The organism is Allofournierella sp. CML151 (assembly GCF_027853465.1).
Classification (GTDB): domain Bacteria; phylum Bacillota; class Clostridia; order Oscillospirales; family Ruminococcaceae; genus Allofournierella.
Window position 1 is genome coordinate 1 of the sequence record NZ_JAPNNW010000005.1, and the last position, 57,671, is coordinate 57,671.

Below are 57,671 nucleotides of genomic sequence, written 5' to 3' on the forward strand. Positions count from 1 at the left end.
TGCGGGGCGGCTTCACCGTTCGCGCTGTTGGCGCTCCGGTTCAGCTCGCAGGGACTCTCAGGCTAAAAAACATGCCACCGGCATGTTTTTCTTAACGCCTTCGTCTAGAAGTGCACCACAAAGGGGTGGGCATTGAACGATGCTCGCTTTTCTTTTGGTCCACTTCCCCCTGTGGGGGCGGCTTCACCGTTCGCGCTGAGGCGCTCCGGTTCAGCTCGCAGGGACTCTCAGGCTAAAAAACATGCCACCGGCATGTTTTTCTTAACGCCTTCGTCTGGAAGTGCACCAAAAGGAGGCGGCCCGAGAGATGCCCTGTTTGTGACTCCTTCCTTTTTATAAGTGGGCGGGAAAGCTGCTGGATCAAAGCAGATACACGGCCAGATTATGTTATACAATTGCTTGAATATATTCTTTTATATACAATTGGTGATAAGAAAAAGGCGCCCGAGTCGGGCGCCTTTCCTGTTGTTGAGTTGTTGATCGGAAAAATCACACCCGGGTGCAAAGGGTCTGCAGGGTGCCGGTGACGGTGAAATCGCCGCTGTTTGCGGGCAGGAAGATGCTGTCACCTTTCTTGACCGGCAGGGTCTCGCCATTGCAGCTTACTTCGCCTTCGCCGTCTACCACCAAGAGGGAAACGAAGCTCTCCGGACCAGCGGTGCCCTTGAAATCATTGATATATGCGTCCACGGTGAAGTAGTCGCACTGGGCCAGATGACCGCCGAAATCGTGATTCTTGGGCGGCTGGAGCTCGGTGACGGCTAGCGCCTGGGGAATGTGCAGGGCGCGGGGCTTGCCGTCTGCACCCACGCGGCCGTAGTCGTAGACCCGGTAGGTCACGTTGGAGTTCTGCTGGATCTCGGCGATCACGATGCCCTGGCAGATGGCGTGCAGAGTGCCCGCGGGGATGAAGAACACATCGCCCTTATGCACAGGAGCGGCGTTCAGCACCTCGGTGAGGGTGTTGTCCTGGATGCGGCGCTCGAATTCCTCTCGGCTGATCTCGTGATCGAAGCCGTAGTAGAGGAAGGCGTTCGGCTCACAGTCCAGGATGTACCACATCTCAGTTTTGCCGTACTGGCCTTCGTACTCCAGGGCGTATTCGTTGCTGGGGTGAACCTGGATGGACAGGTTGCCCTTGGCGTCGATGAATTTGGTCAGAATGGGGAAATCCTCGAATCGCTCGCAGTTGGTGCCCAGGATGCCCCGGCCCTGAGCGGCGATGTAGTTCGCCAGGGTCTGGCCCGCGTGGGGGCCGTTCACGATGGTGGAGGGGCCGTCCTTGTGGCAGGAGAGCACCCAGGCCTCGGCCAGGGGGTTCAGGTCGCTCTCGATGCCGAAGTCGGTGCGCAGCTTTTCGCCGCCCCACAGGTAATCCTTACAGGTGGGTTTCAGTTTCAACATAGCCATGCTTTGGTCGTCCTTTCTGGGATGAATTACAAGAGTGCCGCACAGGCGGTGCCGCTGGATGCGGCCCGCCTGTGCGGCTGTAAGGAATCCGGTCAGCCGCACACGGTCAGATCGGTGCGCAGCAGGATGTTTTCGGCGTTGTCGCCCAGCTGGATCTCGAAATCGCCGGGCTCTACCCGCCAGACGTAATCGGCGCCCAGGGTGCGCAGGGCACGGGGACCAACCGATACGCTCACGCGGCGGGACTCGCCGGGGGCCAGCTCCACGCGGGTGAAGGCGGCCAGCTGACGTTCCGGTTTGACCACCGAGCTGAAGTAGTCCCGCACATAAATCTGGGGAACCGCCACACCGGCACGGCTTCCGGTGTTCTCCACCGTGAATTCCACGGTGACGGTCTCGCCGGGAGCGATCTGGGTGCGGTCCAGCTTCAGGTCATGATAAGCGAAGGTGGTGTAGGCCAGGCCGTAGCCGAAGGGATACAGGGGCAGCCAGTCCATCTCCACGTAGCGCTTGCCGCCGCCCGGACGGCGGCTGTAATGGCAGGGTATCTGGCCCACGCTGCGGGGGAAGGTGATGGGCAGACGGCCGCTGGGCTCCGCATCGCCGAAGAGCACGTCGGCAATGCCTGCGCCGCCCTGTTCGCCGGGGAACCAGGCCTCCAGGATGGCGGGCAGATGCTCGTTCTCCCAGTTGGCGCTCACCGGACGGCCGCTCTGGAGCAGCAGCACCACCGGGGTGCCGGTGGCATACACGGCCTTGACCAGCTCCAGCTGGCGGCCGGGCAGGTCCAGAGAGGTGCGGTCGAAGTTTTCACCGCTGGTCTCTTCGTTATCGCCCATGCAGAGGATGGCCACGTCGGCCTGACGGGCGGCGTTCACTGCCGCATCAAAATCCTCACGGCCGGCGCTGTAGCCGAAGATGACACGGGCGCCGCGGCCGTCGTTGGTGAACTCGATGCGCACCTTATAGCGGCGGCCCGCCTCAAAGCGGAAGTCCAGAGCCTGATCGGCGCTCTTGTCCGGGCCCCAGCCGTCGATGAGCAGTTCATCGTCGATGTACAGGCGCATGCTGTCCTGGGTGCTCAGGCCGATGCAGCCATCCATGGTCTTGGGCATGCAGACATAACCGGTCCAGGCCACGCTGAAGCAGCCGGCATCCAGCTCGGGGTGGGGCAGCGAGAAGATCCAGTTGAAGTTTACGGTGCGGTCGGTACGGGTCTGCACCGGGGTGCCTTCGGGTCTGGGACCGTTGTAGTAACGGCCGGTGAGACCGGCGTTGCCTTCTTCGTCGCAGAGCATGCTGGGGTCAAAGGGATGCAGCGCCTGGCCCAGAATGTTGCAGCCGCGGGCGTGGATGACCCGGGTACCGGGGGCCACCGCATTGCGGATGCCGTCCAGCACGGTCACCTGGCCGGTGCGGCCGCGGGCCTCGGAATAGTCGCCCAGGGCGGCTTCGTCCGCGCCGGGGCCGATGACCGCGATGCAGCCCAGGTCCTTGCGCAGGGGCAGCAGGCCGTCGTTCTTCAGCAGAACCACGCTTTCCCGGGCAATGCGCCGGGCCAGCTCCAGATGATCGGGGCAGCGCAGCACCTTCTCCGCACGGGTCTCGTCGGTGAAGGGGTTCTCGAACAGCCCCAGCAGGAACTTCACCCGCAGCACGCGGCGGCAGGCGGTGTCCAGGATGGCGGGGTCCAGCTTTCCGCTCTCCACCAGATGCTCCAGGGCATTCTGCCATACGTCATGAGGGAAGTCGTAGAGCTGCAGATCCACGCCCGCTTCCACGCCCAGGCGCACGGCCTCCTCCGGCGTGGGGGCGATGAAGTGCCAGTCGTACAGGCGGGAGACGGCGGTCAAGTCGGTGCGCACAAAGCCCCGCATGCCGTATTGGCCGCGCAGTACGTCGGTGAGCAGCTCGTGGTCCATGGAGACAGGGATGCTGTCGATGGAGTTGTAGCTGCACATGGCGTTCATGGCGCCGCCGTCCACAAAGGCGGATTCAAACACGGGCAGACAGTCGCTGAACACGTCGTGACGGCCCATGGTGCAGGGGGCGCAGTTCAGACCGCCCACCGGGTTGCCGTAGCCCACATAATGCTTGGGCTCAGCGGCAATGGCGTCCGGAGCGGTCAGGTCGTCGCCCTGCATGCCCCGCACCACCTCGCGGGCGAATTCGCCGCACAGGTGGGTGTCCTCGCCGTAGGATTCCTCGCCGCGGCCGTAACGAGGGTCGCGGATCAGGTCCATCACCGGGCTGTAGCTCTCGTGGATGCCCATGGCCCGGGTCTCGGTGGCGATGGCGTGGCCCATCTGCCGCCCCAGCTCCGGGTGGAAGGTGGCGGCCAGGCCGAGCTGCTGGGGGAAGCTGGTGGCACGGTTGTTGAACAGGCCGTGCAGCGCCTCCTCGCTGAACAGGAAGGGGATGCCCAGACGGGTCTTTTCCAGAGCGTAGCGCTGCACCTGGTTGGCCAGGGCGGCGGTCATGCCGCGCAGCTGCACGCTGCCCACGCTGTGGCCCTGCAGCAGTGCGTCAAACCGGTCCATATCCATGGCGGTCACCTGGCCGTTTTCATCCTGGGTGGTGAAGTCGCCGGAGAAATACTGGTCGGTCTGCATAATTTTTTCCCGCAGCGTCATCCGGCCGAGCAGGTCGTCGATGCGCTCTTCCACGGGAAGCTTGGGGTCTTGATAGGGAAACATCGAAAACATTCCTCCCAAGGGGATCAGGATTTGTTGTTGGGCAATTTACGGCCGTTCACGGCCAGGTTGGCAAAGCCCAGCGCCGCCGCCAGCAAAAACAGGCAGGGGATGCTGGAGTTGCCCAGAACATTTTGCAGCAGGGGCTGCAATGTGGTGCCCACACTGGCGGACAGACAGGCTGCGATGCTGGCGGTGGCCGAGGTTACGCCGATGTAGGTGGTCTTTGCGTTTTCCGGACTGGAGGCGAACTGCAGGTTCATGCTGGCGATGGATGCGCCGCCCGAGCAGGCGGCGGTGGCCACCATCAGAATGGGGGCCGTGAAGGGCGCCCAGGAGGGGCGCACAAAGGCCCAGCCCAGCGTACAGGAGAGGTTGATCGCGGCGGTGAGCCAGATGACCCGCCGCCAGCCCGCAGCGTCGGCCAGACGGCCCCAGTACCAGCTGCCGGCCATGCCGGCCACGGCGGAGACCACGCCCACCGTGGTGATGAAGCTGTGGCTCAGGTTCAGAACCCGCAGCTCGTACACCGACAGAAACGGGGTGGAGAGTCCACCCGGCAGACCGCCCAGGATGCAGTAGAGCAGCAGCGGACGGTAGGCTTTGTCCCGCACAGGGCGCAGAATATCGGCCGGGCGCAGCTTGCTCACGAAGGCCACCGGATTTTCCCGAACCAGGCCCAGCAGCAGCGCGTCCAGGATCGCCAGAGCGGCACAGACCGCGCCGATGAGCAGGTAGCCCGCGTCCGGGCGGCCGATGCGGGTGAAGTAGTCCAGCTGACGGCCCATCACCAGGGTGGCGGCGCTGTTGACGCAGACCGCCGTGATGTCCTTGCGGGCAAAGAAGGCGCCGCGCCTGCCGTCCGGTGCGAGGCCCAGCGTCAGGTGGGAAAGGCCGGGAGTGACCACACCCGCGGCAAAAAAAGCGATGGTATAGAGCGCCAGCACCACCCAGCGGGCCTCGGCGTGGCCCGGCACCGCCAAAGGCACCAGGAACACCGCAGCCAGCGAGAAGCGGTAGACCACGCACAGCAGCCAGATGGACAGCTTGCGGTGGTGGATGCGTTCAAACAGAAACGGGGAGAAAAATTGCAGTACACAGCCCAGCTGCGGAATCATGGCCACAAAGGCGCAGAAGGAAATGGATGCGCCCAGCTGACTCAGATACCCGGCTAGGAAGTTGCCGGTTCCCACCGAATAAAGGACGGCCGCCACGGCGCCCTCGGTGATGAGAGCGTGGCGGCCGGCCTCCAATTGCGATTCGGTGGGCGGTTCAGACGGAAAAAACAGTTGACGAAACCAGCCCATGATCTGCCTCCCGGCGTTTTACTCCGCCTGCATCTGCCGCCCGCGCAGCAGGTCGGCGTAACGCACGATCAGCCGGGTCAGGTTGGGCAGGCCGCTTTCACGGCTGATTTGACGCCACTGGTTCAGGTACAGCGCATACCAGTGCTCCAGACGGGCGGCCAGGTCCGGGTCCTCGGTGCGGGGACCGGTCAGCCAGACGCCGATCTCGTTCCAGAGCAGCACGCTCTCGGCGGTGACGCTGGCCAGGCTGATGATCTCCTTCTTGCCCGCGGGCAGGAAGGGGGCGCAGGCCAGCACCTGGGAAAGGGCTTCCTTTACGGCGGCGTTGGCCTCGGGAACCTTGGTCATGTTCACTTCCGCCAGCAGCTCGGCCCGGCGGGCCTCGTCGCCGTCCATCCAGTTGACCACGTGCCGCCAGTCGAAGACCTCATGGTCGGACATTTCGGTCAGAGCAGCCATCAGCTTGCCGGAGGTATCGCCGTAGCCAATGCGGGATACCGCCTCATTCAGCTCGTCGGCCTCCACCGGCTCGGCGTTCCAGCTGAAGGCTGCGCCGTACAGGATGCCGGGGATGGTGAGACGGGGGTCGTTGATGTGAGCGTAGTCGCCCCAGTCGGTGTTCAGCAGGCCGATGGCCTTGTATTTGTGGGCGTGGTGGCACATGAGCCGGATGTTGGAATAGGCATACCGGTACAGGGGAACCCACTGGTTCCAGGCGCATACGCCCGGGCAGGCATACTGGGTGATGCCGCTGGCCGCGATGTCGCGGATCTCGTTTTCCCGCTGGTTGGGCAGATAGCCCCAGTTCAGACAGATGGTCTCCTTGGGCAGTTCAGCGCAACTCTGGGGGAAACGCCACATGATATCGCCCCAGAACATGGGGATGCAGCCCTGGGATACCAGGTACTCGCACAGGGCCTTCACGTGGCTCACGTAGAGGGCCTTTTCGCCCAGCTCGTCGGCCAGGTGTTTGCTGCGGCCCTTGCCCAGGTCGAAGGTTTCGTCGGCGCAGATGTTGAACTTGTTGGTGCGGAACAGCGGACGGTACTCGTCGATCAGCTTCTTCACAAAGTCCAGCACGTCCGGGTTGGAGACGTTCAGGGTGTGGTGCGCACCGGCGTAGGTGTAGCTGAAGGGGATCTTTTCAGAATCCGGCAGCTCGCACAGGTCGCAGCAGGTCTTGGTGGACAGGATCTTGTACATGTGGCCGAAGCTGGACAGGGAGGGCACCAGCTCGATGTGACGGGCGGCGCAGTAGGCGTCCAGCTCCAGGATGTCGTCGGCGGTGAGGGGGGTGTCGTCCCGCCAGGCCTCGGACAGATCCCGGAACAGATAGGTGTGCTCGATGTACAGCTGCCACTGGTTGACCTTGTAGCGGCAGAGCAGATCCGCCACCCGCTTTAAGTAATCCAGGGTGGGTACCCGGCCGCGAGAGCAGTCCAGGTAGTAACCGCGGTTGGCCAGGTCGGGCCAGTCCTCGATGAATACCGAGGGCAGTACCGCGCCGTGGCGCTCCAGGTACTGGATCAGGGTCTGCACGCCGTTGCACAGGCCTTCGTCGGTGCCAGCGCAGAGGGTGGCGCCCTCGCTGCCCACGGTCAGCGTGTAGCGGTCGGCCAGCGTGCTGTCCACGCGCAGGGCGATGTCGCCGGAAAAGGCTTCGCCCCGACCAAGGGCCGGGCAGAGCCCGGCCTGGTCACGAATGGCGTTTTGCAGCATCTGCGCATAGAGCAGAGCCTCCGGCGCGGTGCCGGGGCAGAGCACGATGCGGGTGTGCGGAGTCAGGGTCATTGCGCCCGAACGGGACTCCACCCGTTTGGGCTGCGGTAAAAATTCCATAGCCATAGGAATGATCCTCGCGGCCTTGCGGCCTGTTGTGAATGTGTGGGAAGGCGCGGCTCAGCGGATGCGCAGCGTCTTGATCTCGTAGGGCTTGATGGTGAAGCGGATGCCGCCGTCCTCCAGGGAAACGGGCTCGCCGTCGGGCTGCTCCATGCAGTCGCAGCTTACCGCCTCGGCCACGGGGCGGCCCCAGTGCAGCACGGTGTCGGTGAGGGCATTCTCGCTCTCGTACATACGCACGATCACGCCGTCGCCGTCCTCGGCCTGCTTGATGGTCTCCACAACCACGTTGGGAGCGTCGCACACGGCCAGGCTGAAGGCCTCGCCGGGCTCACCGCCAGCCACAGCCAGAGCGGGCTGGTTGAGGAAGAAGGCTTCACGCACAGTGCCGGCAGCACGCCAGGTCTCGACGTGGGGGTACAGAGCGTAGGTGAAGTGATGTACTTCCTGGTCGGTGGTGGGGTTGGGCTCGATGCCGGACTTGATCAGAGTCAGGGAGATGCAGCTGTCCTTCACGGAATGACCGTACTTGCAGTCGTTCAGCAGGCTGACGCCGTAGTGGCCCTCGGACAGGTCGGCCCACTTCTGGCCGCAGCTCTCGAAGCGAGCCTTGTCCCAGCTGGTGTTGGTGTGGGTCTTGCGGGTCAGGTTGCCGTACTGGACCTCGAAGGTGGCCTCGTCGGTGTGTACGTTCACGGGGAACTGCACCTTCAGCAGATGCTGATGCTCATGCCAATCCACAGTGGTCACGAAGTCGATGCGGCGGATGTCCGCGTAGAAGTGGATGTCCTGAGAGATGGTGGAGTTGCTGAACTCGCGCTCGATGTGCAGGGTAGCGCGCACCGGGCCCTGCTCGGTCCAGGTGAAGGAGCGCAGATCGGTCACATCCCAGAACTTCTCGGTGTAGTAGATGTCGATATCCCAGTTGTCGTAGTAGATGGGCTTATCCTCGAAGACACGCAGCAGGTTGGCGGTCTTGCCGGCCTGCAGCACCTCGCGGCGGTTCTCCTTGTCGAACAGACCGGCGATGCCGCCCTGCTCGTCGAAGCGCACGGTGTAGAAGGGGGTCTCCAGGGTGTGGCCATCCTCGCTCAGGGCGAAACGGCTGGCCTGCTCGGCCTTGTCGGCAACCGCAAAGGTCTTGCGGCCCTTGGAGGGCAGATCGGCCAGGAAGGCAACCGCGCCGTTCTCGGTCTGCTGTACGGGGTAAACGCGGCCGGTCTCGTCGGTCAGGGCAGCAGCGCTGCACTCGCCCAGCTCGACCACGTCGTTGCGGCCGAAGCCGGTGGTGTTGTAAACGGTCATGCCGCTGCCGGCGGGGGTCAGAGCGGTCAGGCGCTCGGCGCACAGGGTGCCGATCTCGGCCTCCATCTGAGCGTACTCTTCCTTGGTGACCTCGTATACCTCATGGATGGAGGAACCGGGCAGGATGTCGTGGAACTGGTTGATCAGGATGCCGTGCCACAGACGGTCGATGGCCTCGGTGGGGTAGGCGACCTGAGCAGCAGCCAGAACGCTCAGCAGCTCCAGGTCCATCATGTGCAGCTCGGCCTTGCGGTTGGAGCGCTTGTTGCGGGCCATGGAGGTCAGGGTGCCGCGGTGATACTCGAAGTAGAGCTCGCCCTCCCAGGTGGGCAGACGGCGGTTGCCGGAGACGCGCTCCTTCAGCTCGTCGAAGTAGGTGCGGGCGAAGGCCTGGCGTACCTTGGGCAGACCCTCCACGCCCTTTTCCATACGGGCAGAGGTCTCCAGCATGGAACGGGTCGGGCCGCCGCCGCCGTCGCCGTAGCCGTAGCAGACCAGAATATCGTTGTTGATGTTCTTCTGCTGGTAACGGTGCCAGCCGCCGATGATGGCGTCCGGATGCAGGATGCCGTTGTAGGTGGTGAAGAAGTCCTTCTTATCCTGGCCAACGCCCAGGGTGGTGACCAGATGGGTCAGGATCTCGGTGCCGTCGATGCCGCGCCACATGAAGGTGTCGTAGGGCATTTTGTTGAACTGGTTCCAGGCCAGCTTGGTGGTCATGAAGTAGTCGATGCCGCACTTCTTCATGATCTGGGGCAGAGCGCCGGAATAGCCGAACACGTCGGGCAGCCACAGGATGCGGTTGTCCAGGCCGAACTCCTCCTGGAAGAAGCGCTTGCCGTACAGGAACTGACGCACCAGGCTCTCGCCGCTGGTCAGGTTGCAGTCGGCCTCTACCCACATGCCGCCTTCGGGCTCCCAGCGGCCCTCGGCCACGCGGGCTTTGATCTGCTCAAACAGCTCAGGATAGCGCTGCTTGAGGAAGTAGTACAGCTGGGGCTGGCTGGACATGAACTTGTAGTTGGGGTACTCCTCCATCAGCTTCAGCACGGTGGCAAAGCTGCGGCAGACCTTTTCGCGGGTCTGGGCAACGGTCCACCACCAGGCCACGTCGATGTGGGTGTGGCCGATGCAGCTGGCGATCACTTCGTCGTGACCGGCCAGGTCGGTGTAAAGGTCCTTGGCCAGGAATTCCCGGGCCTGGGCCACGGTGGCGTAGAAGCTCTCGTTGTAGGGGGTGCGCAGGTCCAGCAGGTTGATGGCGTCGTTCAGCACACGCTCCAGGTCCCGGCGGGCCTTGCTGTCCGCATCCAGGCGGGGGAAGGCCTGCAGGGGCACTGCCAGGTCATAGTACAGGCCCTCGATCTCCGGGTCTACCTCGCGCAGGTCCACGATCAGGTTGAACTCGGTGTGCAGGATGCCGGTGTAGGCCTGCAGCTCCAGGCGGTACTGGGTACCGGCCTTGGCGCAGCGGTCCAGGAGCACGTCCCGGTGGTTCATGTCGATGCCCTGGGTGACCACACCGTTCACAAACAGCAGGAACTGGGGGTTCTTGGCGTCGTCCCACTCGTCGATCTGGGTGCACACGTGCATCCACAGGGGCTTGCCGTCCATCTCTTCGGGAACGGTCACGTCGGCGCGGAACCAGTAGTGCTTGTCGGGGCCGTACCAGTGCATGGTGCGGCAGTCGAAGGCCTCGAAGGGAGCGGGATCAGCGTCCGCGTCCTCGGGGCGCAGGAAGTTGCCCGGCTTGTACAGCCAGTTGTCGGTGGGGAATTTCTGCTTCACAGACAGCTTCTGCAGCTCGGTGCAGATGCCGTTGATCCGCTTGTCCAAAAAGCTCATAGTTTCCATAGTTTTTTCCTTTTGCGCTTGGAAGCCCGCGCAGGCGGGCTCGGGTTAATGAAATACGTCGTAATTGAAATCGTGATAGTGGAAGCCCAGCCAGCGGAACCCCACGTCTCCCGGCCGGGAAGGTGCGGGAGACGTGCGGAAATATCCGTTTTCCAGGGCTTGCGGACGGGTTTTGGCAGTGTGCTCCAGCAGCATCCGGAACAGCTCGCGGCCCCGGGGCGGCATGATCAGGCAGGGGACGTGGGCAGACCCCTCAAAGAAGAGGTTCTTCTGAGACATGTGGTGGTCGCCCAGCATCTCGCCGTGGTCGGAGGTGAAGATGACCCAGGTGTTCTTGTCCAGGCCGTTTTCCCGCAGGCAGGCAAACAGCCGGCCCAGCGCATAATCCACTTGCGAGATCATTGCATAGTAGGCGCGGCGGGTGTTTGCCAGCTGCTGGGGGCTGTAGAGATGCACGTCGGTGTTCTCGTAGCTTCCGGCCAGAAAGCCCTGGGGCGCGGCGTCCAGGTCACGGGACCAGTCGCCGTATACCGCCTCGGGCATGGGGATGCCGTCGTAGATCTCCCAGAAATCCCTGCAGGGATCAAAGGGAGGATGCGGCTTGGTGAAGCTGGTCCAGAGGAAGAAGGGCCGCAAGGGGGCCCTCGTTTCCAGAAAGTCGATGGAGCCGTCCACGATCCAGGTGTTGATGCTGTCCCTGGTATCCACGGTGGAGAGTGCGGGCACCAGCTCGCACTCCATAGCACCGTGGGTCTTGGGACGCTGGCCCTGCTTTTCGCAGCTCCGCAGATAGTCGATGGGGAGCGTCATGCTCTCGAAGCCGTAGCAGGCGCGCACGAGGTCGAAGTGCATCTTGCCCATGGCGCGGGTCTGGTACCCGGCATCGGTGAGCAGGGCGGGCAGGGTGGCCCGGCGGGCGGTGGCCTGCCTCATGACCTGAGCGTGGGTCTCGTTGGTGACCACGCCGCTCTCATACCCGCGCAGGCCGGTCATCAGAGTGGTGCGGGAAGGCACACAGATGGGACAATCGGCATAACAGCGAGTATAAGCGGTGCCTTATGTATACAAATAGTTTAGATGCGGCGTGTAGATGCTGGAGTTTCCCAGCGCCTGGATGGTATCGAACCGCTGTTGGTCTGTGGTGATGAGCAGGATGTTATCCTGAGACAATCAGACCATCTCCCCGCCGGAGGTGCAGTCGAAGGAATTGGACTTGATGTAGTCCAGCAGGCGATCCACGGTGGTGAAGGCCAGGCCGGTCACGGTGTCGGCGCAGCCGTAGTAAACGGCGATGCGGCCGGTCTCTGCGTCCGCCAGGGCGGCGCAGGGGAAGGTGACGTTGGGCACGTCGCCCATGCACTCATAGGGCATATGGGGAGCCAGGATGTAATCCTTGCCGCGGGCCTTGACCTTCCAGGGCTCGTCCAGATCCAGCAGAGCGGCGCCCATGCGGTAGACGTAGCCGTTGCAGGTGTTGATAACGCCGTGGTAGATCAGCAGCCAGCCCTCATCGGTCTCGATGGGCACCGGGCCGGGGCCGATCTTCAGGCTCTGCCAGGCGGACTCGTCGCCCTTCACAGCGCCCATCATGTAGCGGTGACGACCCCAGTAGACCAGATCCTCACTCTGGCTGACAAAGATATCGCCGAAGGGGGTGTGGCCGGTGTCGCTGGGGCGGCTCATCATCATGTAGCGGCCCTGAATCTTGCGGGGGAACAGCACGCCGTTGCGGTTGTAGGGCAGGAAGGCATTCTCCAGCTGGTGGAAGGTCTTGAAGTCCTCGGTCCAGGCGATGCCGATGGTGGGGCCGTGGTAGCCGTTGCACCAGGTCACGTAGTACTTGCCGTCCATGTAGCAGACGCGGGGGTCATAGCGGTATTCCCGCTTGGTGATCTCCGGGTCCTCGCCCACCAGATGGATGGGCTCGTCGTCGATGGTCCAGTGGATGCCGTCCTTGCTGAAGCCGGCGAAGATGTCCATGCTGATGGACATGCTGTCGCAGCGGAACACACCGGCAAAGCCGTCGCCGAAGGGAACCACGGCGCTGTTGAACACGCTGTTGGAGCGCTTGTTGCCGTCGCGGCCGATGATGGGGTTGGCATCATAGCGCCACAGGGGCAGGCGGGATTCGGCAGGAGGGTCCTGCCAGGGGATGTTGGGCAATGCGTTGCCAATGATCTTAGCCATATGATTTCCTCCTGAATATGGGGTTCAAAGATTATCCCACGATGCGCACGATGGGGGCGAACATCTGCTCGTGCAGAGCGTCCAGGGCACGTTCGGGGTCGGTTTCGTCGGTGAGCCACAGGGTGTAGCGGTACTCGGTAAAGCCGGAGAGATCCAGCTTGAAGTTGGTCTCCCAGGTGTTGTTCATCAGCCAGCTGTACACCGGGCGGCGGTTGTCTTCGGGCAGGCGCTCGCACAGGCGGATGGGGTGGTGCGCTAGCTCGCCGAAGTAATACAGCGGGGTGTCGAAGGCGGCCAGCAGAACGCCGCCGTCCTCGCCCACAAAGGCCAGACCGTCATCGCTCATGCTGTATTCCATGTTGGTGCCGGGCAGCTGGTCCACGCCAGGGCGCATGGCCTCGCGGCCGCCCTTGCGCAGCCACAGCTGGCTGCCGGGAACGTCCAGAGTCAGAGGCAGGTAGACGCTCTCCACGTCGGTGGAAAGGGTCTTGCCCAGCTCCAGGCTCAAGTCGATGCGGGGCATATCCTCGTACAGCTTGAGCACCACGTCGCAGTGGATGCTGCCGGTCATGCTGCCGCGCAGGCGCAGGATGGTGAACACGGGGCCGTGCTCTTCGCAGATCACTTCCTCCAGCACAGCGGGGTACTGCTTGGCGTGCTTGCCGCGGACGTTGCGGCCCAGCAGGCGGCGTTCCTCGTAAACGTCGGTCTGGCCGGGGCGAACGGGAGTGCACTCGTACACCGGGGTGAAGAAGGGCAGGCCATTTTTGGGCATCAGCTCGCGGCCGGCACGCTTGTCGAACAGGCTGCACAGGCCCTGGCCCACCTTGTACTCCAGCCGGAACCAGCGGTTCTCGAAGCTGTAGGGCAGGCGGTAGGTGAACGGGTCGAAATCGTTCACGATGTCCCGGATGCGCTCGGCGCCCACATAGCAGCGGCGAGTGTTCAGCTTCTGCTCCACGGCGGGGGCTTTGTCATAAGTATACTGCTTCACCTCGTGGGGGGCAAAGGTGTCGGTGAAGGAGATCAGACGTCCGCGGGGATGGGGACTGACCTGACAGGGCAGCTGGCGGCCGTCCTCGGTGCGGATCACTGCCTCCGGCAGCCCGGCGGGCAGGGTCTCCACATAGAATTCCACCGGCATCACACCGGCCTGACCGGTGGGGTTCTGCACCCGGATGGTGCCGCTGGTGGCGTAGTAGCGCAGGATGTCGCCCTGTTCACGGGCGATGCGGCCCAGCAGACGGGCCGCGGCCTCATGGGCCTGGCTGGCGTAGCCGTTCTTGCGGCTGTCCAGGTCCAGCACCATGGATACGTAGGGGTTGGTGATGCTGGCGGAATGGCCCCAGGTGTGCTCGGCGTAGAGCAGCAGGTTGTCCTCGGCCTGGCGCACCAGCTCGGGAGCCTTGGTGTCCAGCTCGGGGTCCAGGCGGCGGGCCAGGTCGTAGCTGCGGCGGGCGCCCAGGTAATGCTTCACCGCGTAGGGAGTGGAGCCCACGCCGTTGGCCCACCAGTCGTTCAGATCGCCCCGCAGCACCGGCGCATCCTGCAGCTTGGGAGCGATGGCGGCGTACAGCTCCTGCAGGCTGACCATCTTTACCTGCACGGTGTCGCCGTATTTCTCGTTGTAGCCCTGAATGGTCTGGAGAATCAGGGGTTCGGGGGGCGCGTTGTCGCTGAACACGCCGGATACCGAGGCCAGGATGAAGTCGTAGGGATAGCCGTTTTCCTCACACTCGGTCAGGTAGTTGTCCAGGTTCTGGGCCAGGGCCTCCACGTCGTCCGCGGGGCGGGGGCCGGTGCCCAGCCGGTCCATGGTCATGAAGTTGGGGGTGTGGTTGGGGCGCAGGCCCAGCACGTTGCCCAGGTTGTAGTGCTCGCCGTTCCATACCAGCAGCCGCTTGCCCTCGGCGTTCTCCCAGAAGTAGGCGTTCTGGTTCTGGTACAGCGGGTACATGCCGTGGTGGCAGTGGATGTTGGTGTAGAGGAATTCCACGCCGTTGTCCAGCATGGCGTCCCGCTGGCCCATGGAGATGCCGTTGATGTCGGCGCACATGGCGGTGTTCAGGGTTACGCCTGCTTCGGCGAAGCGCTTGTGCCACTGACCCAGGCGGCGGGAGTAGATGCCGCAGTCCAGCAGGTCGGTGAAATTCAGGTAGTTGGCGGAAAGGCCCAGACGGCCGTCGGCAGCCAGCTCAAGGAACTGCTTGCGTTCCTCTTCGGTGGCGGATTTGAAGAACTCCTCCACACAATACAGAGTCTCGCAGTTCCAGCGGAAATCCCGGTTGGCTTCGTCCTGCATCATGCGCAGGGCAGTGCGGATGTAATCCACCTGCAGCTCGATCACGTGCTCCTGCAGGTCGGTGTAACCGATATCGGTGTGGGAATGATGCACGGCATACACCGTGCGGATGCCATGCTGTTTCATGGAGAGAGTCCTCACTTCATGCATTTTTGTCCTGTGTGTGTTTATCAAAAAGGGCCGCCGCACGGCCGGGCCGGTGAAAACGTTGATCTTGACAATAATCTGTTCGATCAAAGGCGGCGGTGAAACGGAATGCCGCTTTCTGTGTTTTCTCCTGCCCGCGCGGTGCGGCGGCCTTATGTGGTGGATTGAATTGCGGTAAAAATTCCGATGGAATTATGCGGCGCTGCTGGCAGAAGTGCTCTCGGCAGCGGTGCTTTCAGCAGCGGAAGTGCTCTCGGCGGGAGCGCTCTCAGTGGTGGTGCCCTTGGTGGCCATGAAGGCGTCTACCTGCTCCTGGCACTGAGCAACGATTTCGTCGAAGCCGGCCTTGCGCATCTCGTCCATGATCTCGGGAACGATCTCATCGGTGGGACGGGTGCCGGACAGCAGCTCGCCCTTGTAGCGCTCGTAGATGGCAACGCAGTTGGCCAGCTGATCCTTGAAGGCGGAGGTGTCCAGGGTGAAGCCCAGCAGCACGGAAGCCTCGGCGTTCTCGTTCAGCTCCTTCACCTCGTCGTACTGGTTGAAATCGAACTCGTCGCTGGGAGTAACGGCGAAGAAGCTGCCCTGGGTGTAACCGGCCATGGTCCAGTCAGCATTGTTCTTGTGAACCCACTGCTTGGTGTCGTCGGTGTAATCCCAGTTGTCGCCCTGTACGCCGTAGTACAGCAGGTCACGTACGTAGGAATCGGTGTTTACCAGCTGCAGCAGCTCCAGAGCCTTCTCGGGGTAAGCGCAGTTGGCGGAGATGCAGTTGATGGAGCCGCGAACGGTGTCGTTGGAGATAACCGTGGGGCCAAGCTTGGTGGCCTGAGCGTCAACACCCATCTGGGGACCCCAGCTGGTGATGGCGGCGCCGGACCAGCCCTGTGCTACGCTGCAGGGCTTGTAAGCGTTCTCTTCGGGCTTGGTGGCAGCGTCAGAGTTGATGATGCCAGCCTGGTACCACTCGTGGAAGGTGTTCAGGGAAGCCTGGATGTCCGGCTGCTCCAGAACGGGAACAACGGTAGCGGTCTCGTCGTTGTAGCGAACGCCGATGGGCAGCAGGCCGGTGCCCATGTTGTCGTACTCAAAGGCAACCCAGGTGGCGCCGTTCTTGTTCATGGGGAAGGAAGCCTCACCCTTGGTGTCCTTCATGGCGGTCAGGGTGTCGGTCAGGGTGCCCAGGTCAGACATGGGCATAGCCTCGGGAATGGTGAAGCCGGTGCCTTCGGCCAGCTCCTTGTCCCAAACCAGGTACTCGGAGATGGAGGAGTCCTTGTAGGTGGGCACGCCGTACAGCTTGCCGTCGATCTCACAGGCATCCCAGTAATCCTCGGGGATGGAGGCATACAGCTCGGGGCTGGAGGTTTTGACCAGCTCGCTGATGTCGGCGAAAGCGCCGATGTGCACGTCGTTCACGTAGGTGTTCATGTTGGTGAACAGGATGTCGTACTCACCACCGGTGTTCACGATCACGTTGCGGCGGTTGTCCCAGTCGCCCCAGGAAACGACCTGAACGTCCAGATTGACGCCGATCTTCTCTTCCAGGTAGGGGTTGATCTGCTCCAGCCAGGCGTCGTAGTTGGTGGGCTGGCCGTTACCAACGGTAACCCAGGTCAGGTTGACCACTTCGCCGTCGGCAGCACCGGAGGTGGTGCCAGCGGTGCTGGCGGTGCTGGCGGTACCGGAGGTGGTGCCACTGCCGCCGCATGCGGCCATGCTCAGCGCCATAGCGCCGGCCATGCCCAGAGCAAGTGCTTTGTTGAGCTTTTTCATGTTGTTTCTCCTTTTCTGTTTTATAAAGTGATTCCGAATTGGAAAACCTTAAGAAAAACGATCCCTTAGCCCTTGACCGCGCCGATGGTCAGACCGGAAATGAAGTATTTCTGGAAGAAGGGGTAGGCGCAGGCGATGGGGATAACGATGATAACCGCGATGGCCATGCGCACGGATTCGGAGGGCATGGAGTTGCGGTACTGCTGCAGGCTCAGGCCGGCAGAGGGGTTGTTGGCGATGTAGTCCAGGTTCTTCATCATGTTGTTCAGAAGAGCCTGCAGGCTGACCAGGTTGTTCTTGGAGATGTACAAGCTGGACTGGAACCAGTCGTTCCAGTAGCCGAAGGTCAGGAACAGACCGATGGTGGCGAATACAGGCTTGGAGATGGGAATCACGATCCGGCCGAAGATGGTCAGCTGGGAAGCGCCGTCGATCTTGGCGGATTCGATGATGGAATCCGGTATGGTGGTGCGGAAGAAGGTCTTACAGATGATCACGTTGAAGCTTGAGACCGCCAGCGGCAGGATCAAGCACCAGATGGTGTCGTTCAGGTGCAGCATGTTGGCCACAACCACGTAGTTGGCAACCATGCCGCCGTTGAAGATCATGGGGATGAAGACCACCCAGTTGAAGAAGCCGCGCAGGCGGTACTGGGGGCGGGAGAGCACGTAGCCCATGCTGGTGGTCAGCAGCACGCCGATGATGGTACCCACCACGGTAACGATGACGGAGATCAGCAGCGCGTGGGAGATGGTGCCCCGCTCGTTCCACAAAAACTGGTAAGCGGCGGAGGAGAAGGTCTCAGGCCACAGAGCGTAGCCGTGGGTGCGAATGGATTCCTCCGAGCTGACCGAGATCATGATGACGTAGAAAACAGGGAACAGGCACACGAAGGAAAGCAGGGCAAACAGGGCGTTGAACGCAGCGTTGGTGGCCGGTTTGATCCGGTCCAGCTTGGCCGTGGCGCGGGCTTCCTCGCGCTCGATGGATTTTTGCTCCTTGCGGAGCTTGCGCTTTTCAGAAACGGTCATGATGCTCCTCCTTTCTCTTAGATGATGGCGCTGTCGGAATCCAGCTTGGAAACGATGAAGTTGGCCAGCAGGATGGTTGCGCAGCAGCATACCGCCTGGAACAGGCCGGCGGCCGCGATCTGGCCGATGGACATGCCGTTGGTGCGCAGGTTCTGGAAGATGAAGGTATCGAAGGTGCTGGCCACGTTGTACAGGGAGTTGGGCACGCCCTGGGTGACCTGGTAGAACAGGCCGAAGTCGGAGTAGAAGATCTTACCGATGTTCAGGATGAACATGATGATGATCATGGGCTTGATGGAGGGGATGGTGATGTACTTGGCCTGCTGCCACTTGGTGGCGCCGTCCAGCAGGGCGGCCTCATACAGGGTGCCGTCGATGCCGGTGATGCTGGCCAGGTAAACCACCATGTTGTAGCCCAGAGACTTCCAGGTGGACATGAAGGCCAGAATGAAGGGCCAGTAGATGGGGGCCGAGTACCACATGACCTTTTCGCCGCCCAGAGCGGTGATGATGTTGTTGGCCAGGCCCTTGTCGGGATTCAGGAAGGCGTATACGAAGTAGCTGACCACGACCCAGGACATGAAGTAGGGGAAGAACATCATGGTCTGGTAGCACTTCGAGGCGAACTTGGAGTACAGCTGGTTGATGATGATCGCCAGGGTGACCGGAATCACCAGGTTGATGACGATGAACACCAGGTTGTACAGCAGAGTGTTGCGCAGCAGCATGCCGAAGGTGTTGCTGCTCAGGAAGAAATTGAAGTTTTGGAACCCGCACCAGTCACTCTGGAACAGGCTGGCTAAGAAGCCTTTGCCGGGGGCCAGTCTGAAATCCTTGAAGGAAATGATCAGGCCGAACATCGGCAGGTAGCAGAACACGGCGAACCAGATGGTTGCGGGCAGACCGAGCAGGGTGAGCTCCGTGTCGTCGCGGGTCCAGCGCCTGTGTTTGGGTCGTGCCTGGGCGGAGGCAGCGGTCTTCTCCTTTTTCATGTGGGCACTCCTTTCAGTTGATCGATCATGCGGAAAAACGGTTGACAACCATTAACGATAGTTAACATGTTAATCACGCATGTTTTCATTTGTTAGCTTAATATTAACCTGTCTCCAGAGGGTTGTCAACCGGCAAACTGCACAAGTTTCAAGACTTTTTGTTGACATTACTTCAATTTTGTGAATAATCCATAAAAATTAAATGAAGTTTTTGAGCAGAAAAAGGAATCTGGTTAACACGTGTTAATAAATGTATTGTGTTTCGAGTTTAGATAAGGTATAATTATAAAAAGCAAAACTGAATGCGAAAAAAACGGGAGTGTAGCATCATGTGTAAACCAACCATGCAGGACATTGCGGACGCATTGTCAACTTCCCGCGTTTCGGTGTGGAAGGCGCTGAACAACCGGCCCGGCGTATCGGATGCGCTGCGCCAGCAGATTCAGGAAAAGGCACGGGAAATGGGCTACTGGCAGCCTGCGGCGGCCCCTGCGGCGGTGCAGGAGCCCAGTCACGGCCGTACGGTGGCGGTGGCGGTGTGCCGGCCGGAATCGTCACTGTTCTGGATGCAGATCATCCACCAGATCGCAAAGGATCTGTCGAGGAAAGATGTTAATCTGATGTATACCTACCTGCCCACCGGGTACAGGGAAGGATACACCCTGCCCTCCAGCCTGACCGACGGCTCGGTGGAGGGAATCATCGTGCTCAATGTTTACTCTCCGCCCATCTTCCAGATGCTGGCGGACCTTCCGCTGCCCAAGGTCTACCTGGATACCATCCCGTCCATGCCCTTTGACCGGCTGAACGGGGACCTTCTGCTCATCGAAGGCCGGGAGCCCATCCGCCGCATTACCAGCCGTTTGCTGGACAAGGGATACACCCGGCTGGGATTTTTGGGCGACGTTAACTACGCCCAGACCAACACCGACCGCTACCGCGGTTTTCTGGATGCATTTGCTGAGCGTGGCATTACCCCCGACCCGGCCCTTTCCATGACAGGTGCTCTGGGGCTGCGCACCCACTACGAGGAGCTCAGCCATTTCCTGGACAAGCTGCCGGTTCAGCCGGACGGGTTTGTATGTGTGAGCGACTACATCGCCCATTTTATTCAGCGCTACTACGAGGAGCACGGCGTGGAAGCGGGCCGCGTTCCGGCGCTGACAGGCTTTGACAACAACGCCGAGTATCTGAACGTGGCCGAGCGCATCACCACGGTGGAGGTGCGCCCCAAGACCCTGGGGGCCCGGCTGGCCAGCAAGATTTTGTTCCTGCTGGAGCACCCGGGCCTGGCCCAGGAGGTCAGCTATGTGTTCTCGGACGTGTTGTATCGGGGTGCGCTGGCCGGGGAGTAAGCCCGGTCAGCGGTCCACCTCGATCAAAAAACTGCTGCTGCCTGCGGGGTAGTAGCTCTCGGTATATTCCACCCGCTTTCCGTCGCCGGTCAGGCCGGTGGAGGTGATCAGAATGGTCGGTTCAAAGGGGCTGATCTCCAGCTGTGCCGCCACCTCGGCGGGCGGCGGTACCACCTCCAGCCGGCGGCTGGCGTGGCGTACCTCCAGCCCGCGGCCGGCCATCACTTCATAGAAGGAAAGGTCGGTGAAGTCCAGCTGGGCCATGTCCGGAAAGAGCTTGTGGGGCACGTACAGCGTGGTGTAAACCACGGGCGCGTTGTTCCGGTAGCCCTCCAGGTGACGCAGCCGGACCAGCCGGGTCACCTTTGCCCCGGCTGGCAGCTGCAGTTCCCGGGCTGCCGCCTCGGGCGCCCGCTCCACCGCCAGATCCAGCACACGGGTGCGCAGGGTGCGGTGGTTTTTTTCGCTCTCGGCCCGGTAGCCGGTGACGAACCGGGTGGACTCGTGGGCCACCTTGGGCTCGGTCACAAAGGTGCCCCGGCCCTTGACGCGCATCAGCCAGCCCTCCCGGGCCAGCGTGTCCAGCGCCTGGCGCAGGGTGGGGCGGCTGACGCCCAGCAGGGCGCACAGCTCATTTTCTGTGGGGATCTGGCTCCCCACCGGGTATTCACCGGACTGGATGCGGCCGCGGATGTACTCCGCGGCCTGCTCGTGCAGCGCTTGTGCCATAATTGATGTCTCCTTTTGCGTGGGTCAGCCGCGCACGCAGGCGGCAATGACCTTGACCGGTGCGCCGTCCGGGGCCTCGATGCGATAGTCGCCCGCGGCCTGGGGCAGGATGCAGGTCTCGCCGTAGTGCAGCTCCATGGGAGCAAAGGCTCCGCTGGGGCTGGTCAGCAATGCCCGCTCGCCGTCCACCAGGTTCAGCACGTGGACGCTGCCGTTGCGCGGCATGTCGGCGGTTCGGTCGGTGGTGATGCGGAAGGTGTCGATGAACTCCCGCTCGTGCAGGCCGGTGCGCTCCAGGGTGGTGTGCTCGTCCTGCTTCAGCACCCGGGCCTGATGAATCAGATTTTCGCTCACCCATTTGGTGTCCCGGTCCCACTGGATGTTGGCCATGCCGTGGTCCAGATGGATGGGCCGGGGCTTGCCGTCCAGATCCAGGCGGCCCCAGTCCCACATCTTGAAGGTGAAGATGTAGGGAGTGGAGCTGATCTCCAGCACCATGGTGCCCGCGCCGGAGCAGTGGATGGTGCCCGCGGGAATCAGCACATGGTCGTGCTTTTTCACCGGGAAATTGTTGATGTATTTTTCGGCCGGGAAGGGCGCTTCGCCCGCCTGGGCGCGGCGCAGGTCGGCCTCCATGGCGGCCGGGTCCACACCCTCCTTGACGCCCAGCCAGACCGAGGCGTTCTCGTCGGCGTCCAGGATGTAGTAGCTCTCGTCCTGGGTGTAGTTCATATGGAAGTTCTGCTGGATGTACTCGGTCAGGGGATGTACCTGCAGCGACAGGTTCTGCCCGCCCACTGTATCCAGCATATCAAACCGGATGGGGAATTCCTTGCCGAACCGTGCGTGTACCCGCTCGCCCAGCAAGGCGCGGGGCTGCTGCAGCACCAGGTTCAGCGCGGGAGTCTGGATCAGATGGCCGCCGAAATCCAGCAGCAGGCTGTTTTCCTCGGGCACGCCGTCGAAGCTCCAGGCGTAGTTGCTGCCGTTCTCCGGCAGGGCAAAGTGGTCCTTCATCCAGTGACCGCCCCAGACACCCGGGTCAAAGTAGGGTACCATCCGGAAGGGACGGCGGGCGGTCTGACGCAGCGCTTCCCGGTAGGAGGCACCGTCCACCATGGCAGGGCTGCCCTCGGTGGTCATGTCCAGATAGAAATCCATGGTGTTCAGCAGGTGATCCTTTTCCCGGTCCGCCCAGCGCCACTCGGCAAAGAAGCCGCGCTTGTACTTTTTCAGCTTGGGCAGGTCGGTCTGGGCGGTGCGCCAGTTGCTCATGCCCCGGCGGTACCGCAGCTGGATTTCCCAGCGGGTGATGTCCGCCACCACCTGCACATCACCGGGATGCACCAGTGTGGCGCCCACGCCATAAACCAGCACCAGCCCGGCGGGCGCTTCCTGAATGTGACGGCGAACCTCAGCCAGCTTGTCTTCATAGAAGAAATCCTTCAGCCGGCGGGTCGTCATGATGCCGAATACCGGGTCATTGGGCAGCAGGTCCTGCTCCAGGGCGGCATCCAGCTTTTCCGGCTCAAAGGCCAGGTCATCGCTGTGGATCACCAGCACCGGCTCCAGGCCGGTCAGTCCCTCCAGCAGCTCCTGCTGGTCCACGCCGGGGTAGCACTCCACAGTGAGCACCCGCTTGCCTTCGGCGGCGGCGCGCAGCATGGGCATGATCTGCGCAAAGCCCTCGGCCAGCCGCGCCTCGGGGCAGTTGACCTCCACGTGGGGGTACAATACATAATTACCGGATCGTACTTTTTCCATTGGAAACGCCTCCTCGCTTTTGCTGTGCTTACAGCATAGGCGTTTTTTTTGAGCATGTCAATACATTTTGACTATTTTGAAGAAAAAGTGGTCGATTTGTATTTACAAATATTCGGCAGATGCGTATACTGAAGCAAGAAGCATCACATAAGGAAGGACGATAGTGTATGAATACTCCGTTGCTTTGCCTGGACGTGGGCGGAACCGAGATCAAGGGCGCAGTGGTCTGCGACGGGCGGCTGCTGACCCCGCTGCGGCATTTCCCCTCCCGCTCCCACGAGGACCGGGAAACCCTGCTGCAGAATTTTACCTCCATCATCCGGGCACTGCTGAACGAGCCCGGCGCCCCGAAAGCGGTGGGCGGGCTGCGGCTGGCATTCCCCGGCCCCTTTGATTACCCGAACGGCATCTGCCTGGTACAGGGGCTGGACAAGTACGACGCGCTGTACGGCGTGAGCCTGCGCAAGGAGCTGTTCGACCGGCTGCCCGGTCTGCTGAAAAGCCCGGAGGACATCCGCTTTATCAATGATGTGGCGGCCTTTGCCCTGGGCGAGACCCATTACGGCGATGCGCGGGGCAGCGCCCGGTCCATGTCGGTGTGCATCGGAACCGGCTGCGGCAGCGCCTTCTGCGTGGGCGAGGGCCTGGCGCCGGATGGCATCCCCGGTGTGCCCAGGGGCGGCGAGATTTACCCCACGCCGTTTCTGGGCAAATGCATCGACGATATCGTCTCCAAGCGTGGTCTGGTGGAGCTGACCGGCCAGCGGCTGGGCGAGCCGATGGAGGGCGCGGCGCTGGCGGCCCGGGTTGCGGCGGGCGACGAGCAGGCAGCCGCCTGCTTTCTGGAATTCGGCGGCCGCCTGCACGACGCGCTGGAGCCCTTCCTGCGCCAGTTCCGGCCGGAATGCCTCTGCGTGGGCGGTCAGATCACCCGCAGTTTCTCCATGTTCGGCGGCCCGCTGCAGGACCTCTGCCTGGAATTGGGGACCAAGCTCTTCGTGGCGGCGGACACCTCCGAGCTGGCCATGGCGGGCCTGTGCACCCTGTAAACGAGACAATTTTCGGATTTGAACGGAAAGGCGGCGCATTGCAATGTATTATATCGGCGTGGACCTGGGCACCTCGGCCTGCAAATTCCTGCTCGTGGATGAGGCGGGCCAGGTTTGCCGGGAGCTCACCCGCGAATATCCTCTCTCCATGCCCAAGACCGGCTGGAGCGAACAGGACCCGGCGCTCTGGTGGCAGGCCTGCCTGAGCGGCATCCCCGCCCTGCTGGAGGGCTTCGACGCGGCCCAGGTACAGGGCATGGGCATCGGCGGCCAGATGCACGGCCTGGTGGCACTGGACAGTGAGGGCCAGGTGCTGCGCCCGGCCATCCTCTGGAACGACGGCCGCACGGCGGAGCAGACCGAATATCTGAATACTGTAATCGGCAAAAAGGAGCTGAGCCGCCTCACCGGCAACATCGCCTTTGCCGGATTCACGGCCCCCAAGCTGCTCTGGATGCGCGAGCAGGAGCCGGAGCTGTTCGGGCGTATCGCCAAAATTCTGCTGCCCAAGGATTATCTGGTCTGGAAACTGACCGGCTGCTTCTCCACCGATTATTCGGACGCCTCCGGTATGCTGCTGCTGGACGTGGAGCACAAGTGCTGGAGCGAGGAGATGTGCCGCATCTGCGGCGTGAAGCCGGAATGGCTGGCCGAGCTGCACGAAAGCTGGCAGGAGGTGGGCTGCCTGCAGCCCCAGGCCGCCCGGGCGCTGGGCCTGCCCGAAGGGGTGAAGGTCTGCGCCGGTGCGGGCGACAACGCGGCCGCCGCCATCGGCACCGGTACGGTGGGCGAGGGACGGTGCAACATCAGCCTGGGCACCTCCGGCACCATCTTCATCAGCCGGGAGCGCTTCGGCGTGGATGAGGCCAACGGCCTGCACGCCTTTGCCCATGCGGACGGCGGCTGGCATCTGATGGGCTGCATGCTGTCCGCCGCATCCTGCAACAAGTGGTGGATGGATGAGATTCTGAAGGTGAGCTCGGCGGATTATCCCGCCGAGCAGGCCCCCATTGCCCGGGAAAACCTGGGCCGCAATTCGGTATACTTTTTGCCCTATCTGATGGGCGAGCGCAGCCCCATCAACGACACCAACGCCCGGGGCACCCTGATCGGCATGAGCATGAACACCACCCGGGCCGACATCACCCAGGCGGTGCTGGAGGGCGTGGCCTTCGCCATCCGGGATTCCTTCGAGGCTGCCCGCTCGGCGGGTGCGGTGATTCCCCGGTCCGGCTTGTGCGGCGGCGGCGCCAAGAGCCCCCTGTGGGGTACCATTCTGGCCAACGTGCTGGGCATCCCGCTGGACCTCCCGGTCACCGAGCAGGGCCCCGGTTACGGCGGCGCGCTGCTGGCGATGGTCTGCTGCGGCCGTTTCGCCTCGGTGCGCGAGGCCGCAGACACACTGGTCCATGTGAGCCGGACCATCCAGCCGGACCCGGAGCTGACCGCCCGGTACGAGGAGCGTTATCAGAAGTTCCGCCGGATTTACCCGGCCTGCAAAGAGCTGTTCGGCGCGCTGGCGGATTGAGAAAGGAAGGAAGCAAGTATGACGATTTATCCGGTCACTTCGCCGGAATTTGCCCGGTACGGCCGGGTGATTTCCGGTTACGAGGGCGAGTGCGCCGCCATCACCGGTGCGCTGAACGCCCACACCCCGCTGCCCGAAGCCACCGGCTACGTGCCGGAGGAGCCGGCCCTGCAGCAGTTGCCCCAGGCCCAGGTGCTGGGCGGCTCGCTCTACGGCGGCATGCCGGTGCAGTTCGGCTGGTGCAACGGCCACAACACCCGGCTCAACTGCCTGGAATACCACCGGGACAGTGAGTTCAACCTGGGCACCGAGGACTTTATCCTGCTGCTGGCAAAGCAGGAGGAGATTGAAAACGACCAGCTGGATACCGCCAGGGTCAAGGCCTTCCGGGTCCCGGCGGGTGTGCTGGTGGAGGTCTACGCCACCACCCTGCATTACGCCCCCTGTCACACCGACCCGGCCAAGGGCTTCCGGGTGATGGTGGCCCTGCCCAAGGGCACCAACACCGATAAGCCGGAGCTGCCGGTTCAGGGCGGCGACGACGCCTGGCTGTGGGCCTGCAACAAGTGGCTGCTGGCCCATCCCGATTCGGACGAAGCCCGTCAGGGGGCAGCCGCCGCCCTGGTGGGAGAAAATATCGACATTGCCGCTGCATTGTAATTGGTAATAAGAAAAGAGGAGGAATCTGTCATGCAGTCTGCAAACATTCCCGAGGTGCGCCTGGGCATCGTGGCGGTCAGCCGCGACTGCTTCCCGATCGCGCTGTCCACCCAGCGCCGTCAGAACATCGCCGCCGCCTGCAAGGCCAAGGGCCTGGACCTCTACGAGTGCCCCGTTACTGTGGAGAACGAGAACGACATGAAGAAGGCGGTGGCCGATCTGCGGGCCGCCGGCTGCAACGCGCTCACCGTGTTCCTGGGCAACTTCGGCCCCGAGACCCCCGAGACGCTGCTGGCCAAATACTTCCATGGCCCCTGCATGTTCGTGGCGGCCGCTGAGGGCGACGGCGACCTGATCAACGGCCGCGGCGACGCCTACTGCGGCATGCTGAACTGCTCCTACAATCTGGGCATGCGCCACCTGAAGGCCTACATCCCCGAGTACCCGGTGGGCACCGCCGAGGAGCTGGCGGACAAGATGGCCGAGTTCGTGCCCGTGGCCCGGGCCATTCTGGGCGTGCGCGGGCTGAAGATCATCACCTTTGGTCCCCGCCCGCAGGATTTCTTTGCCTGCAACGCTCCCATCAAGGGCCTGTATGAGCTGGGCGTGGAAGTGGAGGAGAACTCCGAGCTGGATCTGTTGGTGGCCTACCGCAAGCACGCCAACGACCCCCGCATCCCGGAGGTTTGCGCCGACATGGCTGCCGAGATGGGCGAGGGCAAATACTATCCCGATCTGCTGGCCCGGATGGCACAGTTCGAGCTGACCCTGCTGGACTGGGCTGAGGAGCACAAGGGCAGCCGCAAATATGTGGCCTTTGCGGACAAGTGCTGGCCTGCCTTCCCCGAGGAGTTCGGCTTCGAGCCCTGCTATGTGAATTCCCGTCTGGCCGCCCGGGGCATCCCGGTGGCCTGCGAGGTGGACATCTACGGTGCGCTGAGCGAGTATATCGGCCTGTGCGTCAGCGGCGACGCGGTCACCCTGCTGGATATCAATAACAGCGTGCCCGGCTATATTTATAAGGAAGACATCGCCGGCAAGTTCGATTACAGCCTCACCGATACCTTCATGGGCTTCCACTGCGGCAACACTCCCTCCTGCAAGATGTGCGCCGACCGTGCGGTGAAGTACCAGCTGATCCAGCACCGCCTGCTGGAGCCGGAAGGCAGCGAGCCGGACTTCACCCGCGGCACCCTGGAGGGCGACATCGCACCCTCCGACATCACCTTCTACCGCCTCCAGTGCGACAGCGAGGGCGTGCTGCGGGCCTACATCGCCCAGGGCGAGGTGCTGCCGGTGGCCACCCGCAGCTTCGGTGGCATCGGCGTGTTCGCTATCCCCGAGATGGGCCGCTTCTACCGCCATGTGCTGATCCAGAAGCGCTACCCCCACCACGGAGCCGTGGCCTTCGCCCACTGCGGCAAGGCCCTGTTCGAGGTGTTCAAGTATCTGGGTGTTCAGGACATCGCCTACAACCAGCCCAAGGCGCTGCCCTATCTCACCGAGAATCCCTTCGCCTGATTGAAAACAGTGTAAACGAAAAGACCCGGTTCCGAGCGGAACCGGGTCTTTTGCGGATTGTTTGAAAGAGATGCTCAGGTACGCTTTTCCAGAGGAACGTATTCCCGGCGGGGCTGCACCGCCATGTAGGCCGGGCGGATGATCTTGCCCATGTTGATCAGCTCCTCCATGCGGTGGGCGCTCCAGCCCGCCACACGGCCCATGGCGAACAGCGGGGTGAACAGCTCGGTGGGCAGGCCCAGCATCCGGTACACAAAACCGCTGTAGAAGTCCACATTGGCGGAAACACCCTTGTAGATGCGGCGCTTTTCCGCGATGACCTGGGGAGCCAGCCGCTCCACCGCCGCATACAGGGCGTATTCCTTGTGCAGGCCTTTTTCGTCGCTCAGCCGCTCCACAAAGCTGCGCAGAATCTGGGCGCGGGGGTCGCTGACCGAGTAGACCGCGTGGCCCATGCCGTAAATCAGGCCGCTCTTGTCGAACCGCTCGCCCGCCAGAAGACCCGCCAGATAATCCTTGATGGCGTCCTCGTCCTCCCAGTCGGTGAGGGTGGCCTCCATGTCCTCGAACATGCGCACCACCTTGATGTTTGCGCCGCCGTGACGGGGACCCTTCAGGCTGGCCAGCGCCGCGGCCATGCAGCTGTAGGTGTCGGTGCCGGAGCTGGTGACCACGTGGGTGGTGAAGGTGGAGTTGTTGCCGCCGCCGTGCTCGGCGTGCAGCACCAGGCACAGATCCAGAATGCGGGCCTCCAGCGGGGTGTACTGACCGTCCGGCCGGAGCAGGGTGAGAATGTTCTCTGCGGTGGAAAGCTCGGGCCGGGGCGTGTGGATGTAAAGGCTTTTTCCATTTAAATAGTAATTATAGGCCTGGTAGCCGTAAACCGCGATCAGCGGGAAGATGGCGATCATGTCGATGCACTGGCGGATCACGTTGGGCAGGCTGATGTCGTCCGGCCGTTCGTCGTAGCTGGCCATGGTGAGTACGCACCGGGCCAGAGTGTTCATCATGTCCGGACTGGGGGCTTTCAGAATCACATCCCGCACAAAGTTGGTGGGCAGGCTGCGGTAAAAGGCAAGCTGGCGGTTGAACTGCTCCAGCTGGGCCGCGTCCGGCAGCTGGCCGAACATGAGCAGATAGGCCGTCTCCTCAAAGCCGAAGCGGCCGTCGTTCAGAAAGCCGCTGGTCAGCTGCTGGATGGAGTAGCCCCGGTAATACAGCTCGCCCGGACAGGGCTGCTGCTCGCCGTTCACCGTCTTGCTGCTGATGATCTCGCTGATCTCGGTGAGGCCGGCCAGCACGCCGGTGCCGTCCAGATCGCGCAGGCCGCGCTTGACGTTGTAGCGGACGTAATCGTCCCGGTTGATCTGGCTGTTGGCCAGGCAGACCTGTGCCAGCCGCTCAATAGCGGGGGTGACGCGGGAGTATTCGGAAATTTCAGCCATGGCAGTATGCCTCCTTTGCGTGGGGTGGAGGGGCCGCCGCCGGGGCGGGGCAAAACCCTATTTATTTAGTATAGCATAAAAGTAGCGTGCTGAACAGACCAAAGAAAAAAGCCTCGAAAAAGGGGGGCGAAAAAAAGAAAAAATTTTTTTCAAAAAGGGGTTGATTTTTCCGAAAACGCTTGGTATAATAATCAAGCACTCAGCGATGAGGCGCAACTGAATAACTGATATGTGGGAGTGTTCCCGAGCGGCCAATGGGGGCAGACTGTAAATCTGTTGCATTTTTGCTTCGGTGGTTCGAATCCACCCGCTCCCACCAACAAAAAGCCTTGCAGAATCTCGATTCTGCAAGGCTTTTTGCTTTCTGGACCACGTTTTGGACCACACTTCCGGTAGAATCCTTCATGGCGTCAGATAGCGCCCCAGAATCTGATCAACTTCATTTGCAATACGGGAGTCGTCATCGGTGAGTTTGTGCGCGTATACGCCGCGCGTGTCCATGCTGGCGGATTGACCGCACAATCGGCGCAGATCACCCTCACGAAGGTTTTGCGCCAGGGAAATGAAGGTGTGGCGCATTTCATAGCAGCTGATGGCTGTAATGCCGTTTGAACGTGCGTAGGACTTCCATTGATGATAGCGGCTCTGTTGATTCAAAGCGGGAAATAGAGGGCTGTCAGGCGTTGTGGGCATGCCCAGGGAATGGAGCAGGGACAGCTGCTGATCGATGAGGATTCGGGCGAATGTATTGAGACCAAAGGTGCGGCGCGCATTCTGATTTTTGCCCTTTGTCTTTTCTCCGTAGCGATTGATGGCCCGCTGAATATGAAGCTTATCGCCGTCGATATCGCCGATATGAAGGCCCATCAGTTCGCCGGGGCGCAGCCCGGTGACCACTGCAAACCGATAGGCATAAATCTGGTCATCAAAAACACGCTCACCACGCACAAGACGTGTATCCACACGAAAAAGGGTTTGAAGCTCTTCCGGTTGAAGAATTTCCTTTTTCTGCTTCTCAGCGCAGGTACGCACCTCCGGACCTTCCAGAACCAGATCGGTAAAGTCGTTGATGCGGCACCACTTGACGAATTGTTGCTCGGTGTTGCGAAGGCCTCGGAGCGTTTTCAGACTGAGTGGACCCTTGGGCGGGCGTGTGGGATGTGGCTGTAAACATCCTTTTTGTGCGGAGAGATTCAGGACCCGCTGCAGATGTCCTTCGTTCAGACGGGAAATTTTCAGGTTCCCGCAGACAGGAAGGATATAGTTTCTGCCGAACTTTCGGGTTTGCTCCAGTGTACTGGTGCCAACACGTTTTTCTTCCTGCAGGTACAAAAGGAAACTGTCCCACAATTCCGATACCAGAGGATCACAATTTTCATAGGAAAGGCCGGCGCTTCGTTTCCAGCTGTCAGCTTTCCGTTCGGCTTCCTTTTTCCCTCGCAAGCCGGGAACGGTGCTGTAGAAGGTTTTTCGTTCCCCATTCCGCTGTGCGTTTACCCGCCAGCGCTTTCGGCCCGGTTCCCACCGGGCCTCTACTTTTTTCGTTTGCATTGCAGTACTCCTCATTTGGAACAGGCACGGCCAGGAGTGCGGCTGGGATAGTTCTCCTGGGCAAAGAAGTACCGGTAGTAGTCCGATTCCTGAATGCTCAGGCGAGCGGCCATTCGATTGATTTCATTCACACGGAAGAAGCTGCGCCCGGCCATTCGATCTGTCATGGTGGCATCCGCAATACCGGCAATTTCAGCCAGCTCCTTCTGGTTGATGTTTTCCCGGATCATCCGGCACCGCAATTCGGCAAAAGTTTTCTGCGTACGCATGATTGAATCTCCTTTCATTATCAAAAAAGTTAATTACAATGTAGAGTATAATTAACGAAAAAGATAATGTCAATAGGGAGAAATTCACTTAAATGTTAATTTTCTGTTGCGGAATTGGGCAATATGCAATAGAATAGAAGAGAGACAACGAGAGAAGGGGGATAAGACGTGAACATTGGAGAAAAAATACGCAGGATTCGCTCTTTTCGCGGAATGACACAAAAAGAATTGGGTATTGCCCTGGGGCTAAAAGGCGATCCTCAGACGCGAATTGCGCAATATGAGACGGGTTATCGGGTTCCCAAGCGGGATCTGATTCTCCGGATGGCAGAGGTGCTGGATGTTTGCGTGTGTGCCCTGGATTCAGAGAACGAAGGCAGTTCGACGGTGATGATTGAAATGCTTTTCTGGGCAGACGTGGAGTCGCCGTCGATCTTAACGCTGGCAACGGCCAAGCGGAATGACAAAAAATATAATTCCGTGATGGGATATGAGATTGAATACACAGATAATGATGACTGGATGCCCCGAGAACCCACCATGCTGTGGTTCAATCATATCATTGTGAATGATGCGCTCAGGGAGTGGGCGATCCGTCAGCAGGAATTGCGGGATAAGATCATTACGCGGGACGAGTATTTTGAATGGAAGCTCCAGTGGCCCTATTCCTGCGATGACTGCGGCCGCGTGGAGCCGGTGAAGAAGTGGAGAGGAACAACGGGTCGGTTGTGGAGAAATAGTGATTCGATGAGATGAACATATAAAGTTAATATATTTTAGCTGGCACAGCTACTAGCTATAGTTCGCTATATGTGGATAATAGCATGGGATGATCAGAGTTGTGTATGCTGCTTTCTAGGAAAAATCCGAACTGTTTCTTTACAGAAATCAGTTCGGATTTTTATTTTAGCGAAAATTAAAGTGATGAGTTGTTTCAAAAAGTAACCTTCTGAATGTCACGGATTTGACATTTTTGACCTTTTTGTTGTTTATTCTGTTTAAAAATTTGGTTATGATGATATGCACATAAGGTGCGATGAAAAAGGTTAAAGAAGAAAGCCCGGTATTGTCGCAGCAGCCAAACGAAAAACAATAAACAAACAAGGAGGAATGGCTTTGCAACGTCCATGTTTTATTGATGAAGATGCCAGCTTTGTAATGGAGTGCCCGGAGGAAATCAGTCAGCTATATTTTCCGTTGGCATCGGAGACCGGTCTGAAAAGTTGTGTGTCGCCAGATTTGGGCGGTGATGCAAAGCTGTGCCAGGAAACTTTTTTACTGGAACCGGTTAGCGTCGAAAATCTGCATAATAACCGTTCCACACGGAATTTTTGGATGGTTGATTCCGACGGTGTTGCGGTTTCTCTGACAGGAGCTTCAGCAATGCAGCAGGCAACTCGGTTTACGCCGAATCAGGATAGCAGCCGACTGACGGCAGGTCTGATGTGGCATACGCTGGAGCGTACGGTATGTAGTATAGGCGTTCATGCAAAGATGACCAGCTTTGTGCCGGTACAGGATAATGTGGAGATCCTGTCGGTGACGGTAAAGAACTATACGGAGAAGACTCGCCGGTATGTTCCGTATGCTGCGATCCCATTGTATGGGCGCAGTGCGGACAATCTTCGGGACCACAGGAATGTGACGTCGATGCTTCATCGAATCCACACAACAGAGCATGGTGTTCTGGTTTGCCCGACGATGTCGTTTGATGAACGGGGCCACAGACCGAATCATAAGGTCTATTATGTGTTGGGATATCAGGAGAATGGTCAGAAGCCGGAAGCGTTCTATCCCACGGTTGAGGAATTCATCGGAGAAGGTGGAACTTTTACCCGTCCCCGTGCTGTATGCGAGGCCTATCTGGGCGTTCCCGCGGGCACTTCCCGTGCAGGACGCGAGGCGATGGGCGCTTTCCGCTTCCCTGCAATCGAGCTGGCTCCTGGGGAAAGCTGCCGGTTTGTGCTGCTTCTTGGGGTAGAAGATAGTAGTGCAGATGTTGATGCGATTTTCACCCGGTATAATTCCGTTGCAAAAATCGATCAAGTGCTTGAGCAGACGAAGCGCTACTGGAAGCAAAAGGTTAATGTGGCCTTTTCTACCAATAATGCTGACAGAGACCGGCTGATGAAGTGGATCTGTTTCCAGCCCTATCTGCGGCGGCTATTTGGCTGTTCGTTTTTGCCGCATCACGATTATGGCCGCGGCGGCCGGGGCTGGCGCGACCTGTGGCAGGACTGTTTGTCACTTTTGCTGATGGAACCCGGTCAGGTAGGGCAGATGATCGAAGCCAATTACGGTGGTGTTCGCGTGGATGGTACGAATGCTACGATCATCGGTGCGGGCGATGGTAATTTTATTGCAGACCGCAACGGTATTGCCCGAGTATGGATGGACCATGCGCTGTGGCCTCAGATGACCACAAAGTTGTATATTGACCAAACCGGCGACAGCGGAATACTGGAACGTGTGGCCCCCTATTTCAAGGACCCTCAGGCAATGCGCGGGAATGGAATCGATGATACATGGACCCCGGATGAGGGCAATTGGCAACGTACAGCAGCGGGCGAGATCTACCAAGGGACAATTCTGGAGCATCTGCTGGTGGAGCAACTGACTGCATTTTATGATGTGGGCGAGCATAATCTGTATCGTTTGCGCGGTGCGGACTGGAACGACGCACTGGATATGGCAGCGGAACGGGGCGAGAGCGTTGCGTTTACCTGTGCGTATGCGGGGAATCTGCGCGAGCTGGCGGAAATGATTCAGACAATGGATAAAGCATGCCCTGGGCGTGAGATTGAATTGCTGGAGGAGCTGGCGATCCTGCTGGGCGGAGAGAAGCAGGATTATGACGATATTCAGAGCAAGCAGGAGCGGCTGAAAAACTATCTGGATCGCTGCCGTTTCACAGTGAGCGGACAGAGAATGCGGGTCAAGCTATCCGATCTGGCGGAAGATCTGCAGCGGCGCGCAGATTGGCTGACGGAGCATTTGCGCCGGCAGGAATGGATCGATCATGGAGAAGAGGGCTGGTTTAACAGCTACTACGACAACGACGGACAGGCTGTGGAGGGGATCTTCCCCTCGGGGGTCCGCATGATGCTCACTGGTCAGGTGTTTGCGATCATGGGAAAGGTTGCAGACGACGGGCAGATCAAGCAGATCACCCGGAGTGCGGACCATTACCTCTATCGTCCCGAGATCGGCGGATACCGGCTGAACACAGATTTTAACGAGTTGAAATTCAATTTGGGGCGCATGTTCGGATTTGCGTATGGCGAGAAGGAGAACGGGGCTGTTTTTTCTCATATGGCAGTTATGTATGCGAATGCGCTTTATCGCCGCGGTTTTGCAAAAGAGGGCTGGAAGGTTCTCAAAGCTCTGGCGGATGCAGCACTTCACTTTGAAAGCAGCCGGATTTACCCGGGCATTCCCGAATATTTTTCTGCAGATGGCCGAGGAATGTACAACTATCTGACCGGTGCGGCCAGCTGGTTCATGCTGACGATGATCACCCAGGTGTTTGGCGTAAGAGGCCAGGAAGGCAATCTGCTTCTGGAGCCGAGACTGACCGCCGAGCAGTTTGACCAGAACGGAACTGCGCAGGTGAGCCTGCAGTTCGCAGGATGCCCCTTGACGATTCGTTATCACAATGCGGAGGGCAAGGAATACGGCGAGTATGGGATCGCTTCGGCGTGCTGCGGCGAACAGATGTTGACGCAGGATATGCAGGGAAGGATCGTGGTGCCCCGGGAACAGATCGAACGGCTTGGAGCAGCAGGCGGCGTGATCGATGTGAAACTTGTTTAAAAACGAAGGATGGGATTTCAGATGAAGTATGGATATTTTGATGATTTGCAGCGGGAATATGTAGTGCAGCGGCCGGATACGCCTGCACCCTGGGTAAACTACCTTGGGTCTCCGGAATACGGCGCGATCGTTTCCAATAATGCGGGTGGCTACAGCTTTGCAAAATCCGGCGCAAACGGGCGAATCCTGCGGTATGTATTCAACCAGTTTGATCAGCCGGGCCGTTATCTCTATCTGCGAGATAATGCCAGCGGAGATTTCTGGTCTGCTTCGTGGCAGCCTGTGGGGAAAGACCTGGAGAAGTACCACTGCGAGTGCCGCCATGGCATGGGCTACACTCGGATGCTGGCCGAATACAGCGGGATTCAGTCAGAGGCAGTGTACTATGTGCCGAAGGACAGTGCTCATGAGGTGTGGGAGCTGACGGTGACCAACCGTTCGACGGAACGGCGGGAGCTGACGCTGACCGGCTATGCGGAGTTCACCAACCATAGCAATTATGAGCAGGATCAGGTTAACCTGCAGTACTCGCTGTTCATCAGCCGGACCTTGTTTGACACCAATCGGATCATGCAGCAGATTCATGGCAATTTGGATGCACAGGCGGCCGATGAGATGGTGGACGGAAAGACCGTTACCGAACGCTTTTTTGGCTTGGCGGGCGATCAGGTTGCTTCCTACTGTGGAGATAAGGATGCGTTCCTTGGGCGTTATCACACATATGGAAACCCGAAGGGGGTTGCATCCGGAGACCTTGGAAATGTGCTCAGCTACAATGAAAATTCCTGTGGGGCGCTTTCCTGCGTTGTGGAACTGGAACCTGGTGAAAGCCGCACGATCGCCTTCCTGTTGGGGATGAAGACCTCTGCAAAGGCGGCAGAGCTGCTGCAGGGCTACCGGAATGCCGCGGAGCGCTGCGAGAAAGAGCTGAAGGAGCTGAAGGAAGAATGGTATGGACGCCTGGACCATCTTCGGGTCGATACACCGGACCCGGCCTTCAACACGATGATCAACACATGGAATGCCTATAACTGCTTTATTACATTTGTGTGGTCCCGCGCGGCTTCCTTCATTTACTGCGGCCTGCGCAATGGTTACGGATATCGGGACACCGTGCAGGATATTCAGGGGATTATTCATCTGGAACCGGAGATGGCACGCGAGAAGATCCGCTTCATGCTGTCTGCCCAGGTGGATAACGGCGGCGGGCTGCCGCTGGTGAAGTTTACCCATAATCCTGGCCATGAAGATACCCCGGACGATGCTTCGTATGTGGCAGAGACCGGGCATCCTGCCTATCGTGCGGACGACGCGCTGTGGCTGTTCCCCACGGTATACAAGTATGTGGCGGAAACTGGCGACAAGGAATTTCTGGATCAGGTGATCCCTTTTGCAAATCGAGATGAGGGCACCGTGTACGAACATCTGAAGCGTGCGGTTCAGTTTTCTCTGGCTCATCTGGGGCCTCACGGTCTGCCGGCCGGATTGTATGCGGACTGGAACGATTGCTTGCGATTGGGAGCAAACGGTGAATCCACCTTTGTGGCGCTGCAGTTTTACTACGCACTGCGCATCCTGAAATACTTTGCGGAGGATCGTGGGCAGCAAGAGGATTGCCGTTGGCTGGAAAATGAACTGGAGGAAGCGGGCAAAAAAATTCAGGCGCTGTGCTGGGATGGTGACCGCTTCATTCGTGGCTTTACAGAAGAAGGTGAACGCATCGGTGCTGCTCAGGACCCGGAGGCGAACCTGTGGCTGAACCCCCAGAGCTGGGCGGTAATCAGTGGGCTGGCTAGTGAGGAACAGGCGGATGAAGCAATGCGTAAGGTGTTCGATCGACTGAATACTCCATACGGAGCGGTTCTGATGGATCCGCCTTATCATGCACATGCTTTTGATGGTGCGTTGGCGGTCATTTATAACCCTGGAACAAAAGAGAACGCGGGCATCTTCTCGCAGTCGCAGGGCTGGCTGATCTTGGCGGAGGCTCTGCTCGGGCACGGAGAACGTGCGTTCCGTTATTTCACGGAAAATGCGCCGGCGGCGCAAAATGACCGGGCAGAGATCCGTCGCTTGGAGCCTTATTGCTATGGTCAGTTTACGGAAGGGCCTGCCAGCAAGCATTTCGGACGTTCGCAAGTGCATTGGCTGACGGGTACCGCTTCCACGGTGATGGTTGGCTGTGTGGAAGGAATTCTGGGCCTTCGGCCGGATCTGAATGGCCTGCGCCTGGCACCTGCGGTGCCGAAGCAGTGGAAGTCGTTTACAATGGAGAAGGACTTCCGCGGTCGGAAGCTGCATATCCGTGTGGAAAATCCGAATGGGAAAGAATCCGGCTTTGCCTCTTTGCGTGTCAACGGGCAGGAGCTTGATTCCAATTACATTCCGGAGAAGCTGCTGACTGCAGAGAATGAGATCCTGCTGGTTCTTTAAGCGGATAGGATAAAAAATCCCGCCGGGCGGTCAGCCCGGCGGGATTTTTGCAGTTATCAAAAGCATTAATCCTCCCAGGGGTTCAAGCGGCTTACATCCCGATATTTTTTGGGAGTCATTCCGGTAACTTCGCGGAATTGCTGGATAAAATGGCTTTGGGAGGAAAACGCCAGCTGGTTGGCAATGTCGATCATGGAGCTGTCGCTGAAGCGCAGCAGATTTTTGGCCATGTTGATTTTCTGTTGGCGAATATATCCGCTGACGGAAGTTCCGGTTTCTTTTTTAAAAAGGCGGGAAAGATAGCTGGGAGAAACCCCCAGTTCGTCGGCCAGGTCTTCAATGGTGATGCGCTCTTTGATGTGAGCGTAAATGTATTCTTTGCCCGCGTTGATATGCTTGGAATTGGTGTCGTTGCGCAGATGCTTGCGCATCTTTTTGGTGAAATCCATCACCATATCATCGTGCAGCTGACAAACCGCATTCACGGAGTGAAGATCGTCCAGCTTTTGAATATAGAAATCGCTGAGTCGAAAAGCCTGCTCCAGCTCCATGCCGCTTTGAACACAAAGCCGGGTGATCATAGCGGTGGTTATGACGAGGTGATATTTCAGGTTGAGTACGGGGTCGCGAGACAGCTGCCCTACCCCTTCCTCCTGGCTGAAACGGCCCGATTCGCAGTTGCGGCGCACATAATCCACATTTCCACTGGCTACTGCATGATAAAACTGATATTCCTCACTGGGGTTTCGGTGTTCCATTTCATCGATCTCGTCATTGGCTTCCAAAAGAAGCCACTCCTTCTGATAGCTCATAATTGCCCCCTTTTTGTGCTGGGAGGATGGTTAAATCTGTCCGGTGCAGAAAACTAGGTCGGAAGTTAATATAGAATATTTTATTTTATTATACTATGAAACTAGAGTGGTAGCAATGAAATCAGAGTGGCTGAAGCTGAGAAAGAAAAGTGGGAGATAAGATTTGGGAATGCATAATGGACAAAATCTAGTCATGAATTTGATATTATTTGTTTGATTATAATATATTGGATAAGAGCAGGACGGTATAATAATAGTACGATAACGGATTCGGTACTCCACGCAGGGGTATCAAAAAAATAGGAGGTTTTTAGCATGAACAAAAGAGTAGTTTCTCTGCTGGCAGCAACTGTAGTTGGTGCCAGTGTGCTGACCGGTTGCGGCGCCGGAGCAGGTGCATCCGGCAGTACTGTAAGCGACGGTACTTCGGCGGAAGGTGCGGTCATCAATATCTATAGCTGGAACGATGAATTCCGTACCCGTTTGGAGGCCATCTACCCGGAAGTAGAAAGTACTTCTTCTGATGGTACTGTTACCAAGCTCAAGGATGGCACCGAGATCCACTGGATCATCAACCCCAATCAGGATGGCGTATATCAGCAGAAGCTGGACGAGGCACTGCTGAATCAGGCATCGGCTGCAAACGATGATAAGGTGGATATTTTCCTTTCTGAAACCGATTATGTGTTCAAATACACCGATGCGGATGCAGATGTAGCTATGCCTCTGGAGGATCTGGGCATTGATCCTGCAACTGATTTGGCTGACCAGTATGAGTTTACCAAGACCACTGCTTCGGACCAGAATGGCGTACAGCGCGGTTCTACCTGGCAGTGTTGCCCAGGCCTGTTGGTGTATCGCCGCGATATTGCCAAGGATGTTTTCGGTACTGATGATCCCGTAGCAGTAGGCGAAAAGGTTAAGGACTGGGATACTTTGAAGGGAACTGCAGAAGAACTGAAGGCGAAGGGTTACTTTACGTTTGCCTCCTATGCAGACACCTTCCGACTGTATGGCAACAGCATCTCCGCTCCCTGGGTGGCTGCCGGTGAGACTACGGTTAAGGTAGATCCGCAGATCATGAACTGGATCAATGATTCCAAGGAATGGCTGGATGCGGGATATTTCGATAAGACGGTTAAAGGGCAGTGGAATGATGACTGGAATAAGTCCATGAGCTCCTCCTCGAAGGTATTTGCTTTCCTGCTGCCTGCATGGGGCATCGACTTTACTCTGAATCCCAACTGGGATGGCGAAAGCGGAATGTGGGGCGTGACCAATCCCCCGCAGGAATATAACTGGGGCGGTTCCTACATCCACGCAGCCACCGGCACTGACAACCCGGAGCATGTAAAGGACATCATTTTGGCGCTGACTGCCGATAAGGATAACCTGCTTAAGATCTCTCGTGATTACATGGATTTCACCAACACGGTCAGCGGCATGCAGGAAGCTGCCACGGACGCATCCTTTGCTTCTGAGTTCCTGGGTGGCCAGAACCCCTATGAGTACTTCGCTCCTGTGGCGGAGAACATCAAGATCGCGCCGCTCTCTTCCTACGATCAGGGCTGCGTTGAGCTGATCCAGAATGCGTTCAGCGATTACTTCCAGGATAATGTGGACTACGACCAGGCAAAAGCAAACTTTGAGACTGCGATCCGGGAGCGTTATCCTGACGTTACCGAGATCCAGTGGGCGGAGTAATATAGCTACTGGTAACCCCAAATTGAAAATGGCTGCCGCACTGATAATACAGTGCGGCAGCATTTTCCCGAAAAGGAACGGTGAACTATGAAAAAGAAAAATAATCATCTCAGCTATGCCAAATGGGGCTATTTGTTTATCCTTTATTGGTTTGGAGAATTATGCTGAGTTGCTTCGCTCCGATATGATCGGCTATGCTGGAAATACCCTGATTCTGTGGCTCATTGGTTTTGTGCCTCAGATTGTCATTGCGTTGTTGCTGGCCAATTGGTTTACAGATATCCGCATTAAGATTCGCGGAATGCAGGTGTTTAAAATTAAAATTTAACTATCTAATCCTCAAAAACCATTGATTTTTCAAGGCTTCACGCCTGTTTTTCATTCAAACCTTATCTGTTTGCCCTTGTTTTTGCCCTTACGAGCCGAAACAAGGGCAACTTTTTATTCCCCGCCGACCACCTTATCCAGCAGCCTTGCGGAAGTGCGCTTCGCTTCCCTTGTAGAGTGAGCGTAGATGTTCATTGTGGTACTGACATCGGAGTGTCCGAGAAGTTCCTGCACATCTTTCGGCTTTGCGCCGCCGGAAAGCAGATTGCTTGTGTAGGTGTGACGGAGCGTGTGGAAATGGAAATCTTCAAGCCCTTTCACTTTCTTCTTTGCCGCCCTGCACATAATCCCTACCGTACTCGGCGCTTCATACGCCCCGTCTGCTCTCAGGCAGACAAAGGAGATTTCCTTGTAATCCTCCGGGACTTCCTCTGTCCTTTGCAGGCTGTAAACCTCATAATAGGTGCGCCCTTTTTCCTTTACTTCTTTGTAGTAGTTCAGGTGATAAAACTCCCCGTAGCGGAAACGGTTTTTGCGCTGTTCTGTTCTCGCCGCCCGCAGGATTGCCGCCAGCGTGTCGCAGAAATCAACGGTGCGGACTTTGCTCCGTTTTGTCGTTCCCACTTCGGTTGTGTGCCTTGTTCCGTTATAGCGCATGCTTCGGCGTACCGTGAGATATTGTTCCTCAAGGTTAATATCCTGCCAAGTCAAGCCGCATACTTCCCCGATACGAAGCCCCGTGTAGTACGCTATCTGCACAGGCAGCAAGGCGGGATTATCTTTTGCCTTGAGAAATTCCTCCAGCTTTTGGAACTGTTCATGGGTGATAGTAGGAATACTGGAAGTATCTTCCTCACTGTCCGAGAAAATATCCGTTTCCTGCTTCCTGCCCCTCAGCTTCACATACTGCATAGGGTTAAAGGTAATCAGTTTTTTCGGGAAAACCGCAAAGCGGAAGGAATTTTGCAACACCGCCGAGAACAGGAGCATATATCCTTTGCTCATGGGCTTTGAAGTTGTCCCGTCCGGGTTTGTCCCACCGTAGCTCAGAAAATCAATGAACGCCTGCAAATGGTCGGCGGTCACGGTTTTCAGCTTGCGTTTGCCAATGGGATATTGCTTGATACGGTTGACCGTTCCCTGATAGGACATGACCGTCCCGTTGCTTAAGTTGCCGGGTTTCAGTTCTTCCTCTACCCACATATCCAGCATATCGCCTACCGTGATGTTTTCCGCTTTCCCGACAAACTGCTTTTCCTCATAGTCCGCTATCGCTTTGCGGAGCATGGCTTCTGTTTCCGCCTTGCTCTCTGTGCCTGCAAACTCTTTCTGCACTTTTCTGCCGCTTTCATCTTCAATATAAAAGCGTCCGTACCACTTTTTGCCTTTCTTTCTTACAGAACCTTTTGCCATAGATAAAAAACTCCTTTCTATCCGTGGCAATCGGGACTGTGACATATGGTGTGCGTAAAGTAATTGTGTCACTTCCGCCAGTGAAAGTCAACTGGCGTCTTTACTTGTCAAGGTGCCACGGAATTTTCTTTTTCGGAAAGCCTTTCTTCGGCTTCCTCCACTATCCCGAAAAGTGCGCCCATCGACATTCTTGTGCGCCCCTCATCGTGGATATGTAAAATCCCGTCTAAAAACCGTTTCATATCCTCAATCGGTACTTCCATCTTCTTGCGGTATACCTGTTCCATGATTGCCCCGGACTCTATGGCGTACCGTCCAAGAGACTCTTTCAGCCCTTTGTCCTCCGCCACACGGTCAACTTCCTCCATAGCATCAGCAAAGTAGCAGGTCATAACCGTATACAGGTCAACCATCTTGCCGAGAAATGTCGTGAGAAGCTGCTGGTGCGGCTCGCCCTTTACTGTATAGGAAACTGTGTCCAGATATTTCCTGATGTGTTCCTCAATATCCCGCTGGCAAAGAGTATAGGTGTCATATTCCTTATCATCGGAAAGACCTGTCAGCCATTCGGGAGTTGTGAGCAACGCTTCCGCAAGACCGTTGATAACCATTGTGCGCTTCGGATCAACTCCGTCCGCTTCATACCGCTGAATGGTGGATTTGTTCACGCCTACACGCCTGCCAAGTTCCGGCATGGTAATGTTTAACTCTGTGCGGCGTTCCTTAATCCTCCTACCGACCTGTTTTGCGGTGAATGTGGTTTCTTTTTTCAAGGTGTTCACCTCCTGACTGGTATCAGTATAACACGCCGATGCTTATTTTGCAACCTTTATCTCAATGAAAGTTGTAAATAAACTATGAATGGTTGCAAAATAGGTTGACAAGAGATGGCAGAATAAGTATAATGATAAAACAGTAGTTGCAAAATGAGTATTCTAAAAGGAGGTTGATAGAATGAGCGCAGTCAAAATGGGACTTACCATAGAGGAAGCCGCAGAATGTACGGGTATCGGCAGGAACACCATGCGGAAGCTGGTGGAATGGGGAAAGCTGCCCGTCCTCAAAGTGGGGCGCAAGACCATTATCCGCAGGGACACGCTGGAACGGTTTCTGACGGTCAATCAGGGAAGAAATCTTCTGAAGCCCGATGATGTCCGCAGAGTGGAATGACCATCCATTCTCTTTTCGGAAAGTAACCCTAAGCCCTCGGCGTTTGAGAGCGAAATACACCCCTCGCACAAATCTTCGATTTGTACTCCGGGTATTTCGCCCTTGCAGGGGGCTTCCGTATCAACCGCCTGCGGCGTATGATACGGGGCTGTCACCGCTGCCGCAGCGACAGCCACAACCGTAAACGGTTGCAAAAAAAGGACGCACCTTGACAACAGAAAACGGAGATGATGTATGCCGAGACACAGTTTTATCCAGATGTCAAAACTGCCCAATGTCAAAGGGCGAATATCGTATATTACAAGCCATGCAAGGCAGGAAAATCTCTATGCCACCTACCGCACCGCCGACAGCACCTTTTGGAGCAACCTTGCAAGGGAAAGCCAGCAGGAGTTTCAGCGCAGCGGCACAGAGGGCAAATGTATCGAAGCAAGGGAACTGATTATCGCCTTGCCCGAAATCTATACGCAATACGAGCCGCAGCAGGTACTCACGGACTTTACAGAGGAGTTCCGCAGGCGGTACGGTGTGGAGTGCGTGTCCGCCCTCCACCACAACAAGCGCAAGACAAATTATCATATCCATCTGATTTTCAGCGAGAGGAGGTTGCTCCCCGAACCTGATGTAAAGGTTGCTTCCCGCAGCGTGTTCTTTGACGAGACTGGAAAGCGTGTCCGCACCAAAAAGGAAATCACGGGGGAGGACGGGCAGATACGGAAAGGCTGTACCGTCATCAAAAAAGGCGAGGTATACGAAAGCCATCTGTTTACTACCAAAGATACACGCTTTAAGGGAGAGCCTTTTCTCCGAGAGATAAAGGAAGTGTATACAGAACTTATTAACTGCCATATCTCCGATCCTGAGCAGCACTTAAAGGTATTTGATAAAAACAGCGTCTATCTTCCGGCCAAGAAAATCGGCAAAAATAATCCCAAAGAGGACGAAATCAAAGCCGATAATGCCGCAAGGCAGGAATGGAACAGGACAGCGGATATGGCGTTATTATCAGGTATCTCCGAAGCAAAGATTTTAGAAGTCAAGCAGACAGAGATACACGAAAAGGCGAGCCAGTCTATCAAAAGCAAGGGCTGGCTGCCGGGTCTGTTCCGCAGTATCGTAAACAAGGCTAAGGACTTCCTGCAAAACTTAATCCGTGAACACGATATGCCGCCGAAGCCTGTCCTTGAAATAGATATGGCAGAGTTCCGTACCATGCAAAAGCTGATGATAAAGGCGCAGGATAAGGCGAAAGAAATCCGGCATTTGCAGGATACGGTACTTCCGAAGCTGAAACAACAGCTTGCCGATACAAAAGGGATTTTCAAGGGTAAGGAGCGCAAGGCGCTCACAGAGCAGATACAGCGGACAGAAAAGGAAATCGCTGAAAAGCTGGATAAACTGCCCGATGTTCTGAAAGAGGACGGTTATCCCGATGTGCAGGCGTACATGGCAACCTACCGTAAGGCGGAGGCTGTTGTGGAGCAGTTCAATCGTGACCTTGCCGCATGGGAGCAACAGGTCAGGGAAAAACAGAAACCCGCCAAAAAAGAGCAGGCAAAGCCGCCTGAACGAGAGAGCGTGCTGAAACGCCTGCGTCAGCTTCAGGCGGAGGGTAAGCAGAGAAACCAGCCGAGACAGAGAAAGAAATCCTTTGACAGAGACAGCCGATAGGCACGAAAAACCGCCGCTATGGTATCACCCATGCGGCGGCATACATAAAAATCTTATTTGTGTTCTGCAAGCGTGACTTTCATATCCTGAGCATTGATGCTTGTTTCCTTTTTGCACTTCGGACAGTAGAGAGGGAAGTTTCTTAATTCTGTATCTTCCCGTATCATTGTGCGAGTTTTATTGCCGCAGATAGGGCAATATATCCATTCTGTGGCTTTCATGTTACTTTTCTAATTTCAAGTCTTTTATTTTTTGAGATATTCTCTCAATGACCTGTATAAAACATTCATCACTTTTGCCCGTCGGATCGGGAAGACCCCAATTATCATCAAATGCTCTACCGATATAGGGACAGCCGACATCACACCCCATTGAAATCGCAATATCAGGCGTGGGGATTTTATCAATCGTCTTGCTATACTGGCTTTTCTCCATATCTATCCCATAAAGCTGTTTCATAAGCCGCACAGCATCCTGATTGATTTGTGGTTTTGTTTCTGTTCCAGCAGAATAGAAATCAAACTTATCTCCCGCCAAATGTTTTCCAAGTGCTTCTGCAATCTGACTGCGGCAGGAGTTGTGAACACAGATAAAAGCGATTTTCTTCTTACTCATAATCAAAATCCCAACTTATGCAACAGAGCAACTACATCAGCGGCTTTCAAAACCTTGCCCATAGCAACAACCTTTTCATTGACAACAAGAGCAGGTACACTCATAACGCCATATTCCATAACCTTTTTCAAGTCCGTAATATATTCTACTTCTACGGAAATCCCCATTGCTTTAACGGCGGATTGTGTGTTCTCATAAAGAGCATGACAACACCCTGAACCTAATACCTTGATACAGCAGATTTCTCCCTCTTTCAAATCAGGACAGCAATCGTTTGTAATGCTTTCTGCTTCGCTGGCAGCACAACCACAGCTACAAGCGCAAGCAGGTGTTTTCTTTTCTTCTTCCTTTTTCTTTCCAAAATTAAATAATGCCATAATAATAACCTCCTAAAATTAAACAATTAAATATTGTATTGCGTTGAAAAGATAGCCTACAATAATAATACCAGCGGCACATATTCCAATGAAAATACCGAGCAGTTTCGGCTTAACTGCTTCGCGAAGCATAATTATTGAAGGGAGCGAGAGCGTTGTAACGCCCATCATAAAGGAAAGCACAACGCCGAGCAAAGCACCTTTTGCAAGCAGGGCTTCTGCAATCGGGATTGTACCGAAAATATCCGCATATATCGGAATACCTACTATCGTAGCAAGAATTACGCCAAACGGATTATTTTCGCCAAGTGCTTTGACAATAAATTCTTCAGGAATCCAGTTGTGAATGAAAGCACCAATGCCCACGCCGATCAGAACATAAGGAGCAACCTTTTTAGCGGTTTCAACAACCTGTTCCCACGCAAATTTCATACGGTCTTTGAAATGCAGCTCCTCCTGCGGAACATCAATTGAGTGACCGTTTCGGATATATTCTTCCACTTGATTATCGAGGTGCAGCTTTTCAATTATCGTTCCGCCAGCCACAGCGATTACTAAACCGAATATTACATATAAAACAGCAACTTTCCAGCCGAAAATACTCATCAGTAAGACAAGGCTTCCGAGGTCAACCATCGGCGAAGAAATCAAAAAGGAGAATGTAACTCCAAGTGGTAAGCCTGCGCTTGTAAATCCGATAAACAGCGGAATAGAGGAACACGAGCAAAACGGTGTTACCGTACCGAGCAGAGCTGCGATGATATTCGCCCATATGCCGTGAAATCTGCCGAGTATCTTTTTTGCTCTTTCGGGCGGGAAATAACTTTGAATATACGAGATAATCAAAATCAAAACGCCAATCAGTACCATAATTTTTATGGTATCATAGATGAAAAACTGAATACTTCCTCCTATTTTGCCCGTGGTATCTAAACCGCAAGCGTTCAAAAATGTTTCAATGAGGCGATTCAGCCAGTTCATACCGAGGACTTCATTTTGAAAAAAGTCCCAAATTGTTTTTAGTGTCTCCATAAAAAGCCCCTTTCATATAGTTATATTGAAATATGTCGATTTATTGTCCCGAATATAAGCCGTGCGGAAAAGCAATCAATAAACTTCCTCAGTTTTCACAGCACGACTTGTTTTCGCTTTCAACATCAAGTGTTGTCAACTGCCGCAAACATTCTTTTGCCTGCTCCGCACCTTTTTCTGAAATAGAATAGTGTGTCCATTTTCCCTCTTTGCGCCCGACAACTATTTCAGCGTCACAAAGAATTTTCATATGGTGGGAAAGTGTGGGCTGCGTGACATTGATTTCTTCCAGTAGCTTACAGGCGCATTTTTCACCTGAACGCAGCAGTTTTATAATCCTAATGCGGTTTTCATCACAAAACGCTTTGAAAATTGCCGCAATTCTTTTTTCATCCATCTCTCTCAATCACCTCCCATAGATAAATGTCTATGTGTTATTATATGCAACACATAGAAAAATGTCAATATATTTTTTGATTTAAGTGATACAGCGGTAGGAAAACTAAGTCCTACCGCTGTCTTCTTATGCAAAGATGATTTCTTTTTCCACAATCTCCTTTGCACACGCCCGTATGTTATTCATTCTCTGTGTCCATTCCAAAGCGTTTTCCGCCTTTAACTGCTCCGTAATACCCTGCGCCCGTTTCATCTGCTCTGTGAGCCTTTCCATGCACTCCTGCGCCTGCCTGTCGATGTCAGCAAGGTAATTGTTCAGCCTGCCGCTTGTGAACAAGGTTATGTAGGTGGCTCGGCGGTATTCTTTCAGATACCGCAAGTGCCGCTGTCCCCACAAACCAATAGGCTGTTCTTTTTCGGCTGGTAAGATAAGACATGGGATATAATAATCTCCTTGCAGTTCATACCACAGACCATTTTTATCATCGTAAATGTACTTGTCCATTGAAAAATCCTCCGTTATAATATATTCGCACATACATCACAGTTCTCCGATTGCCACACTTTGTTATATCTTGTTATGAGATTTTCTTGCCCTTGTATTTGCCCTTATGAGCAATGAGGGAAAGAGTAAACTTGTGTGTAACCGTATAAAGAGATAAGGCAGACACATTGCGATAAATCCTTTATTTTCAAGGCTTTTGGAGGATTTTATTAAAACACTGTAACCTCTGTTGAGAGGTCATAATTTACTGATATTCAAATTATTATTTATCTGCCGAATCTGATTATGGCGTCGGCATTTGCCATGCTTTTCTTTGCGCTGTTTTCCACCAATGGCCCCATCAATTCGATTTTGCTGTCTGTGGGAATGGTTTCTGAACCGATCGATTTTATGGGCACTGCGTTCGGTACCCGTTCGCTGATCGGCTTGATGAACTTCCTCATGTGGTTTGGCAACACGACCATTATGCTGATGGCTGCCATAATGAGCATCAGCCCGGACATTTTTGAGGCTTGCGAGTTGGATGGCTGCGGCAGTGTAAAGCGCTTTTTCTATATTACCTTGCCGCTGATCCGCCCGATTCTGGCGTACACACTGATTACCTCCATCATCGGTGGATTGCAGATGTTCGATGTGCCGCAGATCCTGACCAACGGACAGGGCAATCCGAACCGCACCTCCATGACGCTGATCATGTTCCTGAACAGCCATTTGAAGAGCCGTAACTATGGTATGGCTGGTGCGCTTTCGGTCTATCTGTTTATCGTCAGCGGCGTTCTGTGCTTCTTTGTCTATCGCATGACGAACGGTAAGGATAAAACAGGCACGGCGCGGGCCGCCAAGAAAGCAAAAGGAGGCAGCAAAGCATGAAACATAAAAAAGGTAATTTGGGCGAAACGATCCTCGCTTACTTTATTTTGATCGTGCTGTCCTTTCTGTGCCTGTTCTTCTTTTACATCTTAATCGTCAACGCCACTCGCTCTCATGCGGATCTGCAGAAAGGGTTCAGCTGGCTGCCCGGCAACTATTTTCTGGAAAATCTGAAAAGTGTGGCGAATGACGGCAGCTTCCCCATGTTCCGGGGAATCCTGAACAGCCTGATCGTCTCCACCTGCACGGCGGCATTGTGTACTTATTTTTCGGCGCTTACTGCTTATGGACTGTATGCCTATCAGTTTAAGCTGAAAAAAGTTGCGTTTACATTTATTATGGCGATTCTGGTCATGCCCACACAGGTCACAGCCATGGGTTTCTTGCGCTTGATGACAAACATTGGGCTGTATGATTCGCTGCTGCCGCTCATCCTGCCTTCGGTGGCGTCTCCGGCTGTGTTCTATTTTATGTACAGCTACCTGGAGTCCTCGCTGCCGCTTTCGCTGGTGGAAGCGGCGCGGATCGATGGTTCTGGCGAATTTATGACCTTCAACCGCATTGTGCTGCCGATTATGAAACCTGCGGTAGCGGTGCAGGCTATCTTTACCTTTGTGGGCTCTTGGAATAACTACTTTGTTCCTGCCCTGATTATTCAGTCGAAGGACAAGATGACGGTTCCCATCCTAATTGCCACATTGCGCGGCGCTGACTATATGAATTTTGATATGGGCAAGATTTATATGATGATTATGGTGGCGATCGTTCCGATCATTGTGGTTTATCTGCTGCTGTCCAAATACATTATCGCCGGCATCACGCTGGGCGGCGTGAAAGAATAATCCCCGGCAAAAAGACCGTCATAGTATACAACACTATGGCGGCCTTTTGTGTATTCATATTTGAGAGGAAGTTTGTTTTATGGTAATAACGCATAATTTTAGCGGCAGCCGGGATGCGGCTCCTGCTGCGCGAGAAATTTGTCACGCCGCACTGGCGAGAAAAGCAGCAGCATCTGGGATCGTACTGCTGAAAAATAATGGGATCTTGCCACTGGCGGCAACGGCGCCAATTGCGCTGTTCGGAAACGGTGCAGGGCATACGGTAAAGGGCGGAATCGGCTCCGGAGATGTGAACAATCGGGAGAATATCTCGATTTATGAGGGCCTTAAGGCGGTTGGAGTGCCTCTGACCAGTGAATCATGGATAGAAGACTATGAGAAACGGTATATGACGGCGCGCTTTCAGTGGAGAGACAAAATTCTGGAAGATGCAAAAAAGGTGGAAAATCCCTTCGATGCCTATGCAGACAACCCTTTTGTGTTTCCGCAGGGGCGAGACATTGAACCGGAAGACTGGCGGGGGGCCGCTGCTGCGGTGTATGTGATCAGTCGCATTTCGGGAGAAGGAAAGGATCGAACCGCACAGGAAGGCGATTATCGGCTGAGCGAACAGGAGCGGGAAGATCTTCGCAGGTTAGATGCGGCAGAACTTCCGGTGATCCTGCTGATCAATGCGGGAGGTCCGGTGGAGCTGACCGACCTGATGGAGCAGATGCACCATCTGGCGGCGATTCTGCAGATTTCTCAGCTGGGTCAGCAGGGAGGAGCTGCCGTTGCAGATGTTCTGCTTGGGAAAGTGGTCCCGGAGGGGAAACTTACTGCCACCTGGGCACGTCGTTATACGGATTACCCCAGTGCAGATACATTCGGGGCGTGCAATGGCGATTTGGAGAAAGAAATTTACACAGAGGGAATCTATGTGGGCTATCGCTACTTTGATAGTTTTGATATACAGCCCTTATTCCCGTTTGGCTACGGACTGTCCTACACCGAGTTTTCGGTAGAGTTTGAAGGGGTGGAGGCTGATGCGCATGCTGTTCGGGTGGCAGTTAAGGTGAGCAATACCGGCAAACTTTATGCGGGCCGTGAAGTGGTTCAGGTTTATGCAGCTTGCCCGCAGAACGGGGGCGCAAAGGAATACCGGCGTTTGGTGGGCTTTGCAAAGACGCAGCAACTTGGACCGGGGGAGACTCAGTGTGTAACGATTGCGGTGGATGCGAAGCAGCTGGCTGCCTTTTCTCAGGAAAAGCAAGCGTGGATCCTGGAACAAGGCGTGTATACTCTTTTTGTAGGCAATAGTAGTGTGAACTGTAAGCCCTGCGCCCACCTGAAGGTGGAGACAGAAAAGGTGCTGGAGCGCACACATCCGATCTGCCCGGTGCAGCATCCCTTTGAAGAACTGAAATGTGCTGCGCCTGCAATGGAGAAGGCGGCGCTGGCCACACAGATGAAACTGCCGTGCGTTCGGTTCAACCCTGAGCCGGAGGAGAAGGCGCAGGCCGCAATAGTCCCGCTGGCAGACGGCCCGGTGGAGGAGTTGATCCCTCTGCTTTACGGCAATATCACAAAAGGCGCCAGCACCTTGGGTTCCGCGGGAATCCGCGTGCCTGGTTCTGCGGGCGAGACGTCCGAGGCGCTGGAGACATCCCGTGGGGTTCGGTCGCTGATTATGGCGGATGGCCCTGCCGGTCTCCGGCTGCGCCAGAGCTATCAGGTTGATCGGGATACGGGTGAGGTGATTCCCACCGGAGTATTGGGGTCCTTGGACAACGGATTCTTGGATGAGCCGAAGCATCATGACAATGCGGACACCTACTATCAATTCTGTACGGCATTTCCGGTGGGCACGGCGCTGGCTCAAAGCTGGGATCTTGAACTTATGGATGAATTCGGGCGGGCGATTGCCGCGGAAATGGAGGAATTCCATATCGATCTGTGGTTGGCCCCGGGACTGAATATTCACCGGAATCCACTCTGCGGACGTAATTTTGAATATTATGCGGAGGACCCGCTGCTGTCCGGCATGATTGCGGCGGCGGTGACCCGCGGCGTGCAGCATGACGGCAGCCGAGGGGTGACCATCAAGCATTTTGCGTGCAACAACCAGGAGGATCACCGAATGGGCGTGGATGTGCGTGTTTCGGAACGAGCGTTGCGAGAGATTTATCTGCGAGGATTTGAAATTGTGGTCAAGGCGGCAGCTCCGGCAGCGATCATGACTTCGTATAATCGTATCAATGGTGTGCAGGCGGCGAACAGCAGAGATCTGTGTACGGTGGTAGCTCGTAAGGAATGGGGATTCGACGGACTGATTATGTCTGATTGGAACACCACCGTTCCCGCAGATGGCAGTATTCCCTGGCAGTGTGCGGCAGCAGGAAACGATGTGATCATGCCAGGAAACCCGCAGGATGATGCAGATATCCGGAAAGCTTTGAGGGAAGGCGTCCTGAAAGAGGAAGAGGTGCGTGCTTGTGCAGGCCGTTTGATTGAGCTGTCCCAGCGGTTGAGTCAGGGAAGATAAATAGGAATCAATGCAGCAGAATATAGTGAATGCTCATAGCAGATAAGAGGGGTTATAGAGTATTATGCACCACAGTCCAAACCTGCTGCATGATCGCGGAAACCTGCCGAATTTGCGGATCATCCAGTCGACCGGTTGCATTGGCCAGACGGGTGATCTGGTTCAGATTGTTCCCGATGGCGGACAGCTCTCTGGAAAGCTCCCGGTAGCTTTCCGCGGGGCGCGGCTTGATGGAACAGCCGGAAATCAACTGGCGTACAATGGCACTCTTGGACAGGCCGCTCACGGTTTGCAGATGTTCCAGGTGCTGCGCCTCTTCTTTCGATAGAAACGTTTCAAAGCGGATTGATCTATTTCGCATGGTGCAGAATCCTTTCAGATGGAATGGGGTATCAGGGATTTTCCCCTGACAAGTGGCGTTTGTGTGGACAAATGCCGTGCTTGCTGGAAGTTTACCGGCTGAATAGAGCGGTGTGCCGAAGAAGGCAGCGCAATGGGCTGCGGGAAGAAGCGCCGAGCTTTCGAGCCTGGGATTTTAAAATGAAAAGAAGGCGCTTTCCTCTTTTCAGATAGTAGGTTCCATATTTGGTTCTTTCTATATTTACTCTCTTCTATACTTGGTTGCATCGGAATCTCCGTATTTGGAAAATCCAATCATGGGAAAGCCGATTTCAGACCAGGACGGGCGAATCAGGAAAAGGGCTGTTCAAAAATTTGATAATCGTAGTCGATGATATGGCCCTGTGCATCGCGTACCTTTTCGCGCTTTAAGTAATGGTGAGCTTCCAGTTCCTTCAGCCCGGTGCGGACGCTGTCCAGACCGTCCCGATTCTGGCTGGCAAGACCGCGAATGCTGTAGTCCCAGTCATCTGGATTGGAGAGCATATAGGAGAGCAGTCCTTTGGCTTTCAGTGAAAGATTGGGATCCCGCAGATGGACATTGCTCATAACGGTGTAGTTGTTCCGTTTCGGGACGCGGAAAACAGGCATGGGTAAGCTCCTTTCGGTTTTGTGCAATGATTTCGGACCCCGTTTTTTGGACCACACTGCATTGAAACGGGGCGAAATCAATGGTATTATGGAAAACAGAATCCGCAGAATTTAAGGAAAAAACCAAGGCAGGAAGCGGGGGAAAGAAGAAACGGGAGGTCTCCGGCCGTTCGAATCCACCCGCTCCCACCAACAAAAAGCCTTGCAGAAGCAATTCTGCAAGGCTTTTTGCTTTGCCGGATTCAAGTTTTTCCTGCAGCACCACAGACGGTGGGCATTGATACGATCGAAAAGCGAGGAATGTGTTATGAACAGCAGCTTGCGCAGCGATGCGAATACCATCATCGAGCGGTCCATCCAGGCGGTTCTACCGGACGAGGCGGTACACCGCGCGTTGAGCGGCCGGGTGTTTTCCGGCCGGGTGCTGCTGGTGGCGGCGGGAAAGGCGGCCTGGCAGATGGCCGGTGCCGCCGCGGCCCGGCTGGGCGACAGGCTTTGTGCCGGTGTGGTGGTGACCAAATACGGCCACGTGAAAGGCCCCATTCCCCGCTGCACCTGCTACGAGGCAGGCCACCCGGTGCCGGATGAGAACTCCTTTGCCGCCACCCAGGCCGCGCTGGACCTGGTGAAGGACGCGGGCGAGGGTGACACCGTGCTGTTTCTGCTTTCCGGCGGCGGCAGCGCCCTGTTTGAAAAGCCGCTGGTGAGCGGCGAAGAGCTGCAGGACATCACCGGTCAGCTGCTGGCCTGCGGGGCGGACATCGTGGAGATGAACACCCTGCGCAAGCGGCTGAGCGCGGTGAAGGGCGGGCGCTTTGCCCGACTGTGCGCACCGGCCAGGGTATTCGCGGTGGTGCTCAGCGACATTCTGGGTGACCCGCTGGATATGATCGCCTCCGGCCCCGCCTGCCCGGATTCCTCCACCTGCGCCCAGGCGCTGGCGGTGGTGGAGAAGTACCGTTTGACCCTGAGCGGCGCGGCTCTGGAATGCCTCAAACAGGAAACTCCCAAGCAGCTGGATAATGTGGAGACACAGATCACCGGCAGTGTGCGTCAGCTGTGCGCCGCCGCTGCCCGGGTCTGCCGTGAGCTGGGGTATGAGCCGGTGCTCCTCACCGACCGGTTATGCTGTCAGGCCAGGGAAGCCGGGAACTTTCTGGCCTCCATCGCCAGGACCCACGCCCACCCCGAGCATCCCATGGCCTTTATCGCCGGGGGCGAAACGGTGGTGAAGCTGACTGGTAAGGGCAAAGGCGGCCGCAACCAGGAGCTTGCCCTGGCCGCTGCCGAGGGCATCGCGGGCATGGAGAATGCGGCGGTGTTCAGCGTGGGCAGCGACGGCACCGACGGTCCCACCGATGCCGCGGGCGGCTATGTGGACGGAAGCACCCGGGCCGCGCTGCTGGCCGAGGGACTGACCATTCACCAGGTGCTGGAAAACAACGACGCCTATCATGCCCTGCAAAAAACCGGCGGGCTGATCGTGACCGGGCCCACCGGCACCAATGTGAACGATGTGGCTCTGGTGCTGGTGCGCTGAACCGGGCGTACAGGCGGGCAAAGGGTCTTGTCCCTTCCTTTTATCTTTTCAACAAAGAACGCCCCGGCTCAGGCCGGGGCGTTCTTTGTTTTAACTAGAAAACCACAAGCTATGCTTGTGGACGAGAAGAGCACGAGCGTTGAAACGGTAAAAAAGAACCTCCTTTTGCTACAATAGAAGCGGGTAACGCCAACCGCACTAAAGCAAAAGGAGGTTCATCCATATGGACGAAAAAAGTTTATCACATACGAGTTGGAATTGCAAATATCACATTGTGCTGGTGCCAAAGTATCGCAGAAAGGTGATTTACGGGAAATTAAGAAAAGATATTGGAAAAATCCTGAGGATGCTTTGTGATTACAAGCATGTGGAAATCATTGAGGGGCATGCAATGCCAGACCACATTCATATGCTCGTATCGATTCCGCCGAAATTGGCGGTAGCAGATTTTATGGGATACTTGAAAGGCAAGAGTACGTTGATGATTTTTGAGAGGCATGCGAATCTAAAGTACAAATATGGAAGGAGAGTGTTTTGGGCAAAAGGGTACTATGTAAATACGGTTGGAGGAAATGAGGCAAAGATCCGCAAGTACATCCAAGAACAGGAAATGCAAGATCAGATGAGCGATCAGCTGAGTTTCAGAGAATATGAAGACCCGTTCAAAAATATAGCGGATCTTGATGATGATTCACCGGATATCCCGACCGACAGTAGAATAAAGAAGTAAAAAAGCAACGCCAAGTGCGGTTGGCGTTGCTCATTACGCACCTTTAGGTGCTGCTGGAATAATGGCCCTTATAGGGCCGTTCCGCAAACCCCACGTTCAACGTGGGGTTATGATTGTGTTTTGCAAAGCTGCGGAAGGGCCGCTGTGTGCGGCACGGGACTCAGCCCAGACTCTGCAGGTATTCGTCCATGGCGGCAGCTACGGTCTTGGAATACTTCACCGCTTCCACCACGGTGCGGGCGCCCAGCACCACGTCGCCGCTGGCGAAGATGCCCGGGCGGCTGGTGTGGCCGGTCTCGTCGGTGGCCAGAAGACCGTGATTGGTGGTGTTCAGGCCGGTGGTGGTGTTCACGATCTTGTCCTTGGGGCCCTGGCTTACCGCGATGATCACGCTGTCGGCAGAAAAGAGCGCGGGCTCGCTCATCTCGATGACCTGGCCGTTTTCATCGAAGGTGGCCTGCCGGTATTCCACGCCCTGATCGGTGATGAGCTCACTGTGGATGCCGTAGACAAATTCCACCCCGTCGGCCAGGGCGTAGTCCACCTCACGCACACTGGCGGCGGGCTTGTCGGCCCGGCAGAGGATGGTCACATGCTTTGCTCCCTTGCGCAGGGCGGTGCGGGCCACATCCATGGCCGAGTTGCCCGCGCCGATCACCGCCACCTCGCTGCCCAGCTCGTATACATCCGGGTTCACCAGATAGTCGATGGCGAAGTGCACATGGCCCAGGCTCTCGCCAGGGATGCCCAGCTTTTTGGGCCGCCATACACCGGTGCCGATGAAGATGGCCTGGTAGCCGTCCCGCTGCAGGTCGTCCACCGTGAGGGCACCGCCGATGGCGGTGTTGGGCCGGATCTTTACCCCAAGCTTAATCAGCTGGTCCTTGTAGCGGTCCAGCACCGACTTGGGCAGCCGGAAGGCGGGGATGCCGTAGCGCAGCACGCCGCCGATCTTCTCCCGGCTTTCAAACAGGGTCACGTCGTAGCCCTTCTGGGCCAGCAGCACCGAGATGGTGATGCCCGCGGGGCCGCTACCGATGATGGCCGCCCGCTTGCCCTTGTTTGCCTCGCGCTGGATCTTCATCCGGTCCAGGTAGCTGTCCGAGATGTAGTTCTCGATGCTGGAGATGTGCACCGGGGCGCTTTTGCGGCCCAGCACGCAGTGGCCCTCGCACTGCTTTTCGTGGTCGCACACCAGCGAGCAGACAACGCTTAAGGGGTTATTCTCAAACAGCATTTTGCCGGCGGTGTCCAGCTGGCTGTTCAGAAACAGCTGGATCATGTCCGGGATGGGGGTGTTGATGGGGCAGCCGGTGCGGCACTGGGGCACCTTGCAGTTCAGGCAGCGCCGGGCTTCGTTTACCACATGAATGGCCATAATGGGGGTCCTCCTTATTGTTTGGTATCAGAAAGTGGAAAAGCACCCCGGCAAAAGCTGGGGTGCGGCGGGCAATGGATCAGCCGTACGGCCGGGGCACGCAAAGCGGCCAAAGCTGCACGGATGGGGTGAGGGAATGTGCAATAAAATAAAAGTCCGGGCGCTGGCAGCGGGGAATATCCCTGTGGTATAATAGGCAAAAAAACAGGCCTGTGCCGGCACCGGGCGGGCAGAAACAAAACGAGAAGGGACGGGAGAACGAATGTATCCGGGACGAGTGGAGCTGCATCTGCATCTGGACGGGGCGCTGACCGAGGCCTTTGCACGGGAGTGCCTGATAAAACAGGGACAAAAAGTGCCGGAGGACCTGGCCGGGGCGCTGGCCGCAAAGCCGCGGTGTGAAAATCTGGTGGACTATTTGAAATGCTTCGATATCCCGCTGCGGGTTCTGCAGTACGCCGATGCGCTGGAGCGCTGCGCCTTTGATCTGGTCTGCCGCCTGGCGCGGCAGGGTCTGGTATATGCCGAGTTGCGCTTTGCGCCCGCCAGCCATTGCACGAAAGGCCTGACCCAGCAGCAGGCGGTGGAGGCGGTGCTGCGGGGCATCCGGGCCGCTCGCAAGGAGCACCCGGAGATCGGCATCGGCCTGCTGCTCTGTTTCATGGTGGGCGGCGACAAGGACCACGCAGCCACCCTGGAGGCCGCCCGGCGGTATCTGGGCCAGGGCGTTGTGGGGGTGGACATTGCCGGGGCCGAGGGCATGGTGCCCATGGAGCAGTACCGGCCTCTGTTTGCCCGGGCAAAGGCGGAGGGCATCCCCTTCACCATCCATGCGGGGGAGTGCGGCAGCTGGGAGAACATCCTCACCGCCCTCTCCTTCGGGGCAAGACGCATCGGCCACGGCACCGCGGCCATCCGCTCCCGGGAGTGCATGGACCGGCTGCGGGAGAGCGGCGCGGCGCTGGAATGCTGCTTCACCAGCAACGTGCAGACCCGTGCGGTGGCGGACCCGGCGGAGCATCCCATCCGCAAATTCCAGCAGGCAGGGCTGCGGGTGACCGTGAATACGGATAACCCCACCGTCTCGGCCACCACCCTGGCCAACGAGCACCGGGTGCTGGCGGAGCGGTTCGGTTTTACCGATGAGGAGTTTTACCGCATGGACCGAACCGCTTTGGAAAGCGCCTTTGTGAGCGAGGCGGAAAAGAAAACCCTGATGGCCCGGCTGGAAACGCTGTGGGCCAAGGGGCAGGAATAAACCACAAAAAACAGGGGTGCGGGCCCGAAGGGGCCGGCACCTCTTGCGCGTTTTCCGGAATTACCAGAAATTCTTTTTGCGGAAATACCACAGGCTGCCCAGCAGAATTCCGGCGCTGACCAGAATCACCGCCGGATAGCCATAGGCCCATTGCAGCTCGGGCATATGGGCAAAGTTCATGCCGTACCATCCGGCAATCAGCGAAAGGGGCAGGCAGAGGGTGGTCACCACCGTGAGCACCTTCATGATCCGGTTCTGCCCGATGTCGATCTGGGCCTGGTATTCGCTGGCGATCTGGCTGGCGTATTCCCGCAGCATCTGGCTTTCCGCCCGCAGGCTCTCCACCCGGCGGCCAAAGTGGCCCATGCGCTGGGCGCTCTCCGGCCCCAGCAGGTCCTCGGCGTTTTCCAGAAGGGTGTCCGCCAGGTCGTTCAACTGGGCGTAAAACCGGTTGCACCGGTTCAGCTCCTTGCGCAGCGCGCTCATCCGGTGGATGAACCGGTCGGTACGACCGGCCAGAATCTCCTGCTCCAGCTGGGCGGCCCGCTCCTCCA

General features: G+C 57.1%; 45 protein-coding genes, 1 tRNA gene and 2 pseudogenes (1 of these 48 running past the window's edge). 19 read left to right on the top strand and 29 right to left on the bottom strand.

The features are described 5' to 3' along the window. Positions 1–489 precede the first annotated feature (489 nt). The 11 genes and pseudogenes from PH256_RS05115 to PH256_RS05165 all read right to left on the bottom strand — a co-directional run bounded on the left by PH256_RS05115 (position 490) and on the right by PH256_RS05165 (position 18,846). A complete protein-coding gene (locus PH256_RS05115) occupies positions 490–1,410 on the bottom strand; it encodes a type I phosphomannose isomerase catalytic subunit (RefSeq protein WP_270913242.1) in 921 nt (306 codons plus the stop codon). Positions 1,411–1,502: 92 nt separating this feature from the next. Further along, a complete protein-coding gene (locus PH256_RS05120) occupies positions 1,503–4,106 on the bottom strand; it encodes a glycoside hydrolase family 3 C-terminal domain-containing protein (protein WP_270913244.1) in 2,604 nt (867 codons plus the stop codon). Between the two features lie 23 nt (positions 4,107–4,129). Then, entirely contained in the window at positions 4,130–5,410 is a 1,281-nt protein-coding gene (locus PH256_RS05125) for an MFS transporter (protein ID WP_087182828.1), read from the bottom strand. 18 nt (positions 5,411–5,428) lie between these two features. Continuing rightward, a complete protein-coding gene (locus PH256_RS05130) occupies positions 5,429–7,249 on the bottom strand; it encodes a beta-N-acetylhexosaminidase (RefSeq protein ID WP_270913245.1) in 1,821 nt (606 codons plus the stop codon). A gap of 60 nt (positions 7,250–7,309) precedes the next feature. Next, complete coding sequence (locus PH256_RS05135) at positions 7,310–10,411, bottom strand: alpha-mannosidase (protein WP_333766282.1); 3,102 nt, start codon at positions 10,409–10,411, stop codon at positions 7,310–7,312. A 45-nt stretch (positions 10,412–10,456) separates the two neighbouring features. Then, positions 10,457–11,455: pseudogene (locus PH256_RS05140) on the bottom strand (sulfatase-like hydrolase/transferase); the annotation flags it as partial. A 126-nt stretch (positions 11,456–11,581) separates the two neighbouring features. After that, positions 11,582–12,598, bottom strand: coding sequence for a glycoside hydrolase family 130 protein (locus PH256_RS05145; protein WP_270913246.1), 1,017 nt, complete (start codon positions 12,596–12,598; stop codon positions 11,582–11,584). 31 nt (positions 12,599–12,629) lie between these two features. Next, a complete protein-coding gene (locus PH256_RS05150; protein ID WP_270913247.1) occupies positions 12,630–15,026 on the bottom strand; it encodes a hypothetical protein in 2,397 nt (798 codons plus the stop codon). A gap of 213 nt (positions 15,027–15,239) precedes the next feature. Further along, the gene (locus PH256_RS05155) at positions 15,240–16,823 is read right to left on the bottom strand and encodes an ABC transporter substrate-binding protein (protein WP_087182832.1); all 1,584 of its coding nucleotides are present in this window, start codon (positions 16,821–16,823) and stop codon (positions 15,240–15,242) included. 65 nt (positions 16,824–16,888) lie between these two features. Further along, a complete protein-coding gene (locus tag PH256_RS05160; protein WP_087182833.1) occupies positions 16,889–17,854 on the bottom strand; it encodes a carbohydrate ABC transporter permease in 966 nt (321 codons plus the stop codon). A 17-nt stretch (positions 17,855–17,871) separates the two neighbouring features. Continuing rightward, positions 17,872–18,846 (bottom strand): ABC transporter permease, encoded by a 975-nt coding sequence (locus PH256_RS05165; protein WP_087182834.1) that lies wholly within the window; start codon positions 18,844–18,846, stop codon positions 17,872–17,874. Positions 18,847–19,175: 329 nt separating this feature from the next. Between PH256_RS05165 and PH256_RS05170 the strand changes: the two genes are divergently transcribed. Further along, a complete protein-coding gene (locus tag PH256_RS05170) occupies positions 19,176–20,201 on the top strand; it encodes a LacI family DNA-binding transcriptional regulator (protein ID WP_270913248.1) in 1,026 nt (341 codons plus the stop codon). A 6-nt stretch (positions 20,202–20,207) separates the two neighbouring features. Here the strand turns inward: PH256_RS05170 and PH256_RS05175 are convergent, their stop codons facing one another. Continuing rightward, positions 20,208–20,930, bottom strand: coding sequence for a GntR family transcriptional regulator (locus tag PH256_RS05175; protein ID WP_270913249.1), 723 nt, complete (start codon positions 20,928–20,930; stop codon positions 20,208–20,210). Between the two features lie 24 nt (positions 20,931–20,954). Then, the gene (locus tag PH256_RS05180; RefSeq protein WP_270913250.1) at positions 20,955–22,694 is read right to left on the bottom strand and encodes a class I mannose-6-phosphate isomerase; all 1,740 of its coding nucleotides are present in this window, start codon (positions 22,692–22,694) and stop codon (positions 20,955–20,957) included. Between the two features lie 167 nt (positions 22,695–22,861). On the opposite strand from PH256_RS05180, the gene PH256_RS05185 reads away from it, so the two are divergent. Genes PH256_RS05185 through PH256_RS05200 form a run of 4 tightly spaced genes read left to right on the top strand, consistent with a single transcriptional unit; the run spans position 22,862 to position 27,452 of the window. Continuing rightward, a complete protein-coding gene (locus PH256_RS05185) occupies positions 22,862–23,743 on the top strand; it encodes an ROK family protein (RefSeq protein WP_270913251.1) in 882 nt (293 codons plus the stop codon). A 43-nt stretch (positions 23,744–23,786) separates the two neighbouring features. Next, on the top strand, positions 23,787–25,271 hold the full coding sequence (gene xylB, locus PH256_RS05190; RefSeq protein ID WP_270913252.1) for a xylulokinase: 1,485 nt from the start codon (positions 23,787–23,789) through the stop codon (positions 25,269–25,271). 18 nt (positions 25,272–25,289) lie between these two features. Further along, on the top strand, positions 25,290–25,931 hold the full coding sequence (locus PH256_RS05195; protein ID WP_270913253.1) for a DUF4867 family protein: 642 nt from the start codon (positions 25,290–25,292) through the stop codon (positions 25,929–25,931). Between the two features lie 30 nt (positions 25,932–25,961). Next, positions 25,962–27,452 (top strand): L-fucose/L-arabinose isomerase family protein, encoded by a 1,491-nt coding sequence (locus tag PH256_RS05200; protein ID WP_270913254.1) that lies wholly within the window; start codon positions 25,962–25,964, stop codon positions 27,450–27,452. 74 nt (positions 27,453–27,526) lie between these two features. Here PH256_RS05200 and PH256_RS05205 read toward each other — a convergent pair whose 3' ends face one another. Next, complete coding sequence (locus PH256_RS05205) at positions 27,527–28,897, bottom strand: citrate/2-methylcitrate synthase (protein ID WP_087182842.1); 1,371 nt, start codon at positions 28,895–28,897, stop codon at positions 27,527–27,529. 233 nt (positions 28,898–29,130) lie between these two features. Between PH256_RS05205 and PH256_RS05210 the strand changes: the two genes are divergently transcribed. Beyond that, positions 29,131–29,216: transfer RNA gene (locus tag PH256_RS05210), tRNA-Tyr, on the top strand. 83 nt (positions 29,217–29,299) lie between these two features. Here PH256_RS05210 and PH256_RS05215 read toward each other — a convergent pair. Both PH256_RS05215 and PH256_RS05220 read right to left on the bottom strand, forming a co-directional pair. Further along, the gene (locus PH256_RS05215) at positions 29,300–30,448 is read right to left on the bottom strand and encodes a tyrosine-type recombinase/integrase (RefSeq protein WP_270913255.1); all 1,149 of its coding nucleotides are present in this window, start codon (positions 30,446–30,448) and stop codon (positions 29,300–29,302) included. Positions 30,449–30,459: 11 nt separating this feature from the next. Continuing rightward, complete coding sequence (locus PH256_RS05220; RefSeq protein ID WP_087182622.1) at positions 30,460–30,717, bottom strand: helix-turn-helix domain-containing protein; 258 nt, start codon at positions 30,715–30,717, stop codon at positions 30,460–30,462. A 168-nt stretch (positions 30,718–30,885) separates the two neighbouring features. On the opposite strand from PH256_RS05220, the gene PH256_RS05225 reads away from it, so the two are divergent. The 3 genes from PH256_RS05225 to PH256_RS05235 all read left to right on the top strand — a co-directional run bounded on the left by PH256_RS05225 (position 30,886) and on the right by PH256_RS05235 (position 36,963). Further along, the gene (locus PH256_RS05225; RefSeq protein WP_270913257.1) at positions 30,886–31,473 is read left to right on the top strand and encodes a helix-turn-helix domain-containing protein; all 588 of its coding nucleotides are present in this window, start codon (positions 30,886–30,888) and stop codon (positions 31,471–31,473) included. 354 nt (positions 31,474–31,827) lie between these two features. Next, the gene (locus PH256_RS05230) at positions 31,828–34,530 is read left to right on the top strand and encodes a GH36-type glycosyl hydrolase domain-containing protein (RefSeq protein WP_270913258.1); all 2,703 of its coding nucleotides are present in this window, start codon (positions 31,828–31,830) and stop codon (positions 34,528–34,530) included. A gap of 21 nt (positions 34,531–34,551) precedes the next feature. Continuing rightward, positions 34,552–36,963 carry a GH36-type glycosyl hydrolase domain-containing protein gene (locus PH256_RS05235; RefSeq protein ID WP_270913259.1) on the top strand — a complete coding sequence of 804 codons (2,412 nt, stop codon included), beginning with the start codon at positions 34,552–34,554 and terminating at the stop codon, positions 36,961–36,963. Positions 36,964–37,028: 65 nt separating this feature from the next. Here the strand turns inward: PH256_RS05235 and PH256_RS05240 are convergent, their stop codons facing one another. Then, positions 37,029–37,775, bottom strand: a complete 747-nt coding sequence (locus PH256_RS05240) for an AraC family transcriptional regulator (protein WP_087182848.1) — start codon at positions 37,773–37,775, stop codon at positions 37,029–37,031. A 315-nt stretch (positions 37,776–38,090) separates the two neighbouring features. Between PH256_RS05240 and PH256_RS05245 the strand changes: the two genes are divergently transcribed. Both PH256_RS05245 and PH256_RS05250 read left to right on the top strand, forming a co-directional pair. Then, entirely contained in the window at positions 38,091–39,479 is a 1,389-nt protein-coding gene (locus PH256_RS05245; RefSeq protein ID WP_087182849.1) for an ABC transporter substrate-binding protein, read from the top strand. 115 nt (positions 39,480–39,594) lie between these two features. Continuing rightward, positions 39,595–39,807 carry a hypothetical protein gene (locus PH256_RS05250; RefSeq protein ID WP_442866650.1) on the top strand — a complete coding sequence of 71 codons (213 nt, stop codon included), beginning with the start codon at positions 39,595–39,597 and terminating at the stop codon, positions 39,805–39,807. Positions 39,808–39,920: 113 nt separating this feature from the next. Here the strand turns inward: PH256_RS05250 and PH256_RS05255 are convergent, their stop codons facing one another. Continuing rightward, positions 39,921–41,219, bottom strand: a complete 1,299-nt coding sequence (locus PH256_RS05255) for a tyrosine-type recombinase/integrase (RefSeq protein ID WP_002586625.1) — start codon at positions 41,217–41,219, stop codon at positions 39,921–39,923. Positions 41,220–41,326: 107 nt separating this feature from the next. Further along, complete coding sequence (locus PH256_RS05260) at positions 41,327–42,001, bottom strand: helix-turn-helix domain-containing protein (protein WP_225363674.1); 675 nt, start codon at positions 41,999–42,001, stop codon at positions 41,327–41,329. A gap of 172 nt (positions 42,002–42,173) precedes the next feature. On the opposite strand from PH256_RS05260, the gene PH256_RS05265 reads away from it, so the two are divergent. Both PH256_RS05265 and PH256_RS05270 read left to right on the top strand, forming a co-directional pair. Continuing rightward, complete coding sequence (locus tag PH256_RS05265) at positions 42,174–42,389, top strand: helix-turn-helix domain-containing protein (protein WP_002586623.1); 216 nt, start codon at positions 42,174–42,176, stop codon at positions 42,387–42,389. Between the two features lie 258 nt (positions 42,390–42,647). Then, a complete protein-coding gene (locus PH256_RS05270; protein ID WP_225363507.1) occupies positions 42,648–44,060 on the top strand; it encodes a MobA/MobL family protein in 1,413 nt (470 codons plus the stop codon). 53 nt (positions 44,061–44,113) lie between these two features. Here PH256_RS05270 and PH256_RS05275 read toward each other — a convergent pair whose 3' ends face one another. From PH256_RS05275 to PH256_RS05300, 6 genes are all read right to left on the bottom strand, one after another. Further along, complete coding sequence (locus PH256_RS05275; RefSeq protein WP_074141147.1) at positions 44,114–44,281, bottom strand: cysteine-rich KTR domain-containing protein; 168 nt, start codon at positions 44,279–44,281, stop codon at positions 44,114–44,116. Position 44,282: 1 nt separating this feature from the next. Beyond that, positions 44,283–44,675 (bottom strand): arsenate reductase ArsC, encoded by a 393-nt coding sequence (locus PH256_RS05280; RefSeq protein ID WP_270913263.1) that lies wholly within the window; start codon positions 44,673–44,675, stop codon positions 44,283–44,285. A gap of 2 nt (positions 44,676–44,677) precedes the next feature. After that, positions 44,678–45,052 (bottom strand): thioredoxin family protein, encoded by a 375-nt coding sequence (locus tag PH256_RS05285; RefSeq protein WP_033125794.1) that lies wholly within the window; start codon positions 45,050–45,052, stop codon positions 44,678–44,680. 18 nt (positions 45,053–45,070) lie between these two features. Next, positions 45,071–46,084: a permease gene (locus PH256_RS05290; RefSeq protein ID WP_270913265.1), complete on the bottom strand. Its 1,014-nt coding sequence runs from the start codon at positions 46,082–46,084 to the stop codon at positions 45,071–45,073. Positions 46,085–46,172: 88 nt separating this feature from the next. After that, entirely contained in the window at positions 46,173–46,481 is a 309-nt protein-coding gene (locus PH256_RS05295) for an ArsR/SmtB family transcription factor (RefSeq protein ID WP_270913267.1), read from the bottom strand. A 126-nt stretch (positions 46,482–46,607) separates the two neighbouring features. Next, the gene (locus PH256_RS05300) at positions 46,608–46,985 is read right to left on the bottom strand and encodes a TnpV protein (RefSeq protein WP_270913269.1); all 378 of its coding nucleotides are present in this window, start codon (positions 46,983–46,985) and stop codon (positions 46,608–46,610) included. Positions 46,986–47,240: 255 nt separating this feature from the next. On the opposite strand from PH256_RS05300, the pseudogene PH256_RS05305 reads away from it, so the two are divergent. From PH256_RS05305 to PH256_RS05315, 3 genes and pseudogenes are all read left to right on the top strand, one after another. Then, a pseudogene (locus PH256_RS05305) lies at positions 47,241–47,855 on the top strand (carbohydrate ABC transporter permease); the annotation flags it as partial. Further along, a complete protein-coding gene (locus tag PH256_RS05310) occupies positions 47,852–48,697 on the top strand; it encodes a carbohydrate ABC transporter permease (RefSeq protein ID WP_058963917.1) in 846 nt (281 codons plus the stop codon). The pseudogene PH256_RS05305 and the gene PH256_RS05310, both read left to right, overlap by 4 nt. A 79-nt stretch (positions 48,698–48,776) precedes the next feature. After that, entirely contained in the window at positions 48,777–51,221 is a 2,445-nt protein-coding gene (locus tag PH256_RS05315) for a glycoside hydrolase family 3 protein (RefSeq protein WP_270913272.1), read from the top strand. 52 nt (positions 51,222–51,273) lie between these two features. On the opposite strand, the gene PH256_RS05320 is transcribed toward PH256_RS05315, so the two are convergent. Both PH256_RS05320 and PH256_RS05325 read right to left on the bottom strand, forming a co-directional pair. Next, a complete protein-coding gene (locus tag PH256_RS05320; RefSeq protein ID WP_270913275.1) occupies positions 51,274–51,582 on the bottom strand; it encodes a MobC family plasmid mobilization relaxosome protein in 309 nt (102 codons plus the stop codon). Between the two features lie 329 nt (positions 51,583–51,911). After that, positions 51,912–52,211 carry a helix-turn-helix domain-containing protein gene (locus PH256_RS05325; RefSeq protein ID WP_058963920.1) on the bottom strand — a complete coding sequence of 100 codons (300 nt, stop codon included), beginning with the start codon at positions 52,209–52,211 and terminating at the stop codon, positions 51,912–51,914. Positions 52,212–52,518: 307 nt separating this feature from the next. On the opposite strand from PH256_RS05325, the gene PH256_RS05330 reads away from it, so the two are divergent. Both PH256_RS05330 and tnpA read left to right on the top strand, forming a co-directional pair. Continuing rightward, entirely contained in the window at positions 52,519–53,751 is a 1,233-nt protein-coding gene (locus PH256_RS05330; RefSeq protein WP_270913277.1) for a glycerate kinase type-2 family protein, read from the top strand. A gap of 223 nt (positions 53,752–53,974) precedes the next feature. Next, complete coding sequence (gene tnpA, locus PH256_RS05335) at positions 53,975–54,481, top strand: IS200/IS605 family transposase (RefSeq protein WP_270913279.1); 507 nt, start codon at positions 53,975–53,977, stop codon at positions 54,479–54,481. Positions 54,482–54,641: 160 nt separating this feature from the next. On the opposite strand, the gene PH256_RS05340 is transcribed toward tnpA, so the two are convergent. Beyond that, on the bottom strand, positions 54,642–55,859 hold the full coding sequence (locus tag PH256_RS05340) for an NAD(P)-dependent oxidoreductase (RefSeq protein WP_270913281.1): 1,218 nt from the start codon (positions 55,857–55,859) through the stop codon (positions 54,642–54,644). Between the two features lie 262 nt (positions 55,860–56,121). Here PH256_RS05340 and add point away from each other — a divergent pair, with 262 nt between their 5' ends. Continuing rightward, entirely contained in the window at positions 56,122–57,117 is a 996-nt protein-coding gene (gene add, locus PH256_RS05345) for an adenosine deaminase (RefSeq protein WP_270913283.1), read from the top strand. A gap of 60 nt (positions 57,118–57,177) precedes the next feature. Here add and PH256_RS05350 read toward each other — a convergent pair whose 3' ends face one another. After that, a protein-coding gene (locus PH256_RS05350) for a magnesium transporter CorA family protein (RefSeq protein ID WP_270913285.1) crosses the window boundary here: on the bottom strand, positions 57,178–57,671 show its 3' portion. The gene runs 418 nt beyond the window's last position; 494 of the gene's 912 nt are visible here — the last part of the coding sequence; its start codon lies beyond the right edge, outside the window; the stop codon is at positions 57,178–57,180.

What these genes read in the sequence shown, in the direction of transcription:
- PH256_RS05115 (WP_270913242.1), bottom strand. Translation starts at nt 1,410, where the DNA reads ATGGCTATGTTGAAACTGAAACCCACCTGTAAGGATTACCTGTGGGGC.
- PH256_RS05120 (WP_270913244.1), bottom strand. Translation starts at nt 4,106, where the DNA reads ATGTTTCCCTATCAAGACCCCAAGCTTCCCGTGGAAGAGCGCATCGAC.
- PH256_RS05125 (WP_087182828.1), bottom strand. Translation starts at nt 5,410, where the DNA reads ATGGGCTGGTTTCGTCAACTGTTTTTTCCGTCTGAACCGCCCACCGAA.
- PH256_RS05130 (WP_270913245.1), bottom strand. Translation starts at nt 7,249, where the DNA reads ATGGAATTTTTACCGCAGCCCAAACGGGTGGAGTCCCGTTCGGGCGCA.
- PH256_RS05135 (WP_333766282.1), bottom strand. Translation starts at nt 10,411, where the DNA reads ATGGAAACTATGAGCTTTTTGGACAAGCGGATCAACGGCATCTGCACC.
- PH256_RS05145 (WP_270913246.1), bottom strand. Translation starts at nt 12,598, where the DNA reads ATGGCTAAGATCATTGGCAACGCATTGCCCAACATCCCCTGGCAGGAC.
- PH256_RS05150 (WP_270913247.1), bottom strand. Translation starts at nt 15,026, where the DNA reads ATGAAACAGCATGGCATCCGCACGGTGTATGCCGTGCATCATTCCCAC.
- PH256_RS05155 (WP_087182832.1), bottom strand. Translation starts at nt 16,823, where the DNA reads ATGAAAAAGCTCAACAAAGCACTTGCTCTGGGCATGGCCGGCGCTATG.
- PH256_RS05160 (WP_087182833.1), bottom strand. Translation starts at nt 17,854, where the DNA reads ATGACCGTTTCTGAAAAGCGCAAGCTCCGCAAGGAGCAAAAATCCATC.
- PH256_RS05165 (WP_087182834.1), bottom strand. Translation starts at nt 18,846, where the DNA reads ATGAAAAAGGAGAAGACCGCTGCCTCCGCCCAGGCACGACCCAAACAC.
- PH256_RS05170 (WP_270913248.1), top strand. Translation starts at nt 19,176, where the DNA reads ATGTGTAAACCAACCATGCAGGACATTGCGGACGCATTGTCAACTTCC.
- PH256_RS05175 (WP_270913249.1), bottom strand. Translation starts at nt 20,930, where the DNA reads ATGGCACAAGCGCTGCACGAGCAGGCCGCGGAGTACATCCGCGGCCGC.
- PH256_RS05180 (WP_270913250.1), bottom strand. Translation starts at nt 22,694, where the DNA reads ATGGAAAAAGTACGATCCGGTAATTATGTATTGTACCCCCACGTGGAG.
- PH256_RS05185 (WP_270913251.1), top strand. Translation starts at nt 22,862, where the DNA reads ATGAATACTCCGTTGCTTTGCCTGGACGTGGGCGGAACCGAGATCAAG.
- xylB (WP_270913252.1), top strand. Translation starts at nt 23,787, where the DNA reads ATGTATTATATCGGCGTGGACCTGGGCACCTCGGCCTGCAAATTCCTG.
- PH256_RS05195 (WP_270913253.1), top strand. Translation starts at nt 25,290, where the DNA reads ATGACGATTTATCCGGTCACTTCGCCGGAATTTGCCCGGTACGGCCGG.
- PH256_RS05200 (WP_270913254.1), top strand. Translation starts at nt 25,962, where the DNA reads ATGCAGTCTGCAAACATTCCCGAGGTGCGCCTGGGCATCGTGGCGGTC.
- PH256_RS05205 (WP_087182842.1), bottom strand. Translation starts at nt 28,897, where the DNA reads ATGGCTGAAATTTCCGAATACTCCCGCGTCACCCCCGCTATTGAGCGG.
- PH256_RS05215 (WP_270913255.1), bottom strand. Translation starts at nt 30,448, where the DNA reads ATGCAAACGAAAAAAGTAGAGGCCCGGTGGGAACCGGGCCGAAAGCGC.
- PH256_RS05220 (WP_087182622.1), bottom strand. Translation starts at nt 30,717, where the DNA reads ATGCGTACGCAGAAAACTTTTGCCGAATTGCGGTGCCGGATGATCCGG.
- PH256_RS05230 (WP_270913258.1), top strand. Translation starts at nt 31,828, where the DNA reads ATGGCTTTGCAACGTCCATGTTTTATTGATGAAGATGCCAGCTTTGTA.
- PH256_RS05235 (WP_270913259.1), top strand. Translation starts at nt 34,552, where the DNA reads ATGAAGTATGGATATTTTGATGATTTGCAGCGGGAATATGTAGTGCAG.
- PH256_RS05240 (WP_087182848.1), bottom strand. Translation starts at nt 37,775, where the DNA reads ATGAGCTATCAGAAGGAGTGGCTTCTTTTGGAAGCCAATGACGAGATC.
- PH256_RS05245 (WP_087182849.1), top strand. Translation starts at nt 38,091, where the DNA reads ATGAACAAAAGAGTAGTTTCTCTGCTGGCAGCAACTGTAGTTGGTGCC.
- PH256_RS05250 (WP_442866650.1), top strand. Translation starts at nt 39,595, where the DNA reads ATGCCAAATGGGGCTATTTGTTTATCCTTTATTGGTTTGGAGAATTAT.
- PH256_RS05255 (WP_002586625.1), bottom strand. Translation starts at nt 41,219, where the DNA reads ATGGCAAAAGGTTCTGTAAGAAAGAAAGGCAAAAAGTGGTACGGACGC.
- PH256_RS05265 (WP_002586623.1), top strand. Translation starts at nt 42,174, where the DNA reads ATGAGCGCAGTCAAAATGGGACTTACCATAGAGGAAGCCGCAGAATGT.
- PH256_RS05270 (WP_225363507.1), top strand. Translation starts at nt 42,648, where the DNA reads ATGTCAAAACTGCCCAATGTCAAAGGGCGAATATCGTATATTACAAGC.
- PH256_RS05275 (WP_074141147.1), bottom strand. Translation starts at nt 44,281, where the DNA reads ATGAAAGCCACAGAATGGATATATTGCCCTATCTGCGGCAATAAAACT.
- PH256_RS05280 (WP_270913263.1), bottom strand. Translation starts at nt 44,675, where the DNA reads ATGAGTAAGAAGAAAATCGCTTTTATCTGTGTTCACAACTCCTGCCGC.
- PH256_RS05285 (WP_033125794.1), bottom strand. Translation starts at nt 45,052, where the DNA reads ATGGCATTATTTAATTTTGGAAAGAAAAAGGAAGAAGAAAAGAAAACA.
- PH256_RS05290 (WP_270913265.1), bottom strand. Translation starts at nt 46,084, where the DNA reads ATGGAGACACTAAAAACAATTTGGGACTTTTTTCAAAATGAAGTCCTC.
- PH256_RS05295 (WP_270913267.1), bottom strand. Translation starts at nt 46,481, where the DNA reads ATGGATGAAAAAAGAATTGCGGCAATTTTCAAAGCGTTTTGTGATGAA.
- PH256_RS05300 (WP_270913269.1), bottom strand. Translation starts at nt 46,985, where the DNA reads ATGGACAAGTACATTTACGATGATAAAAATGGTCTGTGGTATGAACTG.
- PH256_RS05310 (WP_058963917.1), top strand. Translation starts at nt 47,852, where the DNA reads ATGAAACATAAAAAAGGTAATTTGGGCGAAACGATCCTCGCTTACTTT.
- PH256_RS05315 (WP_270913272.1), top strand. Translation starts at nt 48,777, where the DNA reads ATGGTAATAACGCATAATTTTAGCGGCAGCCGGGATGCGGCTCCTGCT.
- PH256_RS05320 (WP_270913275.1), bottom strand. Translation starts at nt 51,582, where the DNA reads ATGCGAAATAGATCAATCCGCTTTGAAACGTTTCTATCGAAAGAAGAG.
- PH256_RS05325 (WP_058963920.1), bottom strand. Translation starts at nt 52,211, where the DNA reads ATGCCTGTTTTCCGCGTCCCGAAACGGAACAACTACACCGTTATGAGC.
- PH256_RS05330 (WP_270913277.1), top strand. Translation starts at nt 52,519, where the DNA reads ATGAACAGCAGCTTGCGCAGCGATGCGAATACCATCATCGAGCGGTCC.
- tnpA (WP_270913279.1), top strand. Translation starts at nt 53,975, where the DNA reads ATGGACGAAAAAAGTTTATCACATACGAGTTGGAATTGCAAATATCAC.
- PH256_RS05340 (WP_270913281.1), bottom strand. Translation starts at nt 55,859, where the DNA reads ATGGCCATTCATGTGGTAAACGAAGCCCGGCGCTGCCTGAACTGCAAG.
- add (WP_270913283.1), top strand. Translation starts at nt 56,122, where the DNA reads ATGTATCCGGGACGAGTGGAGCTGCATCTGCATCTGGACGGGGCGCTG.